Raw genomic sequence first — 42,649 nt, forward strand, 5'->3', positions numbered from 1 at the left:
CTAATTCACAAAAACATATTTACTGAAAATTTCGACTATATTTATGCAACGCTAGTGATTTTTTCTGCATTTTACACGCCTGAACTTATCTGATATACCATATTATCACCATTAAGCTTAACTAACGCAGTATTTACTAAAGCAATTGTAAACGCTTGGTAATCTTGTTCTGGAGAAACTATCATATTACTCGAATACCATGACATTGTAGCACCATTAGTATTCTCCCAGTATTTGGCTACAGTCTTAATGTTTTGCCATGACTCACTTGAACTAGCCGAAACTCCACTACCAGAGATGCCTAGAGAAATGCTTGCAGAATTCCTTAAGTTTGCTGAACCTTGCCATGTTGTTCTTATTCTTTCAACTGTCCATGTACCATCATATACTGCTGAAACTTGATAATCCCATTGTAAAGTATTACCTGATTTAGTAGAGAAAGTACTTCTCCAAGTATTTGAAGTCAATGTACCTTTACCTCCAGGAATCGAGTATTCCTTGGCTTGACTAGACTGTATAGTTACATCCCCAGATTTATCTTTTTTGTTCTTTATTTTATTAATTCCTTCCTGCTCCAAATAATGTTGAATTGGACTGAATCCTGACATATCTGTTTGAGGTTCTTGTTTTTCTGCAAATCCAGCGACTGGCAGAGACATTATAAAAACTACAGATAAAACTAAACTAACAATTTTTTTCATAACCAAAACTCCCTCTCTTAAAATATTAATATACCAGTGGTTTGAGCCGTTGGTGGGGTGTCAAAAGATTTTATTGAAAACCAATGTAAATCATCATCTGTTGATATACTGCAATTTACTTCTCCATAAAATTTTTAGTTCACATTCTTTTTTTTCATCAAGGTGTTTGCTACGGTTCCATAAATAGACACACTCCTTTCTAATTATTTTTTTACAAACAGATGGGATACTAATAGGTTCACCCCCTTTTTCAGATTTGTCTTAGAGCAAAGGGGTTAAGTAGTAGATTAAGGTTTAATTTCCCTTTGCAAAGGTTCTTGTGGTCACTACTTAACAACGATAAAATTCGATTCATGAAACTCCCTCCCTTTTTTCGGAATTTCAAAATATCATTTGGGTATTATTGATGGTAACTTTCTATATAACAAGACGTTTCTTTTGTAGGGAAAGATTCGTTTTTTAAAAAACTTGTTTCAAAATCGAATCTCTTTTAATAAAACTTGCGTCTTACCCATTGAAATCATTATGAAGGGAGTAGAAATGATGCGAAATTTAAAATTGTTAGGAATCCTATTATTAACTGTGGTTTTGATCGGTGGATTTATATTACCGGAAAGTAGTTTGGCAGAGGGAAAATATCAACTTCCTCCAGCGCCAACGGAAGGAGAAGCTTCTAAGAATCCTAAAAGGGGAGAAGGGAGCATAGAAACTAGGATCCAAGCCACGCAATTACTTATGGGAGGGAAGAGTTTTATTAGTGCTTCAGGAACTACTATAACCGTAAGCGGAAATACCACAGCATACTCTTCAGTCGACACGATAGCGGTTAATCTTTATTTACAAAGATGGGATTCGACAAAAGGTCAGTGGGTGGATGTTGTTTATATGGGGGAATTTAAAGATTACAATACATCTGTAGTCTCTGGTGGGAAAGATGTACTGGTTGTTGCCGGTTATTACTATCGAACTCGTGCTCTACATTGGATAAACGAAGGAGGTACAGTGGAACAAGGAAATAGCACTTCGACTTACATTTATGTCGATTAATGAAAAGGGGGACTTGTTTAAGCCCCCTTTATTGAATGGATTTGGCAATGTTGATAATTTCTTCCCTAGAGAGTTTCCCGGATATTGAAAAATAGTAATTTGACGTCACCCAAACCAATTCCAAAGTTTCATTTTTATATGTGAGCAAGCGTGCTTGCTGCCCATGAATGTTTACTTCTTCGATTTTAGTATCTTCTTCATCTGCCATCACGGACGCACCAAATGAATCATCGATCGTTTTTTCGTATATCATAAACATACGTTGACTTCCTTGATAATGTAAATAAACTTCCTTGTTTGGCTGATTTTTTTGCTTAATTACCGTTACGGAATTTAATGTAAATTCTTCAGGTATCTTCTGAGGAATTTTGATCGTAAAGGCGGTTTGTTTTTGGGCCTCTTCCAAACTCATTTTTTCTGACGTAATTTCTGACCCTTCTATAATAACAAAATCCTCAGATGTTGGCGCGTTTTCATCTTTGTCCGGCAGGTTCCCTACATTGACAAATAATTGAACGATCGTACCCTGTACTTTATGAAACATTTCTGTCAATTTGGCAAAGGCTGAGCTGTTATTAGGTTTCCATAATACAAAAATCATAACCACCATGATACAGGCCACATAAAAAAGCTTGGATCTAAAGAAAGGCCAACTTCTTTTCGTATATTTATTTTGCTGTGGTTCATGTAATCGCTGACTTAATTGCTCCCATGCCTCCTGAGTGGTTAACGGGGGTGGAGGACTATTTTGGATTTCTTCCCTGACCGCCTCTTTAATCCATTGATCGATATCACGATCAGTTGATTTTCTCATGATTGACCACATCCCTTACATCTGGGTTGTTCTCTAATAATTTTTTTAGCGTTAATCTTGCCCGGTGAAGCCGCGATTTCACAGCACTAACACTTATTTCTAATACTTGAGCAATTTCTTTATCATGTAAATCGTACTCATATTTTAAAACAATGACTTGTTTGTATTCCGCTTTTAGCCCGGCAATGTTTTGTTGGATCAAGTTTTTCAAGAATTGTTCCTCAATGACCTGCTCGACGGAAGATTCTTTTGCATGGTTTATGGTTTCATCTATCATGACGTTTTCTGCAACAAAATCGTTTCGTTTTTTACTTTTCTTAAAAAATCAATAGCCGTCCTAGTAGCAATGGTTCCCAACCATGCTCCTAACTTATGACCGTCCTCAACCTTGTGCATGTTCTGAAATGCTTTAAAAAAGGTTTCCTGCACAACATCCTGTGCTAAATGTCGATCCTGTATGATAAAATAAGCTGTGTTATATACACGATGATAGAACATTTCGAATATGACTCGTTCTAACTGATGTTTTTCTGATTGAAACTGGGGTATAGAATCTTTCATTATATACCAGCCCCCCTTTAAGTTTATGTCATCGTCTTTTTAAAAATAGGCGACATAAAAGATTATAATTTTTCTTCCTGCAATTTCTTCATCAACATTTCTATATCTATACCAAAGTTTAATATTTTTTGATTTATAGAGGTCATATGAAGTATGTCAGGTAGAATATCCCGGAATGGATGATTATAAATATCAGATTTACGATAAATGGGTGTCTTTGTTTTATGTAACCCTTCTGTAAACAAGATCTTCGCTCTTAAGGCTTCAAAAGAATACCCTCTGCCTAAACGATTCATTACTCTGATTAGACTGTTAATCGATTCGGTATAGGCGTTTGTAATTGGATGATCAAAATAAGCGAATATTTCATTTCTCCAATTCTGAACGGCTTTTAACAAAGAATTAAAGGCATAATGAATCTCTACCGGCAACTTTGATTCCCATGCTTTGTATCTAGTAAATGGACTTACTTTATGTGAAGGGTTGTCCCATATTTCAAAGAAAGATTCCTTGGCGTGATAGGCTTTCCCAAGGGCTTCAAAGTTGTTCACCCAGGTATCAAGTATTAATTGTTCCCGTTCATCTAAATCGTGTTTTCGTTTCAGTAAAATGAATCGATTATGCATGAGTATTCTTCTTTCTTTTGCCGATAATTGAGACCTTATCTCTTTTCTCACGGTTTCCAGAGCATCATTTGCCATCCGTACCACATGAAATTTATCAACAATAATCTGAGCTTGTGGCAGGATTTGTCTAACAGCATCTCGATACGGCTGCCACATGTCCATGGTGACATATTGAATGCGGTTTTTATTAGGAAGTTTGGATAGGTATTGAATCACCGTGTCTTTATTTCGGTTCGGCAAGATATCTAGCATCGTTCGCTCTTTAATATTGGTAAAGATACAGCGTGGTTTTATTACATGAATTTCATCAATTCCTAGCCATTGCGGTGTCTCAAATATAATCTTTTCCTCCAAACGATTGACATAATCTCAAAAGATATTCCGTACTGTTTTCTCGTCTATACCGATTTCTTCAGCAATACTGACAAGTGTATGGCTAAGGGATTGTTTTTCAATATATTCAACCAATCTTTTAGTACTTGCCCGTTTTTCATCCATCACATTATCCAAACGTTCCCAAAATGTTTTATTGCATTCCCGGCATTTATAACGTTGTCGACTGACCACTATTCCGACTCGCTTGCCATGCATCGGTAAATCCATGTATAACTGTTTTCTATTATCATGTTTATATAGATTGGCTACACATCCGCAATGAGGACAAAAAGAAGGTGGAGAGGCAGACTCCGCTAGTATTTGATAGTTATTTTTATCTTCAAAAACGTTTAATACCTTTAATTGTGATAGATTCAATATGTTCATCGTATTGCCTCAAATCTATTTTTAATCAAGAAAATATTAGAATTATTAAAATATTATACCAAAAGGGTTCTTTGTCTTCCACCAAAAAATCCGATTTATAGAAATGAGGTAAAATGTTTGTCTTTAACTGAATTCCACCACATAATCCGAATACCCTAAAAATCTTCTGCCAAGGCACTAGATGAAACTAATAATTGAGAATCAATCGTACTCATAATGGCTGCTAAAATCGCAGCAAGTAAGATCCCTGCAACCCATGGGTTAAATAGAATCTGTACCATTTGGATAAACACTTGCTCTTGGTCAGCCAACCCATTTTCAAAACCTGTTATACCTGCTTGGTGATAGGCGATTCCAATAAACCCAACAAATAAGGCTCCCCATAAAGCAAGTACTACCCATGTAACAGCAATCAAACGTGATTTTTTGATCTCGTTTGCGGAACGGATCCCCATAAAGCGGACTAAAATATGAGGTTGCCCAAAATATCCTAGTCCCCATGCCATTAAGGATAAAACGGCAATGAGGTCAAAATTCGTGTTGGTTGTTACCCAAAAAATTTCCTTCGCAGCATCATAACTGACGGTCTTAGTTGAATCTAACAAATCGGGGTTTAATGCGCCTAAATGATTCCAGAGCTCTCCAATCCCACCAATCTGTGTAATCGTCACAATCGGTACAAATAGTAACGCCAAAAACATTAGACTTCCCTGAACAAAATCTGTCCAGCTAACAGCTAGATAACCACCTAAGAATGTATAGGAAATAATAACAAATGCCCCTACAAAAAGTGCAATTTTATAATCCATCCCAAAAGTACCTTCAAACAATTTACCTCCAGCTACAAGTCCTGAAGCTGTATAAAATAAGAAGAAGGTTAAGATTAAAAATGCGGAAATAATACGAAGTAAATGAGTACGGTCTTTAAAACGGTTCTCAAAGTAATCGGAAATCGTAATTGAATTTACTACTTCTGTATAACGTCGTAAACGCTTTGCAACGAATTGCCAGTTTAAATAAGTCCCTATAGCTAAACCAATCCCAATCCACATCGCACTTAAACCTGAAGCATATGCGGCACCAGGCAGTCCTAATAAGAGCCATCCACTCATATCGCTTGCTTGAGCGCTTAAAGCTGTAACCCAGCCATTTAATGATCGTCCACCTAGCACATAATCATCAATGGTATTCGTCTTGCGATAACTCCAAATACCAATTGCAATCATTAATAAAATATAAAAAACAAAGGAAACTATGGTTTCTATCGCCATGTGCATCTTTATTCCTCCCTCCTTTCAAGAAAATAACTAATCATGGAAAATACAACAAGTAAACTCATTGGCACATAAAGCCAGAACCAAGTAAACGTAGGTAAAGAATACTCCATCCCATCCTGCACCTCCTTGATTGTTTCATTTAAGGTGATGTTGCAATTTTGTAAAATAATTATATCATACCACTTTAGATCTAAATAAACTGAAAATTTGAAAAATAAAATATCTAATTTTTATTCTCTTTAAGATTATATTTAATCAAAAGCTTTTTCAGAATCAGATTGTCATTTCAACGCTCAAAATAAAACCCTAGTTCTAAGCTAGGGTCATTTCATCTTTATTATAAATTTTATTGGAATGGATTGATTTTCTTATCCTTGTTCTTGATCCTCTTTATGCACTTCAGAGATTCCTTCTTCTCCTTCTTCATTTTCAATGTATGCCTCATACGCTTCATTTCGAATCACATCGATTTGATCATCGCTTGGATTCCCATCCATGTCGGTAATAATAAAACCTTCAACTGGTTCGACATACCCATCTGGTTCCCGACTCTCTATATATAAATGGTCATAATCAGTTCCATCACGAAAATAATCTGCCGGATTAGAAGTACCAAATCTCGCTATCGCTTGCCATGCATCTTCTCCATCAAACCCAATCGTTTGATCTTCTTTTTCGTCTAAACTTGTGCGGCCAAAAGGTGGAGTAAGAAATTCTTCCTCAATAGGTCTTTGCAACGAGATTGAATTATTAGTTTGATGTTTAATACAATATTTAGCATAAGGAACAGCTTGTAGACGTTCAAAGGGAATCTCTTTATGACAAGTTAGACAATAACCATAGGATCCTTGTTCCATTCGTTCTAACGCTTCGTTAATTTGTTCAAGTAAATGGAAATGATTCTCTTCTAAAGCAATATCCTTCGACCTTTCAAAAAGCTCAGTACCAATATCCGCTGGATGATTATCATATCCTGATAATTCTCCAATTGAATCATTCATATTTTCATCTAATCCATAACTGTTATTATGTTTCATTTCCTCTAGAATTTCATTTTTTTCTTCAATCAATTGTTTTTTTAACTGTTCTAGTTTGTCCTTTCTCACCATAACCACTCCTTACCTTATGCTTGCATCCACATTTAATTGAGCTTGGACAATCTTTACTATTTCAGCGATATAATCACCAATAATCGGTAAATTAAGAGCACCAAGTTTTTGTAAAAAATAAATAATCGTCGCCGCAAAAATGGTAAATCCTAAGGCGATGCCTATACCCCTGGCAATTCCTGTCATGAGATTAAGAAAAAATAGTCGTCTTGGTTTATTTAATAAGGCGATATAATCGGCGATCTGAACCCGTTCCATTTGAATGGCTAATTCATCTAATTTTTTTCCAATGGTTTCAATCGTATGTGAGTTGGATTTATCTGCCATCTAATTCCCTCCTAAATCATTAAAGATAGTTTACTCCTTTTATATTAAATCTAAGCATCTTTTGGTTATAAAAGAATAAAAAGCTTAGGAATTTATCTCCTAAGCTTTTTATCACAAAATATTATTCGGTTACTAAATCGTGGTAGTGCTCTTCTACAATTTCAGCACAAGTTGGGCATAATTCTGGGTGCTTATGTCCTACTTCAGGACTAACTATCCAGCATCGCTGACATTTTTCTCCTTCTGCTTGAGTTACATGAACACTTAATCCTTCAAGTTGCATCGCATTTTCTGGTGCCTGTTCTTCTTTCACGTCCACATGGGAAACAATAAATAATTTATCTAAATCATTAAATTGATTTAATAATTTTGCGACCTCTGTTGATGGATAGATCGTAACAGCTGCAGCAAGTGAATGGCCGATTAACTTATCCTTACGAGCCACTTCTAAAGCTTTTAAAACCTCATCGCGGACATCTAAGAATTGTTCCCATTTCTCCATCAATGACTGGTCTACTTCAATATGAGACCAATCCGGAAATTCAGTAAGCTGAACGCTAATCTCGTTCACTTCAGGGATGAATTTCCAAATCTCATCAGCTGTGTGAGGGAGAATAGGTGCAATCAATTTCACTAATACCAATAAAACTTCATATAATACGGTTTGAGCTGCTTTTCGAGTTGGTGAATGAAGTGGTTGGGTATATAAACGGTCTTTAATAATGTCTAGGTAAAATGCACTCATGTCGACGGTACAGAAATTGTGAATCGATTGATAAACACTATGAAATTCATAAGCATCATAGCCCTTAATGACTTTATCAATCAATTGTTTGGTTCTCATCATGGCAAATTGATCAAGTTCGTTCATCTCTTTCAAAGCGACTTGATCTTTTTGCGGATTAAACCCTTCTAAATTACCAACTAAGAATCTTAAAGTATTCCTAATTTTTCGGTATACTTCTGAGATCTGTTTCAAAATGTTATCGGAAATCCGAACATCTGATTGATAATCAACAGAAGCAACCCAAAGACGGAGAATATCTGCTCCCAATTGATCAACAATCTTCTGCGGCACAATCACATTCCCTAAGGACTTAGACATTTTTCTACCTTCGCCATCCAAGGTGAAACCATGACTTAAGACTGCTTTATAGGGTGCTTTTCCCGTTACAGCAACGCTGGTAGATAGGGAAGAATTGAACCAACCACGATATTGGTCAGAGCCTTCTAAATAAAGATCGGCTGGTCTTCGTAATTCTTCTCTTGCTTCTAAAACACCTTCATGGCTTGAACCAGAGTCAAACCATACATCCATAATATCTGTTTCTTTTCTAAAATGAGTTCCCCCACAAGATGGACAAGAAGTGCCTTCTGGTACCAACTCATCCGCCTCTTTGGCAAACCATACATTAGAGCCTTCCATTGCTACTAAATCTGCAACATGGTGAATGGTTTGATCGTTAAGAATCGTTTCTCCACAATCCTTACAATAGAAGATTGGAATCGGTACGCCCCAAATCCGTTGGCGAGATATACACCAATCTCCTCGATCAGCAACCATATTATGCAACCGTAGTTCTCCCCAATGCGGAACCCATTTCACATTTTTAATTTCTTCTAACATCGTTTGACGAATCGGTTCAATCGACGCAAACCATTGTTCAGTTGCCCGGTAAATCACTGGTTGTTTTGAGCGCCAATCGTGTGGGTATTGGTGTTTAATAAAGCCAAGTTTGAGAAGTTTACCAACTTCAGCTAGCTTTTTTGTCACCTCTTTATTAGCATCTTCATAGAACAAACCTTCAAAGCCGGGTGCTTCTTTTGTGAATTTCCCTTGGTCATCGATTGGCGATAAGACATCTAAACCATATTTCTGGCCAACATAAAAGTCATCTTCTCCATGACCAGGTGCAGTATGAACGCATCCTGTTCCAGCCTCTAATGTTACATGCTCACCAAGAATAACAGGTGAGATTCGATCATAAAATGGGTGTTTTGTGACTACCCCTTCTAACTCTTCACCCTTAAATTCCTTAACAATTTCTACATGCTCAAAACCAATTTCTTCTTTCACATGGTCTAATAGTTCTTTAGCCACTAAATATTGTCCAGATTCTACTTTGTATAGGACATAATCAAATTCCGGATGAATAGAAATAGCAAGGTTTGCTGGTATGGTCCAAGGTGTTGTCGTCCAAATGACAACATTTGAACCCTCTGGAAGTTTACCTTTTCCATCAACGACTTCAAAAGCTACATAAATCGAGGCAGAACGTTTTTCTTTATATTCAATTTCCGCCTCGGCTAGTGCAGACTCAGAAGAGGGTGACCAATAAACAGGTTTAAGCCCCTTGTAGATGAGTCCCTTTTTTGCCATTTCGCCAAATACTTTTAATTGTCTTGCTTCATATTCTGGCTTTAGGGTAATATAAGGATTTTCAAAGTCTCCTCTTATACCTAAACGTTTAAACTGTCCCTTTTGCTTTTCAACATAAGAAAGAGCATAATCTCGACAACGGTTTCTAAACTCAATCGGTCCAATTTCATGACGGTTAATTTTTTCATTTTTAATAATAGCATGCTCGATTGGTAATCCGTGAGTATCCCAACCAGGAACATAAGGTGCATTATAGCCCTGCATGGTTTTAAAACGAACGATGATATCTTTCAAAATCTTGTTCAGTGCATGGCCAATATGGATATCTCCATTCGCATAAGGAGGACCATCATGAAGAATAAATGTTGGCTTCCCTTTTTTTGATTCCTGCACTTTTTGATAAATATTGATCTCATCCCACCATTGCTCAATCTCTGGCTCTTTATTTGGAAGATTTCCTCTCATTGGAAAATCTGTTTTTAACAGATTTAATGTCGTCCCATAATCCATTCAACTCACTCCTTCTTACAACTTTTCAGCCCATAAAAGCAACGGCTCACTTAAAAGCCAATTCCAATCCCTTTTATAAGGCTTCACGAATATGAAAAAAAACCTTCTCATCCAAAGTCAAGGGACGAGAAGGTTACCCGCGGTACCACCCTAATAGCGTATATAGCCACTTATAAAAGATAACGGATTAAACCGACTTTTCTTACTTGTTTTTCAATGCATTCAGAAAAGTAACTCATGGGTGATATTCAACATAGTCCAAATTACTAGGCTCACACCAACCCTAGCTCGCTTAAATCTGGGGTCTAGTTGACAGATCCCAATCCTCGTTTCATATTCGTTTCATTTGTTTATTTAATGATATGCAGTATACCTAATTATTGACTCAAAGTCAATGGTTTATACGCTAACCCGATCCTCTTCTTCAGTTCTCTCAAGCTCTTCCCAGCTTTGAGATTCTAACATCTCAAGCTGTGCTTCTAAAAGAGTACGGAATCTCGTACGATAAATGGCTGCTCTTTTTTTCAATTCTTCAATTTCTAGGGAAATCGTTCTTGATTTCATTAGAGACTCGTTGATGATACGATCTGCATTTTTTTCAGCTTCTTTGACAATCAATTGCGCTTCTTTTTTTGCATTTGCTTTCACTTCTTCAGCTGTTTCTTGCGCTACAATAATCGATTTACTTAAGCTTTCTTCAATATTAGAAAAATGGCTAAGTCTTTCATTTAATTGTATTATCTTTTCCTCAAGGTCTTTGTTTTGGCGAATTAAAGCTTCATAATCTTTAATCACTTGATCCAAAAATTCATTTACTTCATCTTCATTATACCCACGAAACGCTTTACTAAATTCTTTGTTATGTATGTCCAATGGTGTTAAAGGCACCAAAAACACCTCCAAATCATATTTTGTCATACTTATTTCGACATAGAATCCAAAAATCCTGCAATTTTTTTAGCTCCATCGACCTATTTTTACACGGATACGGCCTTTTTTGGTGATTCCTTCGTCCTCTAAAAACTTAAAGCGACCAAATCCATTTAAAGAAACGATATCACCTACTTGAAGCTTATAATCGGTTTGATCAATGATTTGCCAATTTACTTTTAAATGTTTCCCTTTAATCCATTCAGATATTTTTGTCCGAGACAGTCGAAAAACATCACTCGATATCGCATCAACACGTAGCGAAGAAACGGTCAAAAACATTTCCTCAATCTGTTGAATTGGGGGTTTTACATTTTCTCTAGCGATTTCCTCAAGTCGAACAGGAACCCTTCCTACATGAGTAAGCTGCATTCTAATATAATCAGCAACTTCACTAGCAACAATGTATTGTTTATCCGTATCTGAAACAAGGATATCTCCAAATTTTTCACGTTTTATTCCAATATTCAAAAGCGCACCCATGTAATCCCTATGAGTTAATGTTGTAAATTTATTCTCCCCAATCACTTTAAAAAAGGTTAGCCCCATTTCCTTAGGATCATAGGAAAAATAATAGGGTGCAATCAGCACTCTACCTCTTTCAGCTTCAGTATATCCCCCATCAAAAAACATCGTCAGATCCATAGAAGAATTGACGATGTTTTGAATGATTTGCTTTTGCCTAGGGTCAACAAAATCAGTTCGGATAGAAGTATGAGTCTTCTCTGCTCGCTCTACCCATTCAATCACCCGTTCTACAAAAGGCTGCTCTTCTTTACGATAATGATGCATAATATGATCATGTGACATGTAAGTTCCCCCAAAGATGATTACTTTACAAATGCTTTATAAGAATAAAAATCTTAAAACAGTTTTTAGCCCTTCTCGGATAAAATCAAGTGCGAAAAAGGCAACGATTGGTGAAATATCAATCATCCCAATAGGTGGGATAATTTTTCTAAAGGGTCGTAAATAAGGTTCGACAAGTTTACCTAATAGTTCTCCTACAGGCGTTTCTCTCATTTGCGGAACCCATGACATCAAAATATAGGCAAAAATAAGCCAAAAATAGATTTGAAAGATTGTATCTACGATTGAAATAATAGAGTACATTTGTTATTCATCCTCCTGAAGAATTTCAGTAATCGCTCCTTCAATATCAATATTTTCTGGAGTGCATAAAAAGATACTTGTACCAATTTTTTTGATGTCACCATTCAAAGCATAGACACAACCACTTAAAAAATCTACTACTCTTCTCGCTTGATCTGGTGAAAGTCGTTGTAAATTAACAATAATCGGGCGATGAGACCGTAAATGATCAGCAATCTCCTGTGCTTCCTCATAGGATCTAGGTTCAGCTAAAACCATTTTTACATTTTTCTGAGTATGTAAGCTTACGACATTATTATTTTTGTTTCTTCGACTTAAAAAAACCTCATCTTCAGATTCTTGACCTTCTATCTCTTCTACAACCTCTTCATCCTGAAGGCCCAAAAAACCCATGATTTTCCCCATCATTTTTTCATTCCTCCATTCAAATGTTTATACTTCTCCTTTAAAAAGAACTGTACCTAGACGAATAAATGTTGCCCCTTCTTCGATGGCAACCTCAAAATCGTTGGACATACCCATTGATAATTCATGAATTGTGTATCCTAGAATGCCATTATCATTAATCTCATCTCTTAATTCCCTTAATCGACGAAAAATAGGCCTTATTACCTCTTTTTCTTCAACAAAGGGAGCCATTGTCATTAAACCAACAATGCGAATAGAATCTAATAAACGAACTTTTTCTACAAATTCAAGCAATTCTTCTGGTGCTAAACCAGATTTAGTCGTTTCTCCAGAAATATTCACTTGAATAAAGGCTTGTACTTTTAGATTTTGTAATTTTGCCCGCTTATTGATTTCTTGAGCCAAGGAAAAACGATCAAGGGAATGAAGGTAATCAAATTTTCCAAGTAATTGTTTTACTTTGTTAGTTTGTAAATGCCCGATAAAATGCCATGTACCTTGATCTTTAAGTACTTCATATTTTTTTAGTACCTGTTGAACTTTATTTTCTGCAATATGGTCTAAACCAAAGTCTAATACTTGTTTGGTTTGATCGATATCTAGATATTTTGTAACTGCAATCAATTGGATCTCCTTTGGGTCTCTACCACTTCGTTCACAAGCAAACCGTATCCTTTCTTTTACATTCAGTACATTTTCTTTTAATTGCACAACTTACTCATCCTTCCTAAGTCCAATCCAAGCAGCCATACGCCCTGTTTTTCCCTGTTCTTTTCGATGTGAAAAAAATAAATCAACATTGCAATTAGTACACCATGATGAAATTTCGATATTTTCCGGCAAAATTCCTGCTTCTAATAGTATTTCTTTATTTATTTTTTTAAATCTAAATCAAAATGCCCATTTTTCTTGTCGATCACCATTTCTGGTGGAATAAATTGAAGCGAAGATTGCATTGGATTGATGACTTGATCATTGACTTCATAGCAGCACTGACCAATCGCTGGACCGATCGCAACTTGAATATCATTGACGTTTGACTGAAAAGAATCTACAAACGTTTGAATCATTTTTTCTGCAATTTTTAGAACCGTTCCTTTCCATCCTGCATGAGCCAATCCTATAATCTGTTTGATAGGGTCATAAAAATAGATTGGAACACAATCTGCAAAATAAACCGTTAATACGATATCTGGAATATTTGTTACTAGGCCATCTGTATCTTGAATCGCATCTTCGCGAATTCTCCGTCCTTTTCCCCTCTCAGCAAGGGTAACCACTTTGATATTGTTCCCATGAACCTGTTCAGCTGAAGTCCAAGCATCAAAGGAAAACCCTAATGCTCTGGCTAGTATCTGGCGATTTGCTACGACATCTGTTGGGTCATCCCCTACATGGAGTGCCAAATTCATAGATTGGTAGTTGCCTTTACTTTGACCACCCTGTCTAGTAGAAAAACCTACACTTAGATTAGGATTCTCTTGTTCCCACTTTTTGATCACAAGATAAGGTATCGGTTTGTCTACTTGTACAAACGCTTCCATATCAACACTCCTTTTCTCCTATATTATCATAGAATATGGGTCGATTCACCAAATAAAATAACCCACAAAAGTGAAGACTTCCTTCGAAGCCAATTCATATTACTTTTATGGGATCCATGAATATTTTAAAAGAAATGCATAATGATATTTTAATTTGTTTTTCTAAAAGGGTCATACTCATCCAATTCAGTTGAACGATAGGATCGATCATCTAATTTCACTAAAATTACATCTAATCCAATTTTTACAATATTTTTCCAAGGAATAATATACTCAGCCCCATTTGCAAAAAGTCCGAATAATTTTCCTTGACTGGGGACGATCAATGCTTCAACTCGTCCATTTCTTAAGTCTATATCTAAGTCTTGTACCGATCCTAATTTCTTACCATCAAATATATTAATGACATCTTTCGTTTGGAACTCTGAAATTTTAATCATTTTCAGCTCACCCAATCTTTTTCTTCTTTCCTAATATATATATGTGAAGATTGCCAAAAATGTACCATTAAGAAAAGGTTTGTATATTCATCTGCTTATGGAATATACAAACCTCTAAATGACAAGCGGAAGAAAGTTTCTTATTTTTTAATAAAGGTCAACCTTATCAGATTGACCTCACTAAGCAAAATGATTTATGTTTTGATATACTTATGCATTTGCTGAATAGCGGCCTTTTCTAACCTTGACACTTGGGCCTGAGAAATGCCGATTTCTTCAGCTACTTCCATTTGGGTTTTTCCATCGTAAAACCTCATCGATAAAATCATTTTTTCTCGATCATTAAGACGATTTAGCGCTTGTTTTAACGCAATTTCTTCTACCCAATGGATATCCTTATTTTTATCATCACTAATTTGATCCATTACATAGATCGGATCTCCTCCATCATGATAAATCGGTTCAAATAAGGATACCGGATCTTGAATTGCATCTAAAGCAAAGACCACGTCTTCTTTTGGCACATTTAATACTTCAGATATTTCATAAATCGTTGGCTCAGAAGACTTTTGGGTAGTTAAAGCATCCCTTACTTGAAGTGCCTTGTAAGCAATATCGCGAAGGGAACGTGATACTCGAATTGGATTATTATCCCTTAAATAACGTCTAATTTCTCCTATAATCATTGGGACGGCATAGGTGGAGAATTTCACGTTTTGGCTGAGATCAAAGTTATCAATAGCTTTCATTAACCCGATACACCCAACCTGAAATAAATCATCTACAAATTCGCCGCGATTATTAAAACGTTGGATGACACTTAAGACAAGGCGTAGGTTTCCATTCACCAATGTTTCCCTAGCCGAATGTTCACCCTGTTGCATGGCTTGAAAAAGTTTTCTCATTTCCTCATTTTTCAAAACAGGTAATTTGGATGTATCTACACCGCAGATTTCAACTTTACTTCTAGACAAGATTCTCCCTCCTATCGGAGTTACGTTACTGTAAAGTATCTCCTTAGAGGGAAAAATTTATGCTTTAAATCATTTTATTAAATTCTTTTCGCAATCGTTTGATAATTCTTTTTTCTAATCTTGATATATAAGATTGAGAAATACCAAGGATATCAGCAACGTCCTTTTGAGTTTTTTCAATCCCATCATTAAGGCCAAATCGGAGTTCCATAATCACTTTTTCTCGATCATTTAATTTTTCTAATGCTTTCTTTAATAATTTTTTATCAATTTCATCTTCAATGTTACGAAAAATGGTATCATTTTCTGTTCCTAAAATATCTGAAAGCAATAGTTCATTACCATCCCAATCAATATTTAATGGTTCATCAAAAGATACTTCAGTTTTCACTTTATTGTTACGTCTTAAGAACATCAAAATTTCATTTTCAATACATCTGGAAGCATAGGTGGCTAATTTGATTTTTTTATCAATATCAAATGTGTTTACCGCCTTAATTAGCCCGATCGACCCAATAGAGACTAAATCTTCTATATTTACTCCTGTGTTATCAAATTTTCTTGCAATGTAGACAACAAGACGAAGATTTCGTTCGATTAACATCGACTTTACTGCATTATCTCCTGTAGGCAGCTTCTCTAATAGAAGTTCTTCCTCTTCTCTTGTCAAAGGAGGTGGAAGAGTTTCACTTCCTCCAATATAATAAATCTCCTCTGTTTTCAATCCAAGTAGAAATAATAGACGATACCACAATAAAATCAACTGGATCTTCCACTTTGCTAACATATGAGACCCCCTTGAACAATGAATTAGGATTATCCTGTTAATAATTCAGGATGTATAATAGCTGAATAGCTGTGGTCATTGGAAAGATGACCATAATCAAGACCGATTAAAACTTTGGTATGTGTCCAATGTGTTTGGTTCTCTGAGGAAATCACCACCTTATCAGGACGAATACATAATAAAAACTGCATCTCTTTTGATACGCTGCGAAAGGGGACTAGATGAATTCTAGTCTGCCATGCTGGATCGATATTCTTCGTTATTTCTTCAAGCGATTCCAAATGAAATTGTCCATGTTGATAAGCTGTCTGGAAAATAGTAGGTAAAAATGACACGGATTTAGCTTCTAAAATCATCACTGGTTTTCGAGTAATTGGATCATAAAGCCGATTCCCGGTATCCACCAATCCTTTACATTGATGACGATGTTCGAGAACCTCTATCTCAACATCTACATAATGTTGTTCGACATTTCCTTTCCGTTCAAGGGACAGGAATGTACGATTGGAGAAAAACCATACCCCTAAAACAGCAATCACGATAAAAAGGAGCAAAAAAAATGGATTTGACGAATGAGTCACGTACACACCTTTTATGACTTCATGATCAATTTGAAAGAGGTACTGTAAAGCAAATACCCCACCGCCCATGAGAAAAGAAACAAAATAAAAGGTGGCCAACGTTCTAACCATTTGGAGCAGATGTAAAAAACCAAATGAGACCCATAACATTAAAATTGAGATCAGAATTTTTGTTAGTAAAACATGTGCTGCACTCAAATAAGGAATAAAAAATACCATCGTATACGCTGCTCCGATCATTGCTCCTAGCGTGATGCGGATCTTCTTGATTTTTAAGTGAAGAAACTTGGCAGTCGTTAATAAAATTAGTGTATCGATCATAAAATTAAGTAAAAGGATTAGATCCAAGTAAAAGACCATCTTCTCTTTCTCCTTTTCATTCATAAAGGAAGAAGTGAGAATAGTATATAATATATCTATATTCAAAGTCTGTCTAAACTTGCCGACAAGCTATCGATTTTTTTGTCGAAAAAACATTTTTTTAAAAGAATAGAAAGTGATGCTTTCTTTTGCATACAAAAAAGACCTAACACGAATGTGTTAGATCTTTTTTATTCTTTAAATGAAATAATTTATGAAATTATTTATTACGGTTTCTTAAAAAGGTTGGGATGTCTAAGTTGTCGTGGTTATTTGCAAATGGCTTAATATTGATTTTGCCTGAAGAATTTTGACCTTGATCCTTTGTAGTTGTTTTAGTTGTAGCTTGTACTCGATTAGGATCATCATCAAAGCCAGTTGCAATGACTGTAACAATGATTTCTTCTTTTAAGTTCTCATTGATTACTGCACCAAAAATCATATTCACTTCCGGATCTGAAGAAGATGCAACAATATCAGCTGCCTCGTTTACTTCGTATAAACTTAGATTTGCTCCACCTGTAATATTCATAAGAACACCTTTTGCACCATTAATTGACGTTTCCAATAATGGACTGCAGATTGCTTTTTTAGCTGCTTCTGCTGCTCTATTTTCACCAGTTGCAATACCAATGCCCATCAATGCAGAGCCTTTTTCCGTCATAATGGTTTTTACATCGGCAAAATCCAAGTTAATTAATCCAGGTACTGCAATCAAATCAGATATTCCTTGTACTCCTTGACGAAGTACGTTATCTGCTTGACGAAATGCTTCTAACATCGGTGTATTTTTGTCGACGATCTCTAATAAGCGATCATTTGGAATCACAATCAGTGTATCCACTTTTTCCTTTAATGCAGCAATTCCTTGTTCTGCTTGTAGAGACCTTTTTCTTCCTTCGAAAGAAAAGGGTTTAGTAACCACTCCGACTGTTAAAGCACCTAATTCTTTGGCAATTTCTGCAATAACAGGTGCTGCACCAGTTCCTGTACCACCACCCATACCAGCTGTAACAAACACCATATCAGCGCCTTTTAGACTATTTTCAATCGTTTCTCTACTTTCTTCTGCAGCTTTTTTCCCTATTTCCGGATTTGCTCCTGCCCCTAATCCTCGTGTTAACTTTTCTCCAATTTGCGATTTAGTTACAGCTAAAGAACGGTGAAGGGCTTGTGCATCTGTGTTCACTGCGATAAATTCAACGCCTTGAACGCCAGCTTCAATCATGCGGTTAACAGCATTACTGCCTCCGCCGCCAACACCTATTACTTTAATTTGGGCTAATTGCTCCATATCCAGATCAAATTCTAACATTCATTATCCCCCTCACTTATCGTGATCGCTTTTCTAGATGTTCTAAATAAATTCGCTAAACCAGTTTTTGATCCGTTCAAATGGACTTACACTTCTAGATTTTCGCTTTGGCTTAGATGATGCTGTTTTAACCACTAATCCATGATTTGCTTTAATCATTTTTGTTGCGTATTTAATTAAACCCACTCCACCAGTGTAAGATGGGTCTTTTACACCAATGTAATCTGGAATTGCAATACGAACAGATGGCTTCAAAACTTCTTGGGCCAAACTCAGAATTCCATTCATCCCCATCACTCCACCAGTAAGGACAAACCCACCTGCTAGTTCCTTTGTGTATTCTAAACGATGAACTTCTTCTTGGATAATTTCAAACATTTCTCTAAGTCTTGGTTCAATAATATGAGCTAAATCTTCTTGGTTAAATTCCTTTTCCACGTTACTGCCAATCCGAGCGACTTTAAATATTATCTCGTTATTAGATTCCTCAATACTTGCAATTCCATATTTTAATTTCACTTGTTCCGCGATATCTGTTTGGGTTCTTAGCCCTATAGAGATATCATTTGTAATATATTCCCCTCCAATCGGAAGTTCCGTGGTTTTTACAATACTTCCTTGTTCAAAAATAGAAAGGGTTGTCGTTCCTTTCCCTATGTCTACTAATGCCACACCAAGATTCATTTCATCTTTAGAAAGGGCTATATGACTAGCTGCTAATGGCATTAAAATAAATCCTGCAATTCGAAGTTCAGCTCTTTCAATCGTACGCATCAAATTATGTATGATCGTTTTCGAACCGGTAACAATTGTTGCTTCGACTTCAAGTCTTACACCATACATCCCTCTTGGGTCTTTGATACCTGACAAACCATCAACAATATATTCTTTAGGAATGACATCGATGATTTCTCTTTCAGGAGGTAAATTAATTAATTTAGCTGCTTGAATCACTCGATCTATATCTAATTCACTGATTTCCTTGTCTTCACTAGATACAGCGACGACTCCATGACTTGTTTGTAAATCTATATGGTTACCAGAAATCCCAACATAAACCTCATCTATCGTAATTCCTACCATTCGTTCAGCATGGTCAACTGCCTTACGAATCGACTGTACGGTTTGATCAATATCAACAATTGCTCCCTTTTTAATGCCTTCAGAATCTGCAGAACCCACTCCAATAATATTTAATGACCCATTATTCACTTCGCCAATGATGACTCGAACCTTGGACGTACCGATGTCTAGACTAACTATACTATCGTTGCTCAAATCTTTGGCACCCCCTCAAAAAATATCTAGTAATCTCGTTAGTTCATTTAAAGATAAAAGGCTTTTTATAAGTTATTCCACACATTTTAGTGTTTTCCTTTTTTTTCTATGATTTTTTCAACATTTTTTGTCTTATGATACTTTCTTATGTCTTTCGCTAAAGTTTGTCAATAAGAGTCTGCGAATGACTGCTAAATTATTAAATAATCTTACACCAAAAGCAAAAATAGCAGCTAAGTATAAATCCACACCTAATTGAACACCTAAAAATACAATCCCTGCAGCTAACAAGGTGTTAAAAAAGAATCCTGAAATAAAAATCTTTGTATCAAAAGAATGTTCTAAACTGGCACGAATTCCCCCAATTACTGTATCAAGAGCGGCTAAAACAGAAATAGATAAATAATGACTATATTCTTCTGGTACACGAAGATCAGAACTAAAGCCTAAAACTAATCCGATAATAAGTCCAAGAATAGGCAACCACATTATTTTTCACCTACCTTTACCGGTTTCATATATCTGGGATTAATATCACCATTATATGCAGGGATTTGAATTTTTTCTTGTTCAGCAATAATCAATTCTTTGTTAAGAATTTTAAAATAATCCTGCAGCCCGGCAATCTGGATTCCAGCTTGAATCATTTTTGCATCACCAATTGCTTTAATTTCATAAGGAAAGGTAATGAATCGATTATTGACTTGAATTCGATTTCCTACATTTCGTATCGCAGAAACAGATACCAATCGTTGATCATTGATCGAAATCGCTTGTGCCCCATTACCAAACATTTCATTCACCAATGTTCTTAAATCGTCATCTACAATTTCATTTTCGTCCTCTTCACCAATCTCTGAAAAAGAAGAATCCATAGCTGTAATTCGAACAATTAATCCTTTTCCTTCAACAGGAATAGTTCCTGCTAAGAGCTTCGCATGACCTAATTCATCCGAGATGATTTGGGAAATTTGTTGATTTTGGTTGTTATTTTTGTATTGGTTAAGCAATTGTCGTTTTTTAGACAAATCATTTAAAAGATTATTTTTCCGTTCTAATTCTTTACTTAAATTCGAACGTAATTCTGTAATGTCCCTAGCTTCCATCTTAAACGTATTTTGTGTTGAATTAAACTGAATAGATAACATAAATCCAATAATGACACTAATGATTGTAATTGTATAAGAGATCTTTCGTTTATGAACTTGCATATAAAATCTTCCTTTACGGATTAAGTATTGTTAATCGATCAGTATTAAGTGTTCCAATAAAACCTGGGATTACGATATGATCCATCTTTTTTGTAGAGATTTGAATATTCCATAAGCGTAATGTCTCTAACACTCCCCCTGGCATTTCTAATCCAGCTAATAAGGTATCAGGATCACCAATGGCTAGTATTTCAAAAGGGGGTGCTTTTTTAATAGAATTCACAAGAATGGTTGGCCCTACACAACGAATCGAACTAGAAGCAATCATACGTTCACCATTTACACTTATCGCCTCTGCACCAGATGCAAATAATTCATTCACTACTTTTCGTAAGTCTTGTTCATGAACTATATAACTAGAGACATCACCCTCAACTTCTTTTGCTTGTTTGCTATCGTTTAGAGTCACCGAAAGACCTGGCCCCTCTACAGAGATCAGTCCGGCAATCATCCGGGTGTTATCTAATTGTTCGCGAATTTTATTAGCCTCATCTTCATTGCTGATCAAAGATTGTTCAAATCCACGAATTTCTTCTTCAATTTCTTGAATCTGCTTTTCAAGCTCTTGATTTTCTTTTTTTGATTGACAATCTTTTCTTGTAATTCCTGTTGTTTGTCCAATGTTGAAAAAGAAAAATTACTATTAAATCTTCTTATACTTGTGGATTCATACTGAAAAGCGATTAAAAAACCAAGCAATAAAAAAACAATTGTGATATAAATTTGCCATCTATTAATTTTCATTATTTGGTTCACCACTATTTTTATATTCTTCAAATCGTATCGAATCTAGTAAATAAATATCACCTAGATTCTTCGTTTTCGCTTTTAAGTTTTCGAGAATACTAGAAAGTAAGTTTAATTTTTTACTTAATTCATCTAGATGGACATGCAAGCGATAACCCTCTCTCGTATAAATCAACACTTGATTGGTATCAATCATATTGGGTTCATTTTTTATCTCTGATAATTCATCCAATATGGCTGGGTCTACCTTTGCAAGTTCTCTTGCTAAAGTAGGAAGCTGATCATTATTCTTCCATTCGGAAATAAGAGGCCGATTCATAACGATTTGATCAGTTTTTTTCTGAACAAGATATCCATTCTCTAAAACAGGAACCCACTGTTTCTTTGAATATAGAAAAGCGATCGGTTTTTGTTCTAGAATTTGAATCCGTAATTTCCCAGGATATTTTTTCTCGACCTCTACTTTTTTGATTTCTGGTAACTCCAACAATCTATTTTCAAGGGAAGAAGCTTTTAAAAACCAATAATGCATGTTTTGATGTAATTTTCCTTTTTCGTAAATCTCTTTTTCGGTTAATAGATTCAATCCTGTGATTTGGATCGAAGTGATTCTACTAATGGGTAAATTAAAATAGGTGATCATAGCAATCAGAAGAAAAAATAAAAAAGATACCGTAACAACTTTCTATTTTTCTTTGGTATCATTACCTGTTTTTTGAACTGCGGAATTGTTTGATAGGATTGGTACATTTCTTCTCATTCCTTTATATCCAACTCAGTCTTCACTTTATCTCTCATTTGATTATGAAAAGCGGCATATAAAATGCCGCTAATTTTCAGATTCTCGCAAAATTTTTGCCCCAATTGCATTTAAAGACTCTTCAATACGCTCATAACCACGATCTACGTGATGAACCTGGTGAACAATCGTTTTACCTCTAGCAGCTAAGCCAGCTAAAATGAGAGCAGCTCCTGCCCTTAAATCGGTTGCTTCAACATGAGCTCCTGTTAAATAGGGAACGCCGCGGATATATGCTGTGCTTTGGTCAATCCTGATATCAGCACCCATTCGAATCAATTCGTCTACATGCTTAAATCTAGAATCAAATACCCTTTCCTCAATGATGCTAAAACCCTGTGCAAGCGTTAACAGTGTCATCATTTGTGCCTGCATATCTGTTGGGAAACCTGGATAAGGTGAGGTATAGATCTTTTCAACAGCTTTTAGAGGGGTCATCCTTTTTACGACCATTATATCATTGTCGGTTTCAATTTCAACACCAACACGTTTTAAATATTCGATCACAGATGTTAAATGCTCAGGTATGACATTATTTAGTTCGATACTTCCTCCAGCAATACCTACCACAGTTATAAATGTTCCGGCTACAATCCGATCTGGAATGATTTGATAAGTAATTGGTACAAGTTCTTCAATACCCTTGATTGTAATCACATCTGTTCCTGCCCCAGAAATTTTTGCCCCCATTTGATTTAAGAAATTCTGCAAATCAACAATTTCTGGTTCTTTTGCTGCATAAATGATCTTTGTTTCTCCCCTAGCTTTTACAGCTGCCATCATAATATTTTCAGTTGCGCCTACACTTGGATAATCTAAAGTAATGACCGTTCCTACTAATTCCTTTGCTGTACAGGTAATCAAACCGTCACGATCGATAATCTTAGCACCAAGAGCCTCTAAACCTTTCAAATGAAGATCAATTTTCCTTTCACCAATCGCACAACCCCCAGGTTTTGAAACGCTCACTTGGTTAAATCTAGCTAGTAAAGGACCCATGAGGAAGATCGATGATCTCATCAAACGCATGAGTTCTTCAGGAACCTTTGTTGATAAAATCGAACGAGTATCGATCATCACCGTATGATGGTTAAAATCTACTTGTGCCCCCAAAGAACGCAAAATTTGAATCATCACATCAATATCTAGTAAATGTGGAACATCTTGAATCACATGTGTTCCTTCTGCTAATAGAGAGGCTGCCAAGATAGGAAGTGCAGCATTTTTAGCACCCTGTACTTTTATTTTACCAGACAGAGGCCTTCCACCTTCGATGATCAACTTCTCCAAAGTTCCACCTCCGTTTACCCCTCACCTACCACTTCAATTTCTGTAGTCAATTTTATTTGGTATACTTCATACACTCGTTCTTTAACATGTTCAATTAATGTGAGCACATCCTTTGCCGATGCCTGACCTATATTCACGATAAAGTTAGCGTGCATCATAGAAATTTGGGCTTCACCCACTTGATATCCTTTAAGACCCAGCTCTTCTATTAATCTACCTGCATAATCATTTTCTGGATTGCGAAATACACTTCCAGCGCAAGGCAAATGATAGGGTTGAGTTTTTCTTCTTCGATCCTTGAATCGAGCCGTATCTTCTGCAATTTTCTTTTGATTCCCTGGTTTTAGTTTAAACGTAGCAGATAGAATGATGCCTCTTTTCTGTTGGAGGATCGATGAACGGTAACTAAATTCAAAGTCTTGATTTTTCCAAGTAACGATTTGTCCGTTCTCTAATAAGACCTCTGCCTCTTCAAAAACATGGGAAATGTCAGAACCGTGGGCACCCGCATTCATATAGATGGCACCCCCAACCGTTCCAGGAATTCCACCAGCAAATTCAAGTCCTGTTAATCCTTGTTTTGCTGCTAAATTTGCTAATCGAATCAGAGAAACACTAGCTCCTACGTGAATATAAGATCCATCAAAGAGGATTTGATTAAACCCCTTATTCATATGAATAATAGCACCCTTAAACCCGTGATCCAAGACTAGGAGATTAGAGCCTTTACCAATCACTTTCCAAGGAATCTTAGCTTCGTTTAAAATCATTAAGGCATCTAATAACCCTTTTTGATTGTCAGGCTCAATGTAAATTCTTGCTGGTCCACCAATTTTCCATGTGTTATGCTTTGATAGCGGCTCATTTTCAACAATTTTACCAATAGGCTGGTCTTTCAGTTTTTGAATCCAGTCTTGCATCTTCTATCCTCCTAATCACGATATTCTCTCACTGGGCTATACGATATACTATGCCTAAATCATTATAGTGTGACAATCGCCTAATTTTTATGATCCATGAAAGTCATCATTTCTTGGTAAAGGTTCGTCGCTGCATCTGGTTTCCCAATCTTTTTAGCTGCATGAGAAAATTTCTTCCTTCTCTCATCATCCATTAGCCAGCGAATTGTTGAAAGTAAATGTACACCATTCAACTCTTTTTCTCGAATCATTTTTGCAGCACCTTGGTTTTCCATCCATTTAGCATTCTTCTCTTGATGATTATTCGTAACATAAGGAGAAGGAATAAGAACCGAAGGAATTCCGAGAGCAGTAATTTCTGCTAAAGAAGAAGCACCTGCACGACTCACAATGAGATCTGTTGCTGCCAATACCTCTGGCATATTGTATAAATATGGATAGATAGACACATTGCTTAAATACTGTTCATCAACCATTTTTAATTGCTCATTGATTGTCTCAAAATGAATTTCTCCTGTAACAAAAACAAAGTGATACTCTGGATATTGGTGCAATTCAGGTAACATCTCAAGAAATGCTTGGTTAATCGCCTTTGCTCCTCTACTCCCCCCAAAGACTAAAATGATTTTTTTATCCGCAGAGAGATGTAAGGCCTTTAAACCATTCTCTTTGTTCGCATGAACAACTTCAGTCGCTCTTGGATTCCCTGTAAGACGAATTTTTTTGGCTTTCTTAAAATGCTCTCTTGCCCCTTCAAAACTGATAGCTACAAGATCTACATAACGTGATAAAAATTGGTTGGTAAGCCCAGGAATCACATTTTGCTCATGAATGATCGTTCGTACTTTTTTTTGACTTGCTGCATAAAGAACTGGTCCGCAAACATAGCCACCAGTTCCTATAACAAGATCAGGTCGAAATTCCTGTATGTATTTCTTTGATTTTTGAACCCCTCTTAAAAACCGAAGTGCCGTTTTTATATTTTCAAAGGATAATTTTCTTTTAAATCCTGAAATTTCTATTTCAACAAAAGGAATCTCCGCATTTTGAACGATTTTTTTTCTAAGCCATTTTTAGAACCAATATATAGAAATTCTGCATTTGGCTCATGCTTCTTTATCTCTTTCACCATCGCCAATGCTGGATAAATATGCCCACCGGTTCCTCCACCAGATAAAATAACTCTCATATCATCACCTATTTAACGCGAATACCGCGAAATATTTAATAGAATACCAATTGCTGTTAACGTGAGTGTTAATGAAGATCCTCCGTAGCTTAATAATGGTAATGTAATTCCAGTTACTGGAAACATTCCTGTGACAACTCCGATGTTAATCACCACTTGGATCATGACCATCCCAATGATTCCTACTGCTAAAAAACTACCAAATAAGTCAGGTGCAGTAATGGCCACTCGAAAACCTCTCCATAGTAAAATTAAAAAGAGAATAAGAACAAGTCCCCCGCCAATAAAACCTAATTCTTCTGCAAGAATTGAAAAAATAAAATCTGTCTGTGGTTCAGGAACATAAAGATGTTTTTGTCTACTCATTCCTAACCCAAGTCCTAGTAATCCCCCTGGTCCTATCGCGTAAAGAGATTGAATCAACTGATAACCAGCCCCACGCGGATCTTGCCAAGGGTCTAAAAAGGCTAAAATTCTTTGAATTCGATAAGGAGCTGCTAGAACAAGACCTGTAAAACCCGCAACTCCAACCATCATTAAACTTAATAAGTGTTTTATTCTTGCTCCAGAAGTATAAATCATTAAGATCGAAGTGCCAACCAATACTGTCCCTGTTCCTAAATCAGGTTGCATCATGATCAATGCAAAAGCAAGGCCAAGAATAGCTAAAGGTGGCATAAGTCCTTTTGTAAAATAAATAATTTCTTGCTGGCGTTCAGATAGACGTTTTGCCAAAAAAATGATCATTGCTAATTTCGTAAACTCTGAAGGTTGAATACTAAACGCTCCAACACCTAACCAGCTGGTTGCACCATTTCTTGTTATCCCTACGCCAGGGATGAGAAGGAGAATCAATAGAAAAAAAACAATCAGCAAACCAATCTTGGCCCATTTTTTCCAAACCCAATAGTCTATGTTCATCATAAAATACATGGAAACGATCCCTAAAATAGCAAAAAACAATTGGCGCTTAGCATAAAAATACCAATCTCCCATTTCTCGATAGGCTAACACCGCACTTGCACTATAAACCATTATCACTCCAATTCCTAATAATAAAAGGGTAGCAAGTACAATCCACCAATCGGGATTTGATCTTGATTTTATCATACAGGAACACCTCTTTACCGTCGTTTAAAAAGCTTGTATCACTCTCTATAAAATCTATGCACAGCATTTTTAAAAATTCGTCCCCGTTCTTCAAATGAAGTAAACATGTCCCAGCTTGCACATGCTGGAGATAATAGAACCGTATCGCCAGCTACGGAGAGTGAATCTGCTAATTTCACAGCATTAGTAACATTATCGACGGTATAAATCATTTGTATCCCTGCAAGTTCTGCAACTCGCTTTAATTTTTCTGCTGTTTGACCAAAGGAAATCAAAGCTTTAACACTTTGTTTAAAAGGTTCGATTAGTTCATAAAAATCAATTCCTCGATCTAGACCCCCAGCGATTAAAATCACTTTTTGATCAAATGATTTTAGCGCCGAAATCGTGGCTTGAGGATTGGTGGCTTTCGAGTCATTAAAATAACTCACTTTCTTCTGGGTGGTTGTCACGAATTCTAAGCGGTGTTCAACTCCTTTAAATTGACGTAATACTTCACGAATTGAATCCCAATCTGCTCCATATAATCGGCTAGCAGTAATTGCAGCTAATGCATTTTCTAAATTATGACCCTTTATAAAAACATCTTTCACGTCAATGACTTCTACTAGGTTGTCGTCATCCTGCCAATAGATTTTGTCATCTTGTAAATATGCCCCCTGAGATACAGGATTTTTTGTGGAAATAAGATAAACTTGGCTCTTAATCGAAGGTAGGAGTTCCATACATTTTTCACATTCAGCATTGATGACAGCATAATCTTGCTCAGTTTGATTTTGGAATAGTTTTGCTTTTGAAGCAATATAATCATCTATCGTTTGGTGATAATCCAAGTGGGCAGGATATAGATTTAATAGTACTGCAATGTTTGGTCGAAAAGAAATCGTTCCTTTTAATTGAAAAGAGCTTAATTCGCTGACTAACACTTGATCACTTGTTGCGTGTAATGCTTGTTCACTAAGTACCGTTCCAATATTTCCAGCTACAATCGGTTGCCGTTTGGCTTGCTTAAGGATCTCACCAATCAATGTCGTTGTTGTTGTCTTTCCATTCGATCCAGTAATTCCTATCATTGGTGATTTCGAAAGTTGATAAGCGATTTCTACTTCAGTTACAATCGGTATTTTTAGTAGTATTGCCTGTTCTACTAGAGGAATGGTATAAGGAATTCCTGGATTTTTTACAAGTAGGTCCGTTTCCTCCGTCAATAAATCATCTGGGTGTCTACCACAAATGACCTGAATCCCTAATTCCTCCAATTCCTTTTTCTCAGGACATTTTTCTTCTGGTTTCACATCGTTAACAATCACTTTTGCCCCTAATTGATGTATAATTTTTGCGATCGTTGTCCCACTTTTTGCAAGCCCCAAAACGACAACGTTTTTCCCCTCAAACTTGACCATGTTTCATCTCTCCTATTAATGTAGCACCTCTAGATAGATACCTAATCCTGCAAATATAAATCCAACTATCCAAAAGACCATCACTACTTTCCATTCAGACCAACCGGACAACTCAAAATGATGATGGATTGGACTCATACGAAAAACTCGTTTTCCTCTCGTCTGGAAGGAAATGACTTGAATGATGACAGATAGCACCTCTAATACATAAACACCACCGATAATGACCAAAAGTAATTCCGTCTTCGTTAAAATGGCCATCGTTGCAAGAGCCCCACCAATCCCTAATGAGCCAGTGTCTCCCATAAATAACTTAGCAGGATGAGCGTTTTTTACAAGAAAGCCTAAAACTGCCCCTACCATTGCAGCACCAAAAATGGCGACCTCAAACTGAGTAGTACTCAAAGCGATAATTGAAAATGCACCAAAAGAAATGGCACTACTACCTGCAAGTAAACCATCTAATCCATCAGTTAAATTCACTGCATTTGAGGTTCCAATGACCATAAAGAGAATAAAAGGAAAATAAAGCCATCCCATATGAATTTCCCAAGGTAAGCCAGGAATATACAATGTGGTATCATGGCCTTGCTTAAGTAAAAAATAAGATAAAAGAACCGAGATGAATAATTGTCCAAGAAGTTTTTGTTTTGCTGTTAGTCCTAAGTTTCTTTTCTTGATGATCTTGATAAAATCATCAAGAAAACCCAAAAAACCAAATCCTAAAGTTACTAAAAGTAAAAGAAATAAGTTCTGGTTTAAAGGTGAAAATTTTAAAACTGTAAAAATAAGGGCTAAATAAATAATGATACCACCCATAGTAGGAGTTCCAGCTTTTTTTTGATGTAATTGTGGCCCTTCCTCCCTAATTGACTGTCCAAATTTAAGTCTTCTTAAGATCGGAATAAATAAAGGGCCAAGTAGTGTGGCAATCAAAAATGATGCGATGATGGTATAAATAATAATTCGTAGTTCCATAATTATTTTTTCCCCTTTTTCATCCCTTTATTTTTCAGTAAGAGTGGTTAAACCAAGCTTTCGACCACTTTCTCTAAATGTACTCCTCTAGAGGCTTTTAGCAAAATCATGGTTTTTTGGTTTGAATGTTGTAATACAAATTCAGATAAGTGGTTAAAATCTTTAATATAATGAACCTGTTCTTCAACCATTCCAGCTTCTTTTGCCCCTTCAGCAATCCATCGCCCATCTTTACCCGTTGTAACGAGTAAATCAATCTGTAAGCCTGCACAGACTCTTCCAATTTCCAAGTGATATTCTTTCGCATATTCACCTAATTCTAACATGTCCCCTAATACCGCTATTTTTTTATCGTTTTGAAATGTAGAGAGTAATTGTAAACTAGCTTTCATTGAAGTGGGACTGGCGTTATATACATCATTCAAAAGGATCGCTCCATTTTTAGCGATCATCTTTTCAAGGCGCATGCTAGTCAACTTAGGATCTTTCAACCCTTGTTGAATCTTCTCAATCGAAATATGAAGACACTTCCCCACTTCAACCGCCATTAAAGCATTGATCACATTGTGTAGACCTAATAATGGTAAAGAATAAGAAACTTGATCTTGGCTATTAAATTGAATTCCCTTTGTTCCATCTAGATTTACTTTTACAGGGTAAACATCATTTTCTTTGTTTTCTCCTACCCATTTTAAATGAAAATGAAGATTTTGGTTGGCTAAATAGTCGCGTAATAAAGGCTCATCTCCATTTAAAATAAGTGTACCATTTTCTTGTAAACCTTCAATGACTTCTAATTTAGCTGCAGCAATTGCTTTTCTTGAACCCAAAAATTCAATATGGGACTCTCCGATATTTGTTATCACTGCAATCTGGGGCTTAGCAATTTCAGAAAGAAGCGCAATTTCTCCTTTATTGCTCATTCCCATCTCAATCACAGCCAATTCTGTTTCTTCGGGCATCGTTAACAAGGTTAAGGGTACACCAATATGGTTATTCAAATTTCCTTTTGTTTTGTGAACAGAGTATGTTGTAGAAAGAACAGAAGCAATTAAATCTTTGGTCGTCGTTTTTCCATTACTTCCAGTCACAGCAACAATGGTGGGATTTATCTTTTTACGATAATATTTCGCTAAATCTTGCAAGGCAACCAATGTATCGGCAACAAGAATAAAAGGAATCTTCACATCTTTAGGAATCGTCTTTAACGATTGCCACAAGGCTACCACTGCACCTTGCTCCTCTGCCATTTTGATAAATTGATGGCCATCAAATCGTTCACCAATTAAGGGGACAAATAAATCCCCTTTTGAAATTTTTCTCGAATCAGTGCTTACCCCTGTTACCGCTAGCTTTTCAGTAAAAGGTTGATAAAGCCGACCAGAAACGGATTGGATGATTTCATTTAATGTTAACTTCATGAGCGCTTGCTCCTTATCGCATCTCTTGCTATTTCCCGATCATCAAAATGAATCGTTTTATTTTTTAAAATTTGATAGGTTTCATGACCTTTTCCAGCAATGAGAATCACATCGTCTTTCTTTGCTTGTGAAACCGCATATTCGATTGCTTCTTTTCGATCAATGATTACAATATATTTATTCGTATCAACCCCTGTTTTTTCAATCCCAACTAAGATGTCGTGGATGATTTGCTCTGGATTTTCTGACCGAGGGTTATCAGATGTAACTACAGCGATATCACTATATTTAACAGCAATCTCTCCCATGATTGGACGCTTCGTTTTATCACGATCACCACCAGCTCCAAAGACGCAGTAAATTTTGCCTTTTGCAAATTCCTTTACTGTCTTTAAAATATTTTCCAAGCTGTCAGGTGTATGGGCATAATCCACCAAAACGGTATAATCCTGTCCTTCATTCACAGGCTCAAAACGACCGTCAACTCCGGAGATTTGTTCTAAACTTTGCTTTATTTGATCAAGAGAAATTCCTTCGATCAATCCAACAGTCATTGCTGCAAGCGCGTTATAAACACTAAATTTACCAATCATTTTTAGTTGAATATCAATATTGCCTCTAAAAGTTTCTACTGCAAATGATGTACCTTGGGCATCAATATGAATATCCAAGGCTTTAACATCTGCATCATGATCAATTCCATAGGTTATGACTTGTGCAGCAGTAATTTGTTGAAAATATTCACTTGCCTGATCATCGGCATTTAAGACTGCGTATTTATTTTCTTCAAGTAACGAATGAAATGTATTTCCTAATTGAGAAAATAATAATCCTTTCGCATCACGATATTTTTCCATGGTCAGATGATAATCTAAATGATCTTGAGTTAAATTGGTAAATACACCAATATGATAATTGACTCCTCTCACTCTTCCCATGTCTAACGCATGAGAAGAAACCTCCATAATGGCGTAGTCTGATCCCACCTTCACCATTTTAGCAAAACTTTGCTGTAATAAAAGAGCATCTGGAGTAGTATTTTTTGCCTCGACGATCTCATTGCCAATTTTCATCTTGATCGTCCCAATTAAACCAGAAAGATGGCCTTGATCTGCAAGAATTTTTTCGATTAAATGTGTTGTTGTTGTTTTTCCATTTGTACCAGTTACACCGATCACTTTCAACTTTTGTGAAGGATGTTGGTAAAACAGATCCGCAATCATCGCCATGGCAAAGCGTGCATCTTTTACAATGACTTGGGGAACTTGAAGATCTAATGGCCTTTCACAAAGAATTGCCACAGCTCCTTGTTCTACGGCCTTTTGAGCAAAATCATGTCCATCAACTGTAAAACCAAGCAAGCAAATAAATAAGTCACCCGCTTTTACCTTTCTTGAATCTACTTCAACTCCATTTATTTCAACATTGGGATTACCAATCATTTTAGCTGTTAAAATAGGTGCTATGATTTGAGATAATTTCATAATCTCTGTCCCTCCTAAACCTTAGTTCCATTATAGACAAAAACAGATTAAAAAAGACAATAAATAAAGATACGAAGTAAACATATAAACAAAAGAAAAGCCAGGTTACCAAACTTTCTCCTGGCAATTCTATCAGATTTATTTTAATCCCCTTTTTGTTGATTGTCACTAAAATAAATTCGAATCGTTGAACCTTTTTCAACTCTTTCACCAGGTTTTGGAATTTGTTGAACTACCCTCATTCCATCACCCTTTGCTTCTAATTTGAAATTATAATATAGATTACGTATATCATTCCTTGTTACACCAATCAGATCAGGTACCTCTACATAAGGGGTATCGATTCCATATCTATCTTTTCTAGGAAGTTGGTCCTTTCTTGGCTTAACCCCTAGATATTGCAGGCTATCTTCTAAAATATTTTTTACGATAGGGGCAGCAACAACACCACCAAATTGCATTCCCTGTGGGTTATCAATGGCAACATAAATCACAATTTCTGGTTTATCCGCTGGAGCAAATCCAATAAAGGAAACAATATGGTTATTTGCTAAATACCCACCATTTGGTCCAATCTTTTGAGCCGTACCTGTTTTTCCTCCCACTCGATAACCATCGATATAGGCGTTTCTACCAGTACCATTTGCTACAACACTTTCAAGGGTTTCTCTTACCTTTTTTGAAGTTTCAGGTGAGATGACCTGTCGCTTTACTTCTGGACTATTGATCAAAAGCACTTCATCTGTTACAGGGTCATGGACTTCTTTAAGTAAATGTGGCGTTAAGAGTTTTCCTCCATTGATTGCTGCTGAAACAGCTGCAACCTGCTGAATCGGAGTAACCGAAACCCCCTGCCCAAAGGAAGTGGTTGCTAATTCCACAGGACCAATTCGATTCGTATCAAACAAGATTCCTTTTTGTTCACCCCTCAAATCAATTCCGGTCTTCGCACCAAAACCAAAGGATTTAATATAAGAAAATAATTTCTCTGTTCCTAACTTTTGCCCCATCACCACAAAACCTGGATTACAGGAATTTTCGACAACTTGTAAAAAAGTCTCTGAACCGTGTCCTCCGCTTTTCCAACAATGGAGATCTGTACCTGCTACATTTATATAACCCGGGTCAAAAAATTGATCAGTTAAGTCTATTTTATCTTCCTCAAGGGCAGCAGCCAGTGTGATAATTTTAAAGGTAGAACCTGGTTCATAGGCCATCCAGATCGGAAGATTACGATTATAGATTTCGCTTGGATAATCTGCAAAGTTAGTAGGATCATAATTTGGCCGACTAGCCATCCCAAGGATTTCTCCCGTATTGGGATCCATTGCAATCGCTATGGAATGCTCTGCTTGATAGGTAAGCATTGCTTGATCTAGTTCTCTTTCAATATAAGATTGGATATTTTTATCAATGGTTAAGATTAGATTATTCCCATCCTTTGGTGGAGTGAAAGAATCACTTTGATTAGGCATTCTTCTGCCAGTAACATCTGATGGAAAGGAAATGGCCCCATCTTTTCCCGTTAACAAATCGTCGTACACCACTTCAATTCCAGCCAAACCTTGGTTATCAATCCCGACAAAACCTAAGATATGGGAAGCAAAATCTTTTTCAGGATAAAAGCGTCTGCTTTCTTCAGCAATTGCAATGCCAGGCAATCTTAATGCTTTGATTTTTTTGGCATCTTCTTCGGAAATTTTTCGAGCCACTTTGACGATCAATGTTCTTTGTGTAATCAGTTTATATATTTTTTCTTCACTCATATGTAAGATATTAGCTAATTCTTTAGCTGCCTTCTGTGGTTCTCTAACTTGGACAGGAATGGCAACTACTGTTGGTGCACTGATATTGTAAGCTAAAATTTCTCCGTTCCGATCGTAGATTTTTCCCCTTTTTGCTTCAACTGGTATATCTCTTTTAAAAAGCTCCTCTGCTTGTTCAGCTAACCATTTCCCTTGAACAAGTTGAATATATCCCAATCTGCCAATAAGAGAAATAAACAGAAAGGCTCCAATGATTAAGGAAAGCCAGATCCGTTTTCTTACTGTGACTTGAGAAACGCGTCTCACCTTTTATCCCCCTTTTCAAACTCTTTCTATATCAACTTTATTCAGAGTTTGAAATCAATAGAACAAGCTATTGAAGGAGCGAAGGATCTATTAATTCTACTTCAATTTTTTGTCCTTGATAGGGAGTATCAGGTGATAAACTTTGACTTATAACGATACCACTACCCTTAATTTGTATGTTGATATCTAAAATAGAACTAATCTCTAATACTTCTCTTAATGATTTTCCAATAAAATGAGGAACTTTCCATTCACCTTTAGGAACAGTAATTAAGTATGCTCTTTCACCTTTAGCCATTTCTGTATCTTTCTCAGGAAATTGTTGTAACACTTTTTTCCCATTGCCAATCACGATAGGCAATATCTGCTTCTCTATTAAACTATTTTTAGCGTTCACCAATGGCTGATTGATAAAATCAGGAATTTTAACTATTTCTGCTTTTTGCTTTTGTATACTTTCGTTGCTGTCAATCGGCACTTTTAGGTATCTTAAGCTATTTTGCATGATTTCTTTAAAAATTGGTGCTGCTACAGTACTACCATAATATGGAATTTCTAAATCTGGTTCATCCACAGCGACATAAACAATCAGTTTGGGATCATTTGCAGGGGCAAAACCAATAAAGGAAACGATATTTTTATTTTTTAAGTATTTACCATCAGGGCCTATCTTTTGTGCTGTACCTGTTTTACCTGCAACATGGTAACCTTCTATATAACCTGGCTTTTCTCCGAAGTCTACTACCTTTTCTAATACCTCACGTGTCTTTTTAGCGGTTTCTTCAGATATAACCCTCTTTTTAACAATGGGTTCATTTTTCACAATAACTTTATGTGTTTTAGGGTCGCTTATTTCCTTAACTAAATAAGGTTGCATCAACTTTCCCCCATTGGCAACTGCGGAAACAGCCATCACTTGTTGAATGGGGGTGACGGCAACTCCTTGGCCAAAAGACATCGCCGCTACATCTAGAGGGTAAGCTTGTTTTACATCTTTCATAATTCCTACCGATTCATTTGGGAGATCAATGCCCGTTTTTTGACCAAAACCAAAGTCATTGATATAAGAAAATAATTTCTCTTTGCCTAATCTTTCATAGCCTAAGTGAACAAAAGCTACGTTGCTTGAGCGCTGTACCCCTTCAAGAAAGCTAATCGTACCCCATCCACGTCCTCCATTATGGTCCCTAATCACCTTTCCAGGCACCTGAATTCTACCAGATTGATAGGTTTCGTTGGGGTTAAATTTTCCTTCCTCAATCGCCGCAGCAAGGGTGACGATTTTGAAGGTAGAACCTGGCTCAAATTGGAAGTTGATCGCGTTGTTGCTGTAATTTTCAATATTCCAATACTGATTCGGATTAAAGGTAGGGCGATTAGACATAGCCAAGATTTCACCGGTGTGGGGATCAGCAACAATTGCAACCATCCTTTTAGGGTTATACATTGTTTCTGCTTTATCTAATGCACTTTCTACATATTGCTGGATCGTTTTGTCGATCGTTAGTTTTAAATCTTGGCCATCCTTTACAGGTTGAAAAAGTTCTTCACCATCTGGTAATTCGTACCCTTTTAGATCTTTCATTACCTTTAACTGTCCGGGTTCTCCCCGTAGCTGTTGATCATATTGACTCTCTAAACCCATGATGGCTTTATTATCATAATTGATGAATCCAAGAACATATGCAGCCAAAGAATTGTTAGGATAATACCTTTTCGTTTCTTCTTTTAAAATAATTCCTGGTAAATTTAAGTCCTTAATTTTATCAGCAGTATCTTTATCTATTTTCCAACCACCTGGTCTAAGTTCCACTTGAAAAGCTTGCTTCGTTAATAATGTGTAAAGGTCGTTTTGTTCCATTTTAAGAATAGGCGATAATTTTAATGCAGTATTCAAAGGGTCTGTTACATGATTCTTATATTCATTTGAAAGAATAGCAACTACCGTGTAAGCAGGTGCATTGTAAGCTAATCGGTCTTCATTCCGATCAAAAATCGTACCTCTTTTAGGTTCAATTGTTGTATTTCGATTCCAGATGTTTTTAGCCTTCTCTTTTAACATTGTGGCTTCCACTGACTGAATATAAAACGATCTTGAAATCAAGACAAAAAAGAGAAAGGTTATCCCAATCCCTGCAAAAATTGCTCTTCTATTGATCAATTGTTTTGTCTTCATCCTCTTCACCTAAAAGTTACTTCAATTTAGTGTTTTCGATAATATAATGACTTGCTCTTCATTTAATGCCATACCAAGTTCTTCTTGAGCAATCTTAATAATACGTTCTGGGGCACTTAATTCAGCGATTTTTAGTTGCAAAGTATCATTCTCCTCATTGGTTTTAGCAATCGATTTTTCTAGGTTTTGAATCGAATAGTTATATTCAGAAATTTGGGCATAACCGGAAATGATAAAACCTGCTAAAATAACAACAAATAGAACCGTCAGTAAATAGAATAATTTTTCCTTAACAGGAAGGCTTTTTTATTAACCTTACGAATTCTTTGTTGATGTGGAAGTGATTTTTGTTGTGTTTGATAAGCTAAGTTGCCATTTGTATAAATCGCCATGAAGTTTTCCCCCTATAGTTTTTCAGCTATTCTTAATTTTGCTGAACGTGCCCTTTGATTATCAGCTATTTCTTGTTCCGTTGGTATAATCGGTTTTTTGGTAATGATCTTTACTTCAGGTTGTTGTCCACACGTGCATACTGGGAAGTCAGGCGGGCAAATACAACCTTGTGCAAAATCTGAAAATACTTTTTTACATATACGGTCTTCCAAGGAATGAAAGGTAATCACACTGGCCCTTCCTTGAGGTCTAAGCATTTCTATGGCATCCTTTAATGCCTGTTCAAAAGCATTTAACTCATCATTCACAGCAATGCGAATCGCTTGGAAAGTCCGTCTTGCTGGATGTGGGCCTGATCTGCGAGCAGGAGCTGGAATCGCTTCTTTAATTAACTCTACTAACTCTCCCGTCGTTTTGATTTGTTTTTCTGAACGATGTTGCACAATTTTTTTTGCAATCTGGCGTGAAAATTTTTCTTCGCCATATTGATAGATGATTCGCGTTAAGTCTTGTTCAGGCCAGGTATTAACAATGATTTCTGCTGTTAACTCCTGTGTTTGATCCATCCGCATATCTAACGGGGCATCATAATGGTAACTAAATCCTCTTTCTCCTTCATCCAATTGTGGAGATGAAACCCCTAAATCAAATAACACACCATCTATCTCATAAATTCCTCTTTCATTTAAAACCTGTTTAAGTAATCGAAAGTTGGTTTTGATCAGGGTTACTTGATCTCCATATTTTTGCAATCGATCTTTCGCCGCTTCAAGCGCATGATCATCTTGATCTAAGCTAAACAATTTACCTTCTTCACCTAATTTAGAGGCAATTAAAATAGAGTGACCTGCACCTCCTAGGGTACAATCCACATAGATCCCATTTTCTTTAATATCTAACCCATCTACCGCCTCATATAATAGTACTGTTGTATGCTTAAACATGTAGATAGCCTCCAATATTACAAGTCAAAGTCAACAATCTTTTCAGCAATTTCATTAAAGGACTCTTCTGATTCTTGATAATAGCTTTCCCATAATTCTTTACTCCATATCTCTACTCGATTAGAAACACCAATAAATACACATTCTTTTATCAGTTCTGCATATTCCCTTAAATTGGGTGGTAAGCTTACTCTTCCCTGTTTATCTACTTCACATTCAACAGCACCGGAAAAAAAGAATCTAGTAAACTTTCTTGCATCAGCTCTAGTAAAAGGTAACGATTTTAATTTTTGTTCGACTTGCTGCCATTCAGATTGTGTATAAACAAACAAGGATTTATCTAATCCTCTTGTAATCACAAAGGTAGATCCTAATTCATCACGAAATTTGGCAGGAATAATGACTCGGCCTTTATCATCAATATTATGTTGAAATTCACCCATAAACATGCCAAGTCACCCCATTTTCCCTCCATTATCATCCACTTTACACCACAATCCACCACTTTTATTTTGTTATTCTTTAAATAAAAAAAATCCTGCTAATTTACAGGACTTTTTTAAAAAATAATACTTTATACCTTGTTTTTGGTTTTTGTTAAAAAAATAAGTCAAAAGACCTAATTTTTCTTCATCAACACCATATTAATTCCTATTTGTGGATCAGCCGATAAATTGGGATCAAATTTTTTCTGAGCTTGATCTGTTTCTTGATATTGAATCGTCTCTAATTGCAAAACAGAATGCCAAATATGAAAATGTTCATATAATGCTTTTTTTACATCATGTAAAAGATCATGCCCTTCTGAAACGGGTTGATTTTTCACCACCACATGGGCTGTTAACATCACTTCTTCTGCTGAAATCCCCCAAACATGAATATCATGAACAGCATGAACCCCTGGTACTTGTTCCATTACCTCCTTGATCATATCCACATTTAGCCCTTCTGGAACGGCTTCTAAAAGGATACGAATGGATTCCCTTAACATACGAAAAGCCCCTCGTAAAATGACACTTGCAAAAATTATACTTATCATAGGGTCAATCCAAAGCCATCCAGTGAAATGTAATAATACTCCGCCAATAATGACTCCTGCATAGGAAAAGACATCACCAACAAAATGCAATACTGCACTTTTTACATTTAAGTTTTGTTTTTCTTTTTTTAAAAATAAAACAATCGTCCCTGTTACTAGGACTCCAAGCAAAGCAAGATAGATCATTCCCAATGATCCAACGGGTTCCGGTGTAAAAATACGGGTAATCGCTTTATAATAAATATAAAATGAAATTCCAATTAATGTAACATTATTAAAGAAAGCTGCAAATATTCCTACGCGATGATAGCCAAAGGTTAAACGTTTATTAGCTGGCCTTCTTGTTTGGCGAAGTGCAAACCAACTTACTCCTAAAGCAAGAATGTCACTAAGCAAATGCCATGCATCGCTGAGAATAGCTAAACTGTTCGTGATCAACCCACCAATGATCTCAGCAATAAATAAAATAGATGTCAACCAAAACGCAATATTAATTCCTCTTGTCTTCGTTTCAACCACATGATGAGTATGAGACAACGCAAATCAACTCCTCAGATTGGAATCACTCATAATAGAATACTACAAAATCTTGAGCATTTTCCATTTAAAATTGTGATGAAACCATGAAAAAAAGTTTGTATATTCCAATGTGCTCCGTTGTCCGTGCATTTCTTGGAATAAAACATAAGGTAAGAAATACACTCCCAATCCCTTGCATCTTTTAACATCGTCCATAAACTTGGTGCCTTTTCGCCACCAGCTTCATTCATCCCTCGTTCAAGCCCTCTAGCTAACCCCTTTAATCCATTTAACAGTGTTTCCACCTGCCCTGGGTCAAGACTCCCTAGGAATTTTAATCCTTGTATGATATTTTTAACCAAATGGTGAACACCTGGTTGATTCATTTGTGTAATGGCAATTTTTCCTACCATTTGCCGATTTTTCAATATTCCATCAGCGATTTGAAGCAACCCTGCATCGCTCATTCCTTTAAATACATCTAAGGCAATAAAAATCGTTTCTCGATTTTCCGCTACTTTTTCAAGGATTTGTTGAATGGATTGTTCACGTTCTTCTGCCTTGTTAGGAACTTTCTTGTTAATACGTGTAATCGCTTGGGCCATTTTGATCCCCTCCATTCGTTAACATTTCAGGAATTGGGATATAATCTGAACGCTTCCATTTTTCCTCTACATTTACCCCAATTTGAGGAACACGATGACCAAAACGGTGATTCACGCGTGGTAATGGTGGTTCTCCATCTTTTTCTAAGATTTCCATCTTTACATCCATCTCCTTGTAAGCAGGAGTATGGGTAACCTTATCATGATAACTACTTGTTAAATGGTTCACCGAGGAATTATCTTTTGTTGAGTTCATCGTTAAGTAGAGTTCTTTTCCTTTGACTCGTTCAGTGATGAGTGTTCTCACTTCCACTTTTCCATATGGGGAAGTTAGACGAACCAAGGTACCATCCTTAAGCCCACGTTCCTTCGCTAGTTCTGGGGAAACTTCAAGCCATGGTTCCGGTACTTTGTGCGTAATTCCCTCTGATTTATAGGTCATATTTCCTTCGTTAAAATGTTCAAGTAAACGACCGTTATTCAGATGTAAATCAAATCCTTTACCTGGTTTAAAAGGTGGTGTCCAATCAACCGGGAAGAATCTTGCTTTCCCATCCTTAAATGGAAAACGTTCCTCAAATAGTCGTAATGAACTTGTTCCATCTGGTTTAACTGGCCAGAGTTTGCTATTCCACCCCTCTAATCGATCGTAAGATACTCCTGCAAATAATGAGGCTAAACTAGCCGCTTCCGCCATAATCTCAGAAGGATGATCATAACGCCAATTGGCACCCATCTTATTAGCCAACTCTTGGAAGATCAACCAGTCAGGTTTGCTATCTCCTAATGGATCAAATACTTGATAAAAGCGTTGAATCCGACGCTCGGTATTTGTGAAGGTTCCTTCTTTTTCTAAACTTGGCGAGGCTGGAAGTACCACGTCCGCAAATTGAGCTGTTTTTGAGAAAAAGATATCTTGTACGACAAAGAATTCTAGCTTCTCAAAGTTTCCTTGAACATAATTCACATTGGAATCAACAAGTCCCATTTCTTCTCCAAACAGGTACATCGCTTTAATTTCGCCCTTTTCTATCCCTTCAACCATTTGATGGTTATCATAACCTGGTTTTTCAGGAAGCTTAACTCCCCATGCTTGTTCATAGCGAGCTCGAACCTGTTCATTTTCTACAGGCTCATATCCAGGAAGAAAAGTAGGCATTGTACCAAAATCAGAAGCTCCTTGGACATTATTATGTCCTCTTAATGGATACGCTCCTGTCCCCGGTCGGCCATAATTTCCTGTTACTAACAATAGATTGGAAATGGCCGTACTGGTATCTGAAGCTCCCATGTGTTGAGTAACTCCCATCGCCCATAATATGCACATGCTTTTCACTTCATGAATCATGTTAGCAAGCTTAAGGATTTCTTCTTTTGGGATTCCTGTGATTTCTTCAGCATATTCAAGAGTAAATTTTTTTAAGGACGCTTTATATTCTTCATATCCATTCACACGGTTGTTGATGAAATCCTTATCTTCCCAGCCCTGGTCAATCAAATATTTTGTGATCGCTGAAAGTAACACTAAATCTGTGGCAGGATTTGGATGAAGATGAATGTCTGCTCTTTGAGCCATTTCATTTTTCCGTAAGTCAATCACTGCTAACTTTTGGCCATGAAGTTTGTGTGCTCGCTTGATTCGTGTAGCTAAAACAGGGTGAGATTCTGCGGGATTAGCACCGATAATTAAGATCATGTCACTCTCAGCAATATCATGGATCGTTCCAGAATCGCCGCCATATCCCACCGTACGGAATAAACCAGTTGTTGCAGGTGTCTGACAATATCTTGAACAATTATCTACATTATTTGTACCGATTATTGATCGAGCGAATTTCTAGAAAAGATAATTCTCTTCATTACTACATTTTGATGAGGAGATAAACGCCAAAGAATCTGCTCCACTTTTTTCTTTGATCTCTCTAAATTTTGTTGCAACTAGGGTTAAAGCTTCATCCCATGTGGCTTCTCTAAAATGATCTCCCTCTCGGATCAATGGTTTTGTTAGTCTTTCTTCACTGTTGACAAAATCCCAACCAAATTTTCCTTTAACACAAGTAGAAATCCCGTTAACAGGACCATCTACATGCGGTTCTACTTTGAGAATTTTGCGTCCTTTTGTCCAGATTTCAAAACTACAGCCAACCCCACAATATGTACATACGGTTTTTGTCCGCTTGATCCGAGTTTCACATATTAATGGATACAATCGGGTAGGAGGCTGGCCCTTATTTGACCAGCCGACCTCCCACAGCACCGTACGTACCGTTCGGTATACGGCGCTTCCAAAGTTTACACGTCACTTCGCAGAATAACACTCACTAAAACTAAGATATCCAACCCGCTTAAATCGCTCGTTGGATAGGGCTTTTGTCAAGATTGGGCTATGGGCAATACGCCAATAGCCTTTTCTTGTATTCGCCCACATCCACGCTTGCTCCTCACTCACGCCTGCTTTCTTGAGGTTTTCAAAGCGTGTCCGGATTCGTTTCCATCGTTTCCAAG

General features: G+C 36.5%; 39 protein-coding genes, 4 pseudogenes and 1 other annotated feature. Of the genes and pseudogenes, 1 reads left to right on the forward strand and 42 read right to left on the reverse strand.

What is annotated here, in order from left to right; all coding sequences use genetic code 11:
- Positions 1-71: 71 nt before the first annotated feature.
- Positions 72-701 (reverse strand): hypothetical protein, encoded by a 630-nt coding sequence (locus U473_RS06690; RefSeq protein ID WP_068724641.1) that lies wholly within the window; start codon positions 699-701, stop codon positions 72-74.
- A gap of 543 nt (positions 702-1,244) precedes the next feature.
- On the opposite strand from U473_RS06690, the gene U473_RS06695 reads away from it, so the two are divergent.
- Positions 1,245-1,748, forward strand: a complete 504-nt coding sequence (locus U473_RS06695) for a DUF6147 family protein (protein ID WP_068724643.1) — start codon at positions 1,245-1,247, stop codon at positions 1,746-1,748.
- Between the two features lie 28 nt (positions 1,749-1,776).
- Here U473_RS06695 and U473_RS06700 read toward each other — a convergent pair whose 3' ends face one another.
- The 41 genes and pseudogenes from U473_RS06700 to fdhF all read right to left on the reverse strand — a co-directional run.
- Positions 1,777-2,562, reverse strand: a complete 786-nt coding sequence (locus U473_RS06700) for a DUF4367 domain-containing protein (RefSeq protein ID WP_068724645.1) — start codon at positions 2,560-2,562, stop codon at positions 1,777-1,779.
- On the reverse strand, positions 2,546-2,839 hold the full coding sequence (locus U473_RS14235; protein WP_082732407.1) for an RNA polymerase sigma factor: 294 nt from the start codon (positions 2,837-2,839) through the stop codon (positions 2,546-2,548). The genes U473_RS06700 and U473_RS14235 overlap by 17 nt, the downstream gene beginning before the upstream one ends.
- Positions 2,836-3,123: an RNA polymerase sigma factor gene (locus U473_RS14240; protein WP_082732408.1), complete on the reverse strand. Its 288-nt coding sequence runs from the start codon at positions 3,121-3,123 to the stop codon at positions 2,836-2,838. The genes U473_RS14235 and U473_RS14240 overlap by 4 nt, the downstream gene beginning before the upstream one ends.
- Before the next feature lie 62 nt (positions 3,124-3,185).
- Positions 3,186-4,511, reverse strand: a pseudogene (locus U473_RS06710) (ISL3 family transposase).
- 155 nt (positions 4,512-4,666) lie between these two features.
- Positions 4,667-5,788: a sodium/proline symporter PutP gene (gene putP / locus U473_RS06715; RefSeq protein ID WP_068724648.1), complete on the reverse strand. Its 1,122-nt coding sequence runs from the start codon at positions 5,786-5,788 to the stop codon at positions 4,667-4,669.
- Between the two features lie 368 nt (positions 5,789-6,156).
- The gene (locus U473_RS06720) at positions 6,157-6,894 is read right to left on the reverse strand and encodes a TraR/DksA C4-type zinc finger protein (protein ID WP_407701920.1); all 738 of its coding nucleotides are present in this window, start codon (positions 6,892-6,894) and stop codon (positions 6,157-6,159) included.
- Positions 6,895-6,906: 12 nt separating this feature from the next.
- Complete coding sequence (locus U473_RS06725) at positions 6,907-7,224, reverse strand: DUF5665 domain-containing protein (protein ID WP_068724652.1); 318 nt, start codon at positions 7,222-7,224, stop codon at positions 6,907-6,909.
- A gap of 121 nt (positions 7,225-7,345) precedes the next feature.
- Positions 7,346-10,114, reverse strand: coding sequence for an isoleucine--tRNA ligase (gene ileS, locus U473_RS06730; protein ID WP_068724655.1), 2,769 nt, complete (start codon positions 10,112-10,114; stop codon positions 7,346-7,348).
- 117 nt (positions 10,115-10,231) lie between these two features.
- Positions 10,232-10,450: a binding site (T-box leader), on the reverse strand.
- Positions 10,451-10,513: 63 nt separating this feature from the next.
- Entirely contained in the window at positions 10,514-11,002 is a 489-nt protein-coding gene (locus U473_RS06735) for a DivIVA domain-containing protein (RefSeq protein WP_068724657.1), read from the reverse strand.
- Positions 11,003-11,071: 69 nt separating this feature from the next.
- Positions 11,072-11,854 (reverse strand): YlmH family RNA-binding protein, encoded by a 783-nt coding sequence (locus tag U473_RS06740; protein ID WP_068724660.1) that lies wholly within the window; start codon positions 11,852-11,854, stop codon positions 11,072-11,074.
- 36 nt (positions 11,855-11,890) lie between these two features.
- The gene (locus U473_RS06745; protein ID WP_068724662.1) at positions 11,891-12,157 is read right to left on the reverse strand and encodes a YggT family protein; all 267 of its coding nucleotides are present in this window, start codon (positions 12,155-12,157) and stop codon (positions 11,891-11,893) included.
- A 3-nt stretch (positions 12,158-12,160) separates the two neighbouring features.
- Positions 12,161-12,565: a cell division protein SepF gene (locus U473_RS06750; protein ID WP_068724665.1), complete on the reverse strand. Its 405-nt coding sequence runs from the start codon at positions 12,563-12,565 to the stop codon at positions 12,161-12,163.
- Between the two features lie 24 nt (positions 12,566-12,589).
- Complete coding sequence (locus U473_RS06755) at positions 12,590-13,276, reverse strand: YggS family pyridoxal phosphate-dependent enzyme (RefSeq protein WP_068724667.1); 687 nt, start codon at positions 13,274-13,276, stop codon at positions 12,590-12,592.
- 3 nt (positions 13,277-13,279) lie between these two features.
- Positions 13,280-14,109 (reverse strand): annotated as a pseudogene (gene pgeF, locus U473_RS06760) (peptidoglycan editing factor PgeF).
- A gap of 149 nt (positions 14,110-14,258) precedes the next feature.
- A complete protein-coding gene (locus U473_RS06765) occupies positions 14,259-14,549 on the reverse strand; it encodes a YlmC/YmxH family sporulation protein (protein ID WP_082732409.1) in 291 nt (96 codons plus the stop codon).
- Between the two features lie 194 nt (positions 14,550-14,743).
- A complete protein-coding gene (sigG, locus tag U473_RS06770; RefSeq protein ID WP_068724669.1) occupies positions 14,744-15,523 on the reverse strand; it encodes an RNA polymerase sporulation sigma factor SigG in 780 nt (259 codons plus the stop codon).
- A 64-nt stretch (positions 15,524-15,587) separates the two neighbouring features.
- Positions 15,588-16,310, reverse strand: coding sequence for an RNA polymerase sporulation sigma factor SigE (gene sigE / locus U473_RS06775; RefSeq protein WP_068724672.1), 723 nt, complete (start codon positions 16,308-16,310; stop codon positions 15,588-15,590).
- Between the two features lie 29 nt (positions 16,311-16,339).
- A complete protein-coding gene (gene spoIIGA, locus U473_RS06780) occupies positions 16,340-17,251 on the reverse strand; it encodes a sigma-E processing peptidase SpoIIGA (RefSeq protein ID WP_068724674.1) in 912 nt (303 codons plus the stop codon).
- Positions 17,252-17,471: 220 nt separating this feature from the next.
- Entirely contained in the window at positions 17,472-18,566 is a 1,095-nt protein-coding gene (gene ftsZ, locus U473_RS06785) for a cell division protein FtsZ (protein ID WP_068724676.1), read from the reverse strand.
- Between the two features lie 42 nt (positions 18,567-18,608).
- Positions 18,609-19,844, reverse strand: coding sequence for a cell division protein FtsA (gene ftsA, locus U473_RS06790; protein WP_068724679.1), 1,236 nt, complete (start codon positions 19,842-19,844; stop codon positions 18,609-18,611).
- 132 nt (positions 19,845-19,976) lie between these two features.
- Positions 19,977-20,333, reverse strand: coding sequence for a small basic family protein (locus tag U473_RS06795; protein ID WP_068724681.1), 357 nt, complete (start codon positions 20,331-20,333; stop codon positions 19,977-19,979).
- Positions 20,333-21,055: a DUF881 domain-containing protein gene (locus tag U473_RS06800; protein WP_068724683.1), complete on the reverse strand. Its 723-nt coding sequence runs from the start codon at positions 21,053-21,055 to the stop codon at positions 20,333-20,335. The genes U473_RS06795 and U473_RS06800 overlap by 1 nt, the downstream gene beginning before the upstream one ends.
- Positions 21,056-21,068: 13 nt before the next feature.
- Positions 21,069-21,563 (reverse strand): DUF881 domain-containing protein, encoded by a 495-nt coding sequence (locus U473_RS06805; RefSeq protein WP_082732411.1) that lies wholly within the window; start codon positions 21,561-21,563, stop codon positions 21,069-21,071.
- Positions 21,564-21,788: 225 nt separating this feature from the next.
- Positions 21,789-22,445 carry a cell division protein FtsQ/DivIB gene (locus U473_RS06810; protein ID WP_068724685.1) on the reverse strand — a complete coding sequence of 219 codons (657 nt, stop codon included), beginning with the start codon at positions 22,443-22,445 and terminating at the stop codon, positions 21,789-21,791.
- Positions 22,446-22,631: 186 nt separating this feature from the next.
- A complete protein-coding gene (gene murA, locus U473_RS06815) occupies positions 22,632-23,891 on the reverse strand; it encodes a UDP-N-acetylglucosamine 1-carboxyvinyltransferase (RefSeq protein ID WP_068724687.1) in 1,260 nt (419 codons plus the stop codon).
- A gap of 14 nt (positions 23,892-23,905) precedes the next feature.
- Positions 23,906-24,811: a UDP-N-acetylmuramate dehydrogenase gene (murB, locus tag U473_RS06820; RefSeq protein ID WP_068724690.1), complete on the reverse strand. Its 906-nt coding sequence runs from the start codon at positions 24,809-24,811 to the stop codon at positions 23,906-23,908.
- A gap of 80 nt (positions 24,812-24,891) precedes the next feature.
- A pseudogene (gene murG / locus U473_RS06825) lies at positions 24,892-26,000 on the reverse strand (undecaprenyldiphospho-muramoylpentapeptide beta-N-acetylglucosaminyltransferase).
- A 12-nt stretch (positions 26,001-26,012) separates the two neighbouring features.
- Entirely contained in the window at positions 26,013-27,110 is a 1,098-nt protein-coding gene (spoVE, locus tag U473_RS06830) for a stage V sporulation protein E (protein WP_068724698.1), read from the reverse strand.
- Positions 27,111-27,148: 38 nt separating this feature from the next.
- A complete protein-coding gene (gene murD / locus U473_RS06835; protein ID WP_068724701.1) occupies positions 27,149-28,513 on the reverse strand; it encodes a UDP-N-acetylmuramoyl-L-alanine--D-glutamate ligase in 1,365 nt (454 codons plus the stop codon).
- Positions 28,514-28,528: 15 nt separating this feature from the next.
- Positions 28,529-29,491 carry a phospho-N-acetylmuramoyl-pentapeptide-transferase gene (gene mraY, locus U473_RS06840; RefSeq protein ID WP_068724703.1) on the reverse strand — a complete coding sequence of 321 codons (963 nt, stop codon included), beginning with the start codon at positions 29,489-29,491 and terminating at the stop codon, positions 28,529-28,531.
- 47 nt (positions 29,492-29,538) lie between these two features.
- Positions 29,539-30,912, reverse strand: a complete 1,374-nt coding sequence (locus U473_RS06845) for a UDP-N-acetylmuramoyl-tripeptide--D-alanyl-D-alanine ligase (RefSeq protein ID WP_068724705.1) — start codon at positions 30,910-30,912, stop codon at positions 29,539-29,541.
- Positions 30,909-32,396: a UDP-N-acetylmuramoyl-L-alanyl-D-glutamate--2,6-diaminopimelate ligase gene (locus U473_RS06850; protein ID WP_068724708.1), complete on the reverse strand. Its 1,488-nt coding sequence runs from the start codon at positions 32,394-32,396 to the stop codon at positions 30,909-30,911. The genes U473_RS06845 and U473_RS06850 overlap by 4 nt, the downstream gene beginning before the upstream one ends.
- Before the next feature lie 143 nt (positions 32,397-32,539).
- Positions 32,540-34,468, reverse strand: coding sequence for a stage V sporulation protein D (locus tag U473_RS06855; protein WP_068724709.1), 1,929 nt, complete (start codon positions 34,466-34,468; stop codon positions 32,540-32,542).
- 67 nt (positions 34,469-34,535) lie between these two features.
- On the reverse strand, positions 34,536-36,644 hold the full coding sequence (locus U473_RS06860) for a penicillin-binding protein (RefSeq protein WP_068724710.1): 2,109 nt from the start codon (positions 36,642-36,644) through the stop codon (positions 34,536-34,538).
- Positions 36,645-36,665: 21 nt separating this feature from the next.
- Positions 36,666-36,914 (reverse strand): cell division protein FtsL, encoded by a 249-nt coding sequence (ftsL, locus tag U473_RS14250; protein ID WP_082732413.1) that lies wholly within the window; start codon positions 36,912-36,914, stop codon positions 36,666-36,668.
- Entirely contained in the window at positions 36,911-37,036 is a 126-nt protein-coding gene (locus tag U473_RS15410; RefSeq protein ID WP_268807437.1) for a hypothetical protein, read from the reverse strand. The genes ftsL and U473_RS15410 overlap by 4 nt, the downstream gene beginning before the upstream one ends.
- Before the next feature lie 12 nt (positions 37,037-37,048).
- Positions 37,049-37,981 carry a 16S rRNA (cytosine(1402)-N(4))-methyltransferase RsmH gene (gene rsmH / locus U473_RS06865; RefSeq protein WP_068724711.1) on the reverse strand — a complete coding sequence of 311 codons (933 nt, stop codon included), beginning with the start codon at positions 37,979-37,981 and terminating at the stop codon, positions 37,049-37,051.
- A gap of 17 nt (positions 37,982-37,998) precedes the next feature.
- Positions 37,999-38,430 carry a division/cell wall cluster transcriptional repressor MraZ gene (gene mraZ, locus U473_RS06870; RefSeq protein WP_068724714.1) on the reverse strand — a complete coding sequence of 144 codons (432 nt, stop codon included), beginning with the start codon at positions 38,428-38,430 and terminating at the stop codon, positions 37,999-38,001.
- Positions 38,431-38,600: 170 nt separating this feature from the next.
- Positions 38,601-39,557 (reverse strand): cation diffusion facilitator family transporter, encoded by a 957-nt coding sequence (locus U473_RS06875; RefSeq protein ID WP_068724716.1) that lies wholly within the window; start codon positions 39,555-39,557, stop codon positions 38,601-38,603.
- A 29-nt stretch (positions 39,558-39,586) separates the two neighbouring features.
- Positions 39,587-40,144 (reverse strand): DUF1641 domain-containing protein, encoded by a 558-nt coding sequence (locus U473_RS06880; RefSeq protein WP_068724718.1) that lies wholly within the window; start codon positions 40,142-40,144, stop codon positions 39,587-39,589.
- A pseudogene (fdhF, locus tag U473_RS06885) lies at positions 40,119-42,335 on the reverse strand (formate dehydrogenase subunit alpha); the annotation flags it as partial. The gene U473_RS06880 and the pseudogene fdhF, both read right to left, overlap by 26 nt.
- Positions 42,336-42,649 lie beyond the last annotated feature (314 nt).

Origin of the sequence: Tepidibacillus decaturensis (genome assembly GCF_001561915.1) — a bacterium.
Taxonomy (GTDB): Bacteria; Bacillota; Bacilli; order Tepidibacillales; family Tepidibacillaceae; genus Tepidibacillus_B; species Tepidibacillus_B infernus.

Coding starts and splice junctions, on each gene's coding strand:
- U473_RS06690 (WP_068724641.1), bottom strand. CDS start 701: ATGAAAAAAATTGTTAGTTTAGTTTTATCTGTAGTTTTTATAATGTCT.
- U473_RS06695 (WP_068724643.1), top strand. CDS start 1,245: ATGCGAAATTTAAAATTGTTAGGAATCCTATTATTAACTGTGGTTTTG.
- U473_RS06700 (WP_068724645.1), bottom strand. CDS start 2,562: ATGAGAAAATCAACTGATCGTGATATCGATCAATGGATTAAAGAGGCG.
- U473_RS14235 (WP_082732407.1), bottom strand. CDS start 2,839: ATGATAGATGAAACCATAAACCATGCAAAAGAATCTTCCGTCGAGCAG.
- U473_RS14240 (WP_082732408.1), bottom strand. CDS start 3,123: ATGAAAGATTCTATACCCCAGTTTCAATCAGAAAAACATCAGTTAGAA.
- putP (WP_068724648.1), bottom strand. CDS start 5,788: ATGCACATGGCGATAGAAACCATAGTTTCCTTTGTTTTTTATATTTTA.
- U473_RS06725 (WP_068724652.1), bottom strand. CDS start 7,224: ATGGCAGATAAATCCAACTCACATACGATTGAAACCATTGGAAAAAAA.
- ileS (WP_068724655.1), bottom strand. CDS start 10,114: ATGGATTATGGGACGACATTAAATCTGTTAAAAACAGATTTTCCAATG.
- U473_RS06740 (WP_068724660.1), bottom strand. CDS start 11,854: ATGTCACATGATCATATTATGCATCATTATCGTAAAGAAGAGCAGCCT.
- U473_RS06745 (WP_068724662.1), bottom strand. CDS start 12,157: ATGTACTCTATTATTTCAATCGTAGATACAATCTTTCAAATCTATTTT.
- U473_RS06750 (WP_068724665.1), bottom strand. CDS start 12,565: ATGATGGGGAAAATCATGGGTTTTTTGGGCCTTCAGGATGAAGAGGTT.
- U473_RS06765 (WP_082732409.1), bottom strand. CDS start 14,549: ATGATTAAAATTTCAGAGTTCCAAACGAAAGATGTCATTAATATATTT.
- sigE (WP_068724672.1), bottom strand. CDS start 16,310: ATGTTAGCAAAGTGGAAGATCCAGTTGATTTTATTGTGGTATCGTCTA.
- spoIIGA (WP_068724674.1), bottom strand. CDS start 17,251: ATGGTCTTTTACTTGGATCTAATCCTTTTACTTAATTTTATGATCGAT.
- ftsZ (WP_068724676.1), bottom strand. CDS start 18,566: ATGTTAGAATTTGATCTGGATATGGAGCAATTAGCCCAAATTAAAGTA.
- U473_RS06795 (WP_068724681.1), bottom strand. CDS start 20,333: ATGTGGTTGCCTATTCTTGGACTTATTATCGGATTAGTTTTAGGCTTT.
- U473_RS06800 (WP_068724683.1), bottom strand. CDS start 21,055: ATGCAAGTTCATAAACGAAAGATCTCTTATACAATTACAATCATTAGT.
- U473_RS06810 (WP_068724685.1), bottom strand. CDS start 22,445: ATGATCACCTATTTTAATTTACCCATTAGTAGAATCACTTCGATCCAA.
- murB (WP_068724690.1), bottom strand. CDS start 24,811: ATGCAAGACTGGATTCAAAAACTGAAAGACCAGCCTATTGGTAAAATT.
- spoVE (WP_068724698.1), bottom strand. CDS start 27,110: ATGATAAAATCAAGATCAAATCCCGATTGGTGGATTGTACTTGCTACC.
- murD (WP_068724701.1), bottom strand. CDS start 28,513: ATGGTCAAGTTTGAGGGGAAAAACGTTGTCGTTTTGGGGCTTGCAAAA.
- mraY (WP_068724703.1), bottom strand. CDS start 29,491: ATGGAACTACGAATTATTATTTATACCATCATCGCATCATTTTTGATT.
- U473_RS06845 (WP_068724705.1), bottom strand. CDS start 30,912: ATGAAGTTAACATTAAATGAAATCATCCAATCCGTTTCTGGTCGGCTT.
- U473_RS06850 (WP_068724708.1), bottom strand. CDS start 32,396: ATGAAATTATCTCAAATCATAGCACCTATTTTAACAGCTAAAATGATT.
- U473_RS06860 (WP_068724710.1), bottom strand. CDS start 36,644: ATGAAGACAAAACAATTGATCAATAGAAGAGCAATTTTTGCAGGGATT.
- U473_RS15410 (WP_268807437.1), bottom strand. CDS start 37,036: ATGGCGATTTATACAAATGGCAACTTAGCTTATCAAACACAACAAAAA.
- rsmH (WP_068724711.1), bottom strand. CDS start 37,981: ATGTTTAAGCATACAACAGTACTATTATATGAGGCGGTAGATGGGTTA.
- mraZ (WP_068724714.1), bottom strand. CDS start 38,430: ATGTTTATGGGTGAATTTCAACATAATATTGATGATAAAGGCCGAGTC.
- U473_RS06880 (WP_068724718.1), bottom strand. CDS start 40,144: ATGGCCCAAGCGATTACACGTATTAACAAGAAAGTTCCTAACAAGGCA.